The 53900-nt window shown below is 69.2% G+C and carries 59 protein-coding genes; 32 read left to right on the top strand and 27 right to left on the bottom strand.

Annotated elements, in window-relative coordinates; genetic code table 11:
- Positions 1 to 5: 5 nt before the first annotated feature.
- Positions 6 to 542, bottom strand: a complete 537-nt coding sequence (locus ACZ3HL_RS34900; RefSeq protein ID WP_465419363.1) for an NADPH-dependent FMN reductase — start codon at positions 540 to 542, stop codon at positions 6 to 8.
- A gap of 118 nt (positions 543 to 660) precedes the next feature.
- Here ACZ3HL_RS34900 and ACZ3HL_RS34895 point away from each other — a divergent pair, with 118 nt between their 5' ends.
- From ACZ3HL_RS34895 to ACZ3HL_RS34870, 6 genes are read left to right on the top strand one after another with little or no spacing between them, the layout of a single operon-like run.
- Positions 661 to 1239 carry an ArsR/SmtB family transcription factor gene (locus tag ACZ3HL_RS34895; protein WP_465535564.1) on the top strand — a complete coding sequence of 193 codons (579 nt, stop codon included), beginning with the start codon at positions 661 to 663 and terminating at the stop codon, positions 1237 to 1239.
- Positions 1236 to 2486: an MFS transporter gene (locus ACZ3HL_RS34890; RefSeq protein WP_465535562.1), complete on the top strand. Its 1251-nt coding sequence runs from the start codon at positions 1236 to 1238 to the stop codon at positions 2484 to 2486. The genes ACZ3HL_RS34895 and ACZ3HL_RS34890 overlap by 4 nt, the downstream gene beginning before the upstream one ends.
- A gap of 10 nt (positions 2487 to 2496) precedes the next feature.
- Positions 2497 to 3639: a M24 family metallopeptidase gene (locus ACZ3HL_RS34885; RefSeq protein ID WP_465535560.1), complete on the top strand. Its 1143-nt coding sequence runs from the start codon at positions 2497 to 2499 to the stop codon at positions 3637 to 3639.
- Positions 3636 to 4088: an Lrp/AsnC family transcriptional regulator gene (locus tag ACZ3HL_RS34880; RefSeq protein ID WP_007035424.1), complete on the top strand. Its 453-nt coding sequence runs from the start codon at positions 3636 to 3638 to the stop codon at positions 4086 to 4088. Before ACZ3HL_RS34885 ends, ACZ3HL_RS34880 begins: the two co-directional genes overlap by 4 nt.
- Positions 4089 to 4133: 45 nt before the next feature.
- Positions 4134 to 4361 (top strand): hypothetical protein, encoded by a 228-nt coding sequence (locus ACZ3HL_RS34875; protein WP_061986494.1) that lies wholly within the window; start codon positions 4134 to 4136, stop codon positions 4359 to 4361.
- Positions 4348 to 4647, top strand: a complete 300-nt coding sequence (locus ACZ3HL_RS34870; RefSeq protein ID WP_005150941.1) for a hypothetical protein — start codon at positions 4348 to 4350, stop codon at positions 4645 to 4647. The genes ACZ3HL_RS34875 and ACZ3HL_RS34870 overlap by 14 nt, the downstream gene beginning before the upstream one ends.
- A 29-nt stretch (positions 4648 to 4676) precedes the next feature.
- Here the strand turns inward: ACZ3HL_RS34870 and ACZ3HL_RS34865 are convergent, their stop codons facing one another.
- Together ACZ3HL_RS34865 and ACZ3HL_RS34860 are read right to left on the bottom strand one after the other, a co-directional pair.
- Positions 4677 to 5750 carry a GDSL-type esterase/lipase family protein gene (locus ACZ3HL_RS34865; protein WP_465419352.1) on the bottom strand — a complete coding sequence of 358 codons (1074 nt, stop codon included), beginning with the start codon at positions 5748 to 5750 and terminating at the stop codon, positions 4677 to 4679.
- 70 nt (positions 5751 to 5820) lie between these two features.
- Positions 5821 to 6723, bottom strand: a complete 903-nt coding sequence (locus ACZ3HL_RS34860; RefSeq protein ID WP_465535559.1) for a LysR family transcriptional regulator — start codon at positions 6721 to 6723, stop codon at positions 5821 to 5823.
- Between the two features lie 96 nt (positions 6724 to 6819).
- Here ACZ3HL_RS34860 and ACZ3HL_RS34855 point away from each other — a divergent pair, with 96 nt between their 5' ends.
- Positions 6820 to 7659 carry an oxidoreductase gene (locus ACZ3HL_RS34855; RefSeq protein ID WP_465535558.1) on the top strand — a complete coding sequence of 280 codons (840 nt, stop codon included), beginning with the start codon at positions 6820 to 6822 and terminating at the stop codon, positions 7657 to 7659.
- A 5-nt stretch (positions 7660 to 7664) separates the two neighbouring features.
- Here the strand turns inward: ACZ3HL_RS34855 and ACZ3HL_RS34850 are convergent, their stop codons facing one another.
- A complete protein-coding gene (locus ACZ3HL_RS34850) occupies positions 7665 to 9218 on the bottom strand; it encodes an FAD-dependent oxidoreductase (RefSeq protein WP_465535557.1) in 1554 nt (517 codons plus the stop codon).
- Between the two features lie 66 nt (positions 9219 to 9284).
- Here ACZ3HL_RS34850 and ACZ3HL_RS34845 point away from each other — a divergent pair, with 66 nt between their 5' ends.
- Positions 9285 to 9887: a TetR family transcriptional regulator gene (locus ACZ3HL_RS34845; protein ID WP_465419344.1), complete on the top strand. Its 603-nt coding sequence runs from the start codon at positions 9285 to 9287 to the stop codon at positions 9885 to 9887.
- 16 nt (positions 9888 to 9903) lie between these two features.
- Here the strand turns inward: ACZ3HL_RS34845 and ACZ3HL_RS34840 are convergent, their stop codons facing one another.
- The 4 genes from ACZ3HL_RS34840 to ACZ3HL_RS34825 form a co-directional block, all read right to left on the bottom strand.
- Entirely contained in the window at positions 9904 to 10530 is a 627-nt protein-coding gene (locus tag ACZ3HL_RS34840) for a maleylpyruvate isomerase family mycothiol-dependent enzyme (RefSeq protein ID WP_465535555.1), read from the bottom strand.
- A 395-nt stretch (positions 10531 to 10925) separates the two neighbouring features.
- Complete coding sequence (locus tag ACZ3HL_RS34835; protein ID WP_465535553.1) at positions 10926 to 12221, bottom strand: M20/M25/M40 family metallo-hydrolase; 1296 nt, start codon at positions 12219 to 12221, stop codon at positions 10926 to 10928.
- Positions 12214 to 13041, bottom strand: coding sequence for a M55 family metallopeptidase (locus ACZ3HL_RS34830; protein WP_005150961.1), 828 nt, complete (start codon positions 13039 to 13041; stop codon positions 12214 to 12216). Before ACZ3HL_RS34830 ends, ACZ3HL_RS34835 begins: the two co-directional genes overlap by 8 nt.
- Positions 13042 to 13083: 42 nt before the next feature.
- A complete protein-coding gene (locus ACZ3HL_RS34825; protein ID WP_465535552.1) occupies positions 13084 to 13692 on the bottom strand; it encodes an Rv1733c family protein in 609 nt (202 codons plus the stop codon).
- Between the two features lie 271 nt (positions 13693 to 13963).
- Between ACZ3HL_RS34825 and abc-f the strand changes: the two genes are divergently transcribed.
- Positions 13964 to 15586, top strand: a complete 1623-nt coding sequence (gene abc-f / locus ACZ3HL_RS34820; RefSeq protein WP_465535550.1) for a ribosomal protection-like ABC-F family protein — start codon at positions 13964 to 13966, stop codon at positions 15584 to 15586.
- Here the strand turns inward: abc-f and ACZ3HL_RS34815 are convergent.
- Entirely contained in the window at positions 15570 to 16835 is a 1266-nt protein-coding gene (locus ACZ3HL_RS34815) for a family 1 glycosylhydrolase (protein WP_465535687.1), read from the bottom strand. The genes abc-f and ACZ3HL_RS34815 overlap by 17 nt on opposite strands.
- 127 nt (positions 16836 to 16962) lie before the next feature.
- Between ACZ3HL_RS34815 and ACZ3HL_RS34810 the strand changes: the two genes are divergently transcribed.
- Entirely contained in the window at positions 16963 to 17859 is an 897-nt protein-coding gene (locus tag ACZ3HL_RS34810; RefSeq protein ID WP_465535548.1) for an LLM class flavin-dependent oxidoreductase, read from the top strand.
- Between the two features lie 235 nt (positions 17860 to 18094).
- Positions 18095 to 18658, top strand: coding sequence for a CGNR zinc finger domain-containing protein (locus ACZ3HL_RS34805; RefSeq protein ID WP_465535547.1), 564 nt, complete (start codon positions 18095 to 18097; stop codon positions 18656 to 18658).
- Here ACZ3HL_RS34805 and ACZ3HL_RS34800 read toward each other — a convergent pair.
- Positions 18647 to 19399 carry a PIG-L deacetylase family protein gene (locus tag ACZ3HL_RS34800; RefSeq protein ID WP_465535546.1) on the bottom strand — a complete coding sequence of 251 codons (753 nt, stop codon included), beginning with the start codon at positions 19397 to 19399 and terminating at the stop codon, positions 18647 to 18649. The genes ACZ3HL_RS34805 and ACZ3HL_RS34800 overlap by 12 nt on opposite strands.
- A 177-nt stretch (positions 19400 to 19576) precedes the next feature.
- Here ACZ3HL_RS34800 and ACZ3HL_RS34795 point away from each other — a divergent pair, with 177 nt between their 5' ends.
- Positions 19577 to 20656, top strand: a complete 1080-nt coding sequence (locus ACZ3HL_RS34795; protein WP_465535544.1) for a glycoside hydrolase family 5 protein — start codon at positions 19577 to 19579, stop codon at positions 20654 to 20656.
- A gap of 72 nt (positions 20657 to 20728) precedes the next feature.
- Here the strand turns inward: ACZ3HL_RS34795 and sigJ are convergent, their stop codons facing one another.
- From sigJ to ACZ3HL_RS34780, 3 genes are all read right to left on the bottom strand, one after another.
- A complete protein-coding gene (sigJ, locus tag ACZ3HL_RS34790) occupies positions 20729 to 21616 on the bottom strand; it encodes an RNA polymerase sigma factor SigJ (RefSeq protein WP_465535542.1) in 888 nt (295 codons plus the stop codon).
- 101 nt (positions 21617 to 21717) lie between these two features.
- Entirely contained in the window at positions 21718 to 22752 is a 1035-nt protein-coding gene (locus ACZ3HL_RS34785; protein WP_465535541.1) for a 4Fe-4S binding protein, read from the bottom strand.
- Entirely contained in the window at positions 22749 to 23930 is a 1182-nt protein-coding gene (locus tag ACZ3HL_RS34780; RefSeq protein WP_465535540.1) for a thiolase family protein, read from the bottom strand. Before ACZ3HL_RS34780 ends, ACZ3HL_RS34785 begins: the two co-directional genes overlap by 4 nt.
- Positions 23931 to 24019: 89 nt before the next feature.
- On the opposite strand from ACZ3HL_RS34780, the gene ACZ3HL_RS34775 reads away from it, so the two are divergent.
- Positions 24020 to 24466, top strand: coding sequence for a winged helix-turn-helix transcriptional regulator (locus ACZ3HL_RS34775; protein WP_465419317.1), 447 nt, complete (start codon positions 24020 to 24022; stop codon positions 24464 to 24466).
- Between the two features lie 364 nt (positions 24467 to 24830).
- On the opposite strand, the gene ACZ3HL_RS34770 is transcribed toward ACZ3HL_RS34775, so the two are convergent.
- Together ACZ3HL_RS34770 and ACZ3HL_RS34765 are read right to left on the bottom strand one after the other, a co-directional pair.
- Positions 24831 to 25409 carry a DUF2867 domain-containing protein gene (locus ACZ3HL_RS34770; protein WP_465535538.1) on the bottom strand — a complete coding sequence of 193 codons (579 nt, stop codon included), beginning with the start codon at positions 25407 to 25409 and terminating at the stop codon, positions 24831 to 24833.
- A complete protein-coding gene (locus ACZ3HL_RS34765) occupies positions 25406 to 25690 on the bottom strand; it encodes an antibiotic biosynthesis monooxygenase (RefSeq protein ID WP_457954596.1) in 285 nt (94 codons plus the stop codon). The genes ACZ3HL_RS34770 and ACZ3HL_RS34765 overlap by 4 nt, the downstream gene beginning before the upstream one ends.
- Before the next feature lie 93 nt (positions 25691 to 25783).
- Between ACZ3HL_RS34765 and ACZ3HL_RS34760 the strand changes: the two genes are divergently transcribed.
- On the top strand, positions 25784 to 26350 hold the full coding sequence (locus ACZ3HL_RS34760) for a TetR/AcrR family transcriptional regulator (protein WP_465535536.1): 567 nt from the start codon (positions 25784 to 25786) through the stop codon (positions 26348 to 26350).
- Between the two features lie 323 nt (positions 26351 to 26673).
- On the opposite strand, the gene ACZ3HL_RS34755 is transcribed toward ACZ3HL_RS34760, so the two are convergent.
- The 3 genes from ACZ3HL_RS34755 to ACZ3HL_RS34745 are packed head-to-tail and all read right to left on the bottom strand — an operon-like array spanning position 26674 to position 28384.
- Positions 26674 to 26820: a hypothetical protein gene (locus ACZ3HL_RS34755; RefSeq protein WP_199745523.1), complete on the bottom strand. Its 147-nt coding sequence runs from the start codon at positions 26818 to 26820 to the stop codon at positions 26674 to 26676.
- A complete protein-coding gene (locus tag ACZ3HL_RS34750; protein WP_465535535.1) occupies positions 26817 to 28034 on the bottom strand; it encodes a hypothetical protein in 1218 nt (405 codons plus the stop codon). Before ACZ3HL_RS34750 ends, ACZ3HL_RS34755 begins: the two co-directional genes overlap by 4 nt.
- The gene (locus tag ACZ3HL_RS34745; RefSeq protein ID WP_465535534.1) at positions 28031 to 28384 is read right to left on the bottom strand and encodes a cupredoxin domain-containing protein; all 354 of its coding nucleotides are present in this window, start codon (positions 28382 to 28384) and stop codon (positions 28031 to 28033) included. Before ACZ3HL_RS34745 ends, ACZ3HL_RS34750 begins: the two co-directional genes overlap by 4 nt.
- Positions 28385 to 28494: 110 nt before the next feature.
- Between ACZ3HL_RS34745 and ACZ3HL_RS34740 the strand changes: the two genes are divergently transcribed.
- The 6 genes from ACZ3HL_RS34740 to mptB all read left to right on the top strand — a co-directional run bounded on the left by ACZ3HL_RS34740 (position 28495) and on the right by mptB (position 37646).
- Positions 28495 to 30285 (top strand): hypothetical protein, encoded by a 1791-nt coding sequence (locus ACZ3HL_RS34740; RefSeq protein WP_465535533.1) that lies wholly within the window; start codon positions 28495 to 28497, stop codon positions 30283 to 30285.
- A 394-nt stretch (positions 30286 to 30679) separates the two neighbouring features.
- Positions 30680 to 32464 (top strand): ABC transporter substrate-binding protein, encoded by a 1785-nt coding sequence (locus ACZ3HL_RS34735; RefSeq protein WP_465419524.1) that lies wholly within the window; start codon positions 30680 to 30682, stop codon positions 32462 to 32464.
- Positions 32465 to 32471: 7 nt separating this feature from the next.
- Entirely contained in the window at positions 32472 to 33503 is a 1032-nt protein-coding gene (locus tag ACZ3HL_RS34730; RefSeq protein ID WP_465535531.1) for an ABC transporter permease, read from the top strand.
- Positions 33500 to 34405, top strand: a complete 906-nt coding sequence (locus ACZ3HL_RS34725; protein WP_465419302.1) for an ABC transporter permease — start codon at positions 33500 to 33502, stop codon at positions 34403 to 34405. Before ACZ3HL_RS34730 ends, ACZ3HL_RS34725 begins: the two co-directional genes overlap by 4 nt.
- The gene (gene nikE / locus ACZ3HL_RS34720) at positions 34402 to 36072 is read left to right on the top strand and encodes a nickel ABC transporter ATP-binding protein NikE (RefSeq protein WP_465535529.1); all 1671 of its coding nucleotides are present in this window, start codon (positions 34402 to 34404) and stop codon (positions 36070 to 36072) included. The genes ACZ3HL_RS34725 and nikE overlap by 4 nt, the downstream gene beginning before the upstream one ends.
- Positions 36073 to 36086: 14 nt before the next feature.
- A complete protein-coding gene (gene mptB, locus ACZ3HL_RS34715; RefSeq protein WP_465535527.1) occupies positions 36087 to 37646 on the top strand; it encodes a polyprenol phosphomannose-dependent alpha 1,6 mannosyltransferase MptB in 1560 nt (519 codons plus the stop codon).
- Positions 37647 to 37786: 140 nt separating this feature from the next.
- Here the strand turns inward: mptB and ACZ3HL_RS34710 are convergent, their stop codons facing one another.
- From ACZ3HL_RS34710 to ACZ3HL_RS34695, 4 genes are read right to left on the bottom strand one after another with little or no spacing between them, the layout of a single operon-like run.
- A complete protein-coding gene (locus ACZ3HL_RS34710) occupies positions 37787 to 38203 on the bottom strand; it encodes a TIGR03668 family PPOX class F420-dependent oxidoreductase (RefSeq protein ID WP_465535526.1) in 417 nt (138 codons plus the stop codon).
- A 14-nt stretch (positions 38204 to 38217) separates the two neighbouring features.
- Complete coding sequence (locus ACZ3HL_RS34705; RefSeq protein WP_465535524.1) at positions 38218 to 38844, bottom strand: class I SAM-dependent methyltransferase; 627 nt, start codon at positions 38842 to 38844, stop codon at positions 38218 to 38220.
- Between the two features lie 48 nt (positions 38845 to 38892).
- Positions 38893 to 39780, bottom strand: coding sequence for a S66 peptidase family protein (locus tag ACZ3HL_RS34700; RefSeq protein WP_465535522.1), 888 nt, complete (start codon positions 39778 to 39780; stop codon positions 38893 to 38895).
- Positions 39777 to 41717, bottom strand: coding sequence for a S9 family peptidase (locus tag ACZ3HL_RS34695; RefSeq protein WP_465535520.1), 1941 nt, complete (start codon positions 41715 to 41717; stop codon positions 39777 to 39779). The genes ACZ3HL_RS34700 and ACZ3HL_RS34695 overlap by 4 nt, the downstream gene beginning before the upstream one ends.
- Positions 41718 to 41838: 121 nt before the next feature.
- Between ACZ3HL_RS34695 and ACZ3HL_RS34690 the strand changes: the two genes are divergently transcribed.
- From ACZ3HL_RS34690 to ACZ3HL_RS34665, 6 genes are all read left to right on the top strand, one after another.
- Positions 41839 to 42414: a DUF3090 domain-containing protein gene (locus ACZ3HL_RS34690; protein WP_465419285.1), complete on the top strand. Its 576-nt coding sequence runs from the start codon at positions 41839 to 41841 to the stop codon at positions 42412 to 42414.
- 4 nt (positions 42415 to 42418) lie between these two features.
- Positions 42419 to 43201, top strand: coding sequence for an SCO1664 family protein (locus tag ACZ3HL_RS34685; RefSeq protein ID WP_465419283.1), 783 nt, complete (start codon positions 42419 to 42421; stop codon positions 43199 to 43201).
- Complete coding sequence (locus ACZ3HL_RS34680) at positions 43186 to 44079, top strand: aminoglycoside phosphotransferase family protein (RefSeq protein WP_465535518.1); 894 nt, start codon at positions 43186 to 43188, stop codon at positions 44077 to 44079. The genes ACZ3HL_RS34685 and ACZ3HL_RS34680 overlap by 16 nt, the downstream gene beginning before the upstream one ends.
- Before the next feature lie 97 nt (positions 44080 to 44176).
- Positions 44177 to 44992 (top strand): DUF3097 domain-containing protein, encoded by an 816-nt coding sequence (locus ACZ3HL_RS34675; RefSeq protein WP_465535516.1) that lies wholly within the window; start codon positions 44177 to 44179, stop codon positions 44990 to 44992.
- 95 nt (positions 44993 to 45087) lie between these two features.
- Positions 45088 to 45519, top strand: a complete 432-nt coding sequence (locus ACZ3HL_RS34670; RefSeq protein ID WP_465419277.1) for an NfeD family protein — start codon at positions 45088 to 45090, stop codon at positions 45517 to 45519.
- A gap of 58 nt (positions 45520 to 45577) precedes the next feature.
- Positions 45578 to 46924 carry an SPFH domain-containing protein gene (locus tag ACZ3HL_RS34665; RefSeq protein WP_185927112.1) on the top strand — a complete coding sequence of 449 codons (1347 nt, stop codon included), beginning with the start codon at positions 45578 to 45580 and terminating at the stop codon, positions 46922 to 46924.
- Between the two features lie 60 nt (positions 46925 to 46984).
- Here ACZ3HL_RS34665 and ACZ3HL_RS34660 read toward each other — a convergent pair whose 3' ends face one another.
- On the bottom strand, positions 46985 to 47191 hold the full coding sequence (locus ACZ3HL_RS34660; RefSeq protein ID WP_465535514.1) for a hypothetical protein: 207 nt from the start codon (positions 47189 to 47191) through the stop codon (positions 46985 to 46987).
- Here ACZ3HL_RS34660 and ACZ3HL_RS34655 point away from each other — a divergent pair.
- Positions 47190 to 47462, top strand: coding sequence for a hypothetical protein (locus tag ACZ3HL_RS34655; RefSeq protein WP_465535512.1), 273 nt, complete (start codon positions 47190 to 47192; stop codon positions 47460 to 47462). The genes ACZ3HL_RS34660 and ACZ3HL_RS34655 overlap by 2 nt on opposite strands.
- Here ACZ3HL_RS34655 and ACZ3HL_RS34650 read toward each other — a convergent pair.
- The 3 genes from ACZ3HL_RS34650 to ACZ3HL_RS34640 are packed head-to-tail and all read right to left on the bottom strand — an operon-like array spanning position 47452 to position 49846.
- On the bottom strand, positions 47452 to 47826 hold the full coding sequence (locus ACZ3HL_RS34650; protein WP_465535510.1) for a MerR family transcriptional regulator: 375 nt from the start codon (positions 47824 to 47826) through the stop codon (positions 47452 to 47454). The genes ACZ3HL_RS34655 and ACZ3HL_RS34650 overlap by 11 nt on opposite strands.
- Positions 47823 to 49265 carry a DHA2 family efflux MFS transporter permease subunit gene (locus ACZ3HL_RS34645; RefSeq protein ID WP_465535508.1) on the bottom strand — a complete coding sequence of 481 codons (1443 nt, stop codon included), beginning with the start codon at positions 49263 to 49265 and terminating at the stop codon, positions 47823 to 47825. Before ACZ3HL_RS34645 ends, ACZ3HL_RS34650 begins: the two co-directional genes overlap by 4 nt.
- Entirely contained in the window at positions 49262 to 49846 is a 585-nt protein-coding gene (locus ACZ3HL_RS34640; protein ID WP_465419269.1) for an NADPH-dependent FMN reductase, read from the bottom strand. Before ACZ3HL_RS34640 ends, ACZ3HL_RS34645 begins: the two co-directional genes overlap by 4 nt.
- A 215-nt stretch (positions 49847 to 50061) precedes the next feature.
- On the opposite strand from ACZ3HL_RS34640, the gene ACZ3HL_RS34635 reads away from it, so the two are divergent.
- From ACZ3HL_RS34635 to ACZ3HL_RS34615, 5 genes are read left to right on the top strand one after another with little or no spacing between them, the layout of a single operon-like run.
- Entirely contained in the window at positions 50062 to 50946 is an 885-nt protein-coding gene (locus tag ACZ3HL_RS34635; RefSeq protein WP_465535506.1) for a hypothetical protein, read from the top strand.
- A 32-nt stretch (positions 50947 to 50978) separates the two neighbouring features.
- The gene (locus ACZ3HL_RS34630) at positions 50979 to 51365 is read left to right on the top strand and encodes a VOC family protein (RefSeq protein ID WP_465535504.1); all 387 of its coding nucleotides are present in this window, start codon (positions 50979 to 50981) and stop codon (positions 51363 to 51365) included.
- On the top strand, positions 51365 to 51682 hold the full coding sequence (locus ACZ3HL_RS34625; RefSeq protein ID WP_257486959.1) for a metalloregulator ArsR/SmtB family transcription factor: 318 nt from the start codon (positions 51365 to 51367) through the stop codon (positions 51680 to 51682). The genes ACZ3HL_RS34630 and ACZ3HL_RS34625 overlap by 1 nt, the downstream gene beginning before the upstream one ends.
- Positions 51604 to 52116 (top strand): SRPBCC family protein, encoded by a 513-nt coding sequence (locus tag ACZ3HL_RS34620; protein WP_465535686.1) that lies wholly within the window; start codon positions 51604 to 51606, stop codon positions 52114 to 52116. The genes ACZ3HL_RS34625 and ACZ3HL_RS34620 overlap by 79 nt, the downstream gene beginning before the upstream one ends.
- Positions 52117 to 52166: 50 nt before the next feature.
- Complete coding sequence (locus ACZ3HL_RS34615) at positions 52167 to 52739, top strand: TetR/AcrR family transcriptional regulator (RefSeq protein WP_465419263.1); 573 nt, start codon at positions 52167 to 52169, stop codon at positions 52737 to 52739.
- Here ACZ3HL_RS34615 and ACZ3HL_RS34610 read toward each other — a convergent pair.
- The gene (locus tag ACZ3HL_RS34610) at positions 52730 to 53500 is read right to left on the bottom strand and encodes an SGNH/GDSL hydrolase family protein (protein ID WP_465419259.1); all 771 of its coding nucleotides are present in this window, start codon (positions 53498 to 53500) and stop codon (positions 52730 to 52732) included. The two genes, ACZ3HL_RS34615 and ACZ3HL_RS34610, sit on opposite strands and share 10 nt — an antisense overlap.
- Positions 53501 to 53900: the final 400 nt, after the last annotated feature.

Below are 53900 nucleotides of genomic sequence, written 5' to 3'. Positions count from 1 at the left end.
ACACGTCAGGCCGCGTAAGGGCGCACCCGGCGCGCGTCGCGGAGGGCGTTGGCCCACCAGTTCAGCTGATTCAGCAGCGTGGTGGCCGCGGCGGAGGCGCCTTCGAAGTCGTCGTGCACCCCGTCCGGGCCGAAGTGGTTCCAGGCGTAGGGGAAGCTGACGGTCTCCCGGATCGTGGCGGCGTGGAGTTCGGCGAAGACCGGGCGCAGGTGCTCGACCGCGCGCAGGCCGCCGGAGATCCCGCCATAGGAGACGAACGCGACCGGTTTCCCGTGCCATTCGGGGCCGGTGGCGTCGAGCGCGGTCTTGAGCGGACCGGGGTAACTGTGGTTGTACTCCGGGACGATCACGACGACGGCGTCCGCGGCGGCGACACCGGGGGAGAGATCACCGGGACTTTCGGCCAGGTCGATGACGGACAGGGTGACGTCGTCGCGCTGTTTGGCACGATCGAGGAACCAGTTCGCGACGACGGGGGCGAAGCGGCCCTCGCGGACGCTGCTGATCACGACGGCGAGTTGGTAAGTCGGGTTCGTTGTCATGAGCATGACCGTAAAACCTGCACTTAACTTGAAGTCAAACTCCAGAACCGCCGAATATCTGGGTCCAATCGCAGAGAACTCTTTGCAAAGAACTCTCTGCGATTGTAGGGTCGAAGCCATGGGGAAGGGCGAGAGGTATCTCGCGCGGGTCGACGGCCGCATTCTGCGGGCGCTGTCGCATCCACTGCGCGTCAAGATCCTGGAGTTGCTGCGGGAGGACGGCCCGGCGACGGCGTCCGGGCTGGCGAAACGGGTGGGGGAGAGCTCCGGGACCACGAGCTGGCATCTGCGTCAGCTGGCCGAATCCGGGCTCATCACGGAAGACACCGAGCGCGGCAGCAGGCGCGACCGGTGGTGGAAGGCCGTGCACGAGGGGGACCAGATGCGCGCCCGGGACTTCATCGACGATCCCGACCTCGCCGGTCCGTTCAACGCGTACGCCCACACGATGATCGAGCGGCGCTACGCCGCCGAAGCGCAATTCGTCGCCGAAGTGCGGGACTGGGCCGACGAGTGGATCGACAAGGTCAGCTTCCACGACTCGCCGCTCTCGCTGACACCGGACGAGGCCGCCGCGCTGAGCGACGAGATCCTCGACGTGATCGCCCGCTACCGCCGTCCGGAGAAGGACGGCGACACCCAGGTCCGCGTGCACTGGGCGGCCTTCCCGCGGAAGTCCCGGCCGGAGACGCCATGAGCCGGACGCCACTGGGGGCTCTGGTCGTGGCTTCGGGGATCTCCTCGGCCGGGGTGATGATGACGTTGCTCGCGATCCCCTGGTTCGTGCTGCAGAGCACGGGCAGCGGTACCAAGACCGGTCTCGTCACCGCGGCCGAGGTGCTGGGCCTGATGGTCGCGGCGCTGCTGGGCGGGCCGATCGTGGACCGCGTCGGCACCCGCCGGGCGAGCGTCGGTGCGGACCTGCTGACCACCGTCACCGTGCTGCTGATCCCGATCGCGATGGGCACGACGGGGCTCAGCCTGCCCGGTCTGATCGCGCTGTCGTTCGTGATGGGTGTTTCCCGGGGGCCCGCCGACACGGCGAAGCAGGTGCTGCTTCCCGGCGTCGCGGAACTCGGCGGTGTCGGCGTGAGCCGGGCGGCGAGTGCCGTCGAAGCGGCGATGAGAACCGGCCGGATGGCCGGCGGGCCCGCTGCCGGCGCGCTGATCGCGTTGATCGGCCCGATACCCGTGCTGTTCGTCGACGCGGGCGCGCTGTTGCTCTCCTCGGCACTGGTGTTCGCGCTGATCCCGGCCGCGGCCGGGCCGCCGAGGCCGCCATCGGGCGGATACCTCAAGCAACTGCGCGAAGGGCTCGGGTACGTCAAACGCGACGCGGTACTGCGCGCGGTGGTCGGCATGCTGATGCTCACCAACAGCCTCGACTTCGGACTGCTCGGCGTCCTGTACCCGGCGTACGGGCACCAGGTCCTGCACAGCACCGCGCTCATCGGCGCGATGATCACCGCGGTCGCGGCGGGTGCCCTGCTCGGCTCGGCGATCTACGGCTGGATCGGCCACCGGTTCTCCCGGCGGACGGCGATCCTCGTCGCCGTCGCGATCGAAGGCGCTCCGCGTTTCGCCTTGCTCGCGCTGGAACCCGCGCCGCCGGTCCTGCTCGCCGGGCTCGTGATCGCCGGGATCGGGGCGGGCGCGCTGAATCCGATCGTGCTCCCGGCGGTCTACGAACGGGTCCCCGAAGCCGTCCGCGGCCGGGTGCTCAGCCTTCTCGTGGGCGGGGTGCTCGCCGCGATGCCGCTCGGCTCGATGGCGGCCGGGTTGCTGCTGGACGGGATCGGCCTCGTCGGCGCGCTCGCCGTGTTCGGCGGTCTGTACCTGATCGCCGGCACCTTCCCGGCGATCTTCCGGGTGTGGCGCGGACTCGACGATCCCGCCCCGATCGGGGGTGACCGGCCGGCGAGCCGAGGGGCGCGGACCGACTAGGCTCGCCATCATGTCGCGCCGTTCCCTTCACAACCCAGCCCCCGACGCCGCCAGTCTCCGCGCCCGCCTCGACCGGGCCCGCGCCGCCGCGGCCGCCGCCGGCACCGACGCCCTGCTGATCGCACCCGGCTCGGACCTGCGCTACCTCATCGGCCAGGCCGGGGGCTCCTTCGAGCGGCTGACCACGCTGGTGATCCCGGCCGAGGGCGTCCCGGCGCTGGTGCTGCCGAAACTGGAGGCGCCCGGCTACGCCGACGTCCCCGCCGACGAACTCGGCATCGAGATCGTCACCTGGGTCGACGGTGACAACGCCTACGAACTGGTCGCCGACCGGCTGGGCAAGCCAGGCCGCGTGGCGGTCAGCGACTTCACCCCGGCGCTGCACGTGCTCGCCTTCCGCGGCGCGCTCGGCGACGCGGAGCAGACGCTCGCCGGGCCGATCGTGCGCGAGCTGCGGATGCGCAAGGACGCCGCCGAGATCCAGGCGCTGCGCGACGCGGGTGCCGCCATCGACCGTGTGCACGCCCGTGTGCACGAATGGCTGCGCCCCGGTCGCACCGAGGCCGAGGTCGGCGCGGACATCACCGCCGCCATCGTCGAAGAGGGCCACACCCACGCGGACTTCGTGATCGTCGGCTCGGGCCCGAACGGAGCCAGCCCGCACCACGACGTCTCCGACCGGGTCATCGAGCGCGGCGACGTCGTCGTGGTCGACATCGGCGGCCCGATCGCCGAGGGCTACAACTCCGACTCCACCCGGATGTACGCCGTCGGCGAGCCGCGGGACGCCGACGTCGCCGAGACCTACGCCGTCCTGCAGCGCGCTCAGAAGGCCGCCGTCGACGCCGTCCGTCCGGGCGTCACCGCCGAGTCGATCGACGCCGCCGCGCGCGACATCATCGCCGAGGCGGGGTACGGCGAGTACTTCATCCACCGCACCGGCCACGGCATCGGCCTCGACGTGCACGAGGAGCCCTACATCATCAAGGGCAACGCGCTGCCGCTCGAACCGGGCATGGCCTTCAGCATCGAGCCCGGCATCTACCAGCCCGGCCGCTGGGGCGCCCGCATCGAGGACATCGTCGTGGTCACCGAGGACGGCGTCGAGTCGGTCAACCAGCGCCCGCACGACCTGATCGTGCTCGACGCATGACCGGTTCCCTGGAGCCGCTGGATCAGGCCATCGTGGGTGAACTGGCCGCCGACGGGCGGCGCAGTTTCACCGATCTGGCGGAGCGGGTCGGGCTTTCGGTATCGGCGGTGCACCAGCGGGTGCGCCGCCTGGAGCAGCGCGGGGTCATCCTCGGGTACACCGCGCGGCTCGACGGCGAGCAGATCGGGCTGCCGCTCACGGCGCTGATCTCGCTGACGCCGAACGATCCGGCCGCGCCGGACGACTACCCGCAGCGTCTCGAGCACATCAAGGAGATCGAGTCCTGCTACTCGGTCGCCGGGGACGAGTCGTACATCCTCCTGGTCCGGGTGGCGTCGCCGCTCGGCCTGGAGGACCTGCTCCGCCGGATCCGGGAGTCCGCCAAGGTCTCGACCCGGACCACGGTGGTGCTGTCGACGCCGTTCGAAGGCCGCTCGCCCACCCTGTGAAACGAGAAAGGGGTGGGCTTGCGCGACGCTGGTACGATAAAAGGTATGGCAACACGTAAGGTCACTCTCTCACTCGACAGTGGTGCGCTCGAGTTCGCCGAGCGGGCCGCGAAGGCACACGGGATCTCGGTCTCGTCGTGGTTGTCCAAAGCGGCCCGCAGGGAGGCCGTCCGCACCGGATACACCCCGCAGCGCACCCCGGTCGAACCGTCCGCCGAATCGGACGAGGCCGAGCTGACCGCCGCGGAGAAGGATCTGCGTGCACAGGGGTGAAGTCTGGACGTACCACCCCCCGACCGAACCGGCACGGCAGCGCACCGTCGTCCTGCTGTCCTCGGACGGGGTGAACGAATCCGAGCGGCCGTGGCTGCTCGGCACCGAACTGCTGGACCGTGATCCGCAGGACATCCTGGGCGTCGCCGTCGACGCGCGGTACTGGGTCTCCACGCTGAACCTCACGCGCCTCTACCGGCCGTGGTTCGACGAGAAGATCGCCGAGATCGACCAAGAGGTCCAGGAGCGGATCGACATCGCGTTGCGCGCCGCTCTCGATCTCTAGCGTCTAGGGCGCTGGCACGGATCCCGGCTCTAGCGCGCGATCACCTCGGGCGCCGCGTGCAGTTTGCCGTCGGGGCCGGAGAGGCACGACGCGTTGCCCACCCGCGCGGCGAGGAACTCGTTGAGGCAGTTCGCGATCTGCGCGTGGCCGTTCGCGTTGGGGTGGAACGACTCCTGCAGCGCGTGGCTCGCGCGGTCCACCTGGCCGAGGTCACGCAGCTGCAGCGTCAGCCTGCTGAACCACTCGTTCGCCGGGTCGCTGCTGCACGCCTCGTGCCCGGCGCCCGCCCGCGAGAGGTCCAGGAACCGCGCGCTGGTCGCCTTCGACGCCTGCTTCAGCCCGTCCGACAGGACGGACACGCCGTCGCGGCGCATCCACTCCAGGTCCTCGGTGCGGAACGGGCAGCCGTTGAGGCTGCGCAGGGCCTCCGGGATCTGCGGGCCGACAGGCGAGGCGTACGACATGAGCACGAGCTGATAGTCGGCCGGGACGTAACCGGCCTGCGCCAGCACCTTCTTCACGTCGGCGACGGCGTTGGTCACCTTCGGCACCATGGCGTCCACTTTGGACTTCCACGTGGTGCGGAGAGCCGCGCTGCAGGGCGGGTTCTGCGGGGAGAACCAGGCCTTGAAGCATTCGTTGACCTGAGCGGAGAACTTCGGCTCGTCGTTGGCGCCGATCGCGATCACCACCGCCGCGACCCGATGGTCCTTGATCAGGTTCGCGAGCTGCTGGGCCTGTGACGGCTCGGTCCACTGCTTGGCTTCGCCGAGGGCGACCTGTTCCGAGGGCGCCCCCGAACACGCGAGGTTCACGCGCGCGGTGACGTCGGGGATCTTGAGCTGCTCGACGAACGCGTTGGGGGAGCGGTGGCACCAGTTGCCGCCCTGCCCGTTGGTCGTGGGCGTGTAGTCGCCCGCCCCCTCACCGGACACGGTGCTGTCGCCGATGGAGACGACCGTCAGCGGCCCCGTCCCCGGTGGGCCTTGGCGCGGGGACGGTTGCCCTGGGCGGCTTTCCGACCCGGTAAAGGCAATGAACCCGACGAGAACCACCACGAACGAGAGCGCCAGAGCACCCCACCACCACCGGAAACGTCGCATCGTCACCGGATTCTACGGACCCCGTGGCCCAAGAGGGTGAGCATGGCGGTGTGACGGTCGCGATGCCCGGTCAGCCGGCCTTCGTCAGATCCGTTCCGGCGGCCAGTTCCGTCACGATGTCGAGCACCCCGGGCAGTGCCGGCTTGTCGTTCTCCGGCGACCAGGCCACCACCGTCCGGGCGGTGTCGCCCACCAGCGGCACGAACACCACGCCGCTCCGGCGCAGGCTGTGTGAAGACCGGGTCAGTCTCGTGACCCCGACGCCGGCGGCGACCAGACCGAGCAGGCCCTGGACGGACGCCGCCCGCTGGACCACGCGCGGGGTGAAGCCCGCCGCCGCGAATTCGGTGTCATAGCGGCGATGCCAGGGCTCCCACGAACTTCGCGGTGTGAGCACCCAGGGCTCGTCGGCCAGATCCGCGAGCTTCAGTTCGGTCGCGGCCGCGAGGCGGTGTCCTTCCGGCAGGACGGCGCAGACCTCCTCCGTGATCAGGGTGCGGGTCTCGAACCCGTCGACCAGCGGGGGCCGGGTGAAGATCAGGTCGTAGCGCCCGCCGGTGAGCCCGCCGACGAGAGCCGCGATCTGGGTGTCGTCCGTGTTGAGGGCGAGGTCGGGAAGCCGCTCGCGGATCGCGCGTACCACCGGCGGGAGCAGGTAGTTGGCCGTGGTGGTGAGGAAACCGAGGTGCAGTGCGCCGATTTCGCCGCGGACCGCCCGGCTCAGCGTCGACAACGCCTCGTCGGTGCGCGCCAGGACGGCGCGGGCTTCCGGCAGGAACAGCGAACCGACTTCGGTGAGCCGGGTCCCGCGGGTGTCGCGCTGCAGCAGCTTCGCGCCGAGCAGCCGTTCCAGCACGGTGATCTGCTGCGAGAGGGACTGCTGGGCGATGTGCAGGCGCCGCGCGGCCTTGGTGAAGCTCGCGTCCTCGGCGACGGCGACGAAATAGCGCAACTGCCGTAACTCGGGGGTCACAGGCTCTGACTGTAGCCGCGTCAGGAAACCGGTGTTGGCGGCCCGGACGCGGTCTCCGCACGATGAATGCCAGGAACTTCACTGGAGGAAACAGGAATGACGAAGGAAACCGAGGGCCGCGTCTGGCTGATCACCGGCTGCTCGTCCGGGTTCGGCAGGCACCTCGTCCTGGCCGCGCTCGACGCCGGTGACCGCGTGATGGCCACGGCACGCCGTCCGGAGACGGTGGCCGACCTGGAAGAACTCGGCCAGGGCCGGGTGCGCACCGCGGCGCTCGACGTCACCGACCCGGCGCAGGTCGAAGCCGCCGTGCGGGAGACCCTCGCCGAGTTCGGCCGGATCGACGTCGTGGTCAACAACGCCGGGCACGGTTCGGTCGGAGCGGTCGAAGAACTGACCATGCCCGACCTGCGATCCCTGATGGACGTGATGTTCTTCGGTGCCGTCGAGGTGACGAAGGCCGTCCTGCCCCACCTGCGCGAACAGGGGAGTGGCGCCATCGTGCAGATGAGCTCCATGGGCGGGCAGCAGAGCCCGCCCGGCTTCGGGGCCTACTGTTCGGCGAAGTTCGCTTTGGAGGCGATGTCGGAGTCGCTGGCCGCCGAGGTCGCGCCGTTCGGCGTGAAGGTGCTGATCGTGGAACCCGGCGCGTTCCGGACCGAATTCGGTGGCAGCCGGTTGCAACGCTCACGCGTGCTCGACGCCTATCGCGAATCGACCGGCGCGATCCGGGATTTCGTCGAGAGAATGGACGGCTCGCAACCCGGGGACCCGGCGAAGGCCGCGGCAGCGATCTTGAACGTGCTCGAGAGCGACGCCCCGCCGCTCCGGCTCGCGCTCGGCGACGACGCTGTCGACGGGTTGCGAGCCGTACACGAGGCCAGGGCGGCGGAGCTGGCCGCTTGGGAGTCCTTGAGCCGCTCCACCGCGCGCTGAGCGAGTCAGCCGACCCAGCGCCGCACCGCGGTGTCGAGCAACTTCCGCGGGTGGTCGGTGGAGGCGTCGGCCCAGGCGATGATCCCGTCCGGGCGCACGAAGAGGCTCGGCTGCGAAGCATCGGGATCCGCCACGTGGACGACCCGCTCCTCCCTCCCGGTTACGGCGTCGGTGTATCGGCCATCGGCCGAGCGGTCCACGAGCACGAATCGACCGTCGTGCGCGTGGTCGGCGAGCCGGGTTCCGGACGTGAATTCGACATCCCCGGCGATCGAGCCGACCGGGGCGGTGGTGTCGTCGGCGACGTCGTACCGCTGAAGGATCCCCGAGGAGAGCGCGACCATGCGATTGATCGCACCGGGAACGGCGAACAGTTCGTCGCCGACGACCTTCCGCAGCTGAGCGGTCCGTTCGTCGCCCCGCATCAGCGCGACCTGAGCCCGCGTCCAGTCCAGGACCCACGCGCCGATCGGGTGCCGTTCGGAGTGGTAGGTGTCGAGCAGTCCCGACGGCGCGTGCCCCTGGATGGTCGCGGCGAGTTTCCAGCCAAGGTTGACGGCGTCGCCGAGGCCGAGGTTGAGGCCCTGTGCGCTGAACGGTGAGTGCACGTGCGCGGCGTCGCCGGCGAGGAACACCCTGCCGTGCCGGTAGGCCCGCGCCTGGCGCGCGTTGTCCGACCATCGGGTCGCCCGGCCACGCAGTCCGGTGATCGTGACCGGGATGCCGGTGACGTCGCGCACCGCGCTCTGCAGCTCTTCGACGGTGACGGGAGCGTTCTTGTCTTCGGGCTGGGGCGCGAACCTGGCGACGAGGACGCGTCCCGGCATCGGTCCGTAGGTGTAGATGCCACGAGGCGTCCAGTTCCAGCCGCGGCGCAGTTCGCTCGCGTCTTCGAACTCCGCGATGGCCTGATAACCCACCAGCTCGGGGCCGGTACCCGCGAAGTCGACGCCGAGCCGCTTTCGGATGACGCTCCGTCCGCCGTCGGCGGCCACGACCCACCCGGTGGTGAAGTCACCCGCGCTGGTTTCGACGACCACGTCGGCGTCCGCGCCGATGCCGCGCAGACCCCGCACCTCGACACCGCGCCGGATCTCGACGCCCAGCTTGACGCAGTGCTCGCCGAGCAGCAGTTCGAGATCGTGCTGGGGCACCAGGATCCCGTTGGCCACGGCGGTATGCGCCGCCAGCACCGGATCGTCCTGGTCGACGAGGTCGTTCCGGAACATGATCCCGGCGAAATGCCCCAGGACCGCGAACCGCCGGGAAGTCCTGCCCGCGGCGTCGGTCAGCTCACGCACGGTCCGGTTCGAGCGGCCGCCGGTGAAGGCGCCGGCTTCGGCGAGGCGACGGCGCTGTACCTCCTCCGCGGCGGGCAACAGACCGCGCCGGTCCAGGAGCTCGGCACTGGCGACGTTGATCGAACCGGACTTGATCGTCGGATCCGGTTCCTCGAGCCGCTCCAGCACGGTCACCCGCACTCCTCGCAAGGCCAGTTCGCTCGCGAGGAACAGGCCGGTGGGGCCCGCGCCGACCACGATCACGTCGGTTTGGTTCACGATGACTCCTACCTTTACTCAGTAAACTTACTCGGTAAGGTTACCGAGTAAAGGTAGGCTTGTCACATGGCGAAGCGAGGAGATCGGGGCGGTTCGAAGACGCGGGCGCATATCGCCGAGGTCGCGACGGGACTGTTCGTGGAGCGCGGCTTCGACGCCGTCACGGTCGCCGAGGTCGCCGCCGCCGCGGGTGTTTCGAAGGTGACGGTGTTTTCGCATTTCGAGCGCAAGGAGGACCTCGCGCTCGATCGGCTGCCCGACGCCGTCGGTATCGCGCGGGCGACGATCCGGGACCGGCCGGACGGCGTGAGTGTCGTCGAGGCGTTCCGGCGGACGACCCTCGCCCTCGCGGAGGAGCGGCACCCGTTGTCAGGGCTGAGCGAGGCGGGTGAGCCGCTCGCGCGCACCGTCGCCGGGTCGCGGGCGCTCATTTCGCGGCTGCGCGAGTTCGAGCACGAGATCGAGGCCGAGGTGGCCGATGAGCTCGAAAGCGACAGTCGGTTTTCGGGTGACGGTGAGCTGGCCGCCGCGCTGATCGTCGCCGCGTACCGCACCGTCGCCGTGGCCACGACGCGGCGACGCCTCGACGGGGACGATCTCACGGAGGTCGCCGCAGCCCACTGCGAGCGGTTGAACACGGCCTTCGGCGCGCTGACCAAGGCCTTGTGAGGCCCCTAGAGCGGGCTTAACCGTCCATCCTGGACGCGAGGATCGCAACGCCGGGACCGGAAAGTTCCTTCAGCGCAACGTCCCGGCCGGCGATCGACAGCAGGACCGCCTCGCCGGGACCACGCACTTCCGGTCCGGAACCGGCCGACCAGTCCAGGTCCGTGGCGACGAGCCGGAGTCCGCGTGCGCGCTTACCCGCCTTGACCGGCGGTGCGTAGCGGGCGAACGCCAGGGCATGACGCAGCCTTTCCGGCGGCACCTCGCGGGGAAACCCGAGGGGGCGCCGGATGTCCTGGTGGTGAAGCAGCCCGTCGAGCAACGCCACCCGTCCGCCGAACGCCGAGGTCAGACCGCGCGGTTCGAGGTGTTCCTCGAACCTGGCGATCAGCTCCTCCGGTGTCCGGTCCGGACTTCGCGCGACCCCGAGCGCGTTCATCCGGTTCAGCCGCAGCCCACCGCGGACGGCCTGGCCGACCAGATCGCGGAAGCGCTGGGCGTCGTAATCGACGACGTGGGCGACCACCTGGCGAACCGTCCACTCCGAACACAACGTCGGCGCGTCCCAGTGTCCGGGGGACAGCGTTCGCAGGAAGGCGGCGAAGTCCGCCCGTTCGTCCCTGGCGAGTCGCGCGACCGTGTTCATCGGCGGCCTCCTGTGATCATGCGTGGTCGAGCCACTCGCAAACGTAGTAGTTCGCGTCCTTGTTCCGCTCGACATACCAGGATCAGGCGACGTCGCCCGCGAGTTCGCCGTTGCGCGCGTTCCGCTGGGTGATCTTGGCCTGGCTGCTCAGGAGGGCACCCGCTGGCATCGAGGTCGTCTATGAAGGATTGGGGACACTCAACGTCCCCAATCCTTCATAGACGCGAGACCGCCCCGCTCGCAGTTGTGATCCGGCGGACGACATGCGTGATTGGATGGACGACACGCGGCGCAGCGAGGAGCCGCCGAGAGTCGTCCGCCTGAACACGCGTGTCGTCCATCCAATCACGCGAAACCGCCACTCGCGCTCCGGCAACCGAGGATGCCGCGGTGCCTCAGCAGTTCTCCAGGAAGTGCCGCAGCACCCGGGTACCGAACCGCAGGCCCTCCACCGGGACGCGCTCGTCCACACCGTGGGCCATCGCGCGGTACGGGAAGCCTTCCGGCAGCCACAACGGCGCGAAGCCGTAGCAGTCGATCCCGAGTGGGCTGAACGCTTTCGCGTCCGTGCCGCCGCCCATGCAATACGGCACGACGACGGCTTCGGGATCCTCCGAGCGCAGCGCGTCCGCCATGCCGTCGAACCACGGCGAATCCACCGGAGCCTGGACCGGCGGCTGATGTGCGACGAACTCGCGGCTGACGCCCTCGCCGAGCATCGCGTCGAGCTCGGCGAGCAGTTCCGGTTCCGCGCCGGGGAGGACACGGACGTCCACCTGGGCCTCTGCCGAAGTCGGGATCACGTTCACCTTGTAGCCGGCGTCGAGCATGGTCGGCGTGGTGCTGTTGCGGACGGTCGGCACCACCAGCGCCCCGGCGGGCCCGAGCCGCGCGATCGTTCCGTCCACATCGGACAGATCGACCGCGACGCCGAGTGCTTCCCCCGTGCGTTCCAGGAACGCTCGCACCGTCGGGGTCAGCTGGACCGGCCAGCGGTGCGCGGCGATCTTGCCGAGCGCGGTGACCAGCCGGGTGACCGCGTTCTCGTCGTTGGGGCGCGATCCGTGTCCCGCGCGGCCCTTGGCGGTCAGGCGCAGGTGTGCCGTGCCGCGTTCGGCCGTGGCGACCGGATAGAGCCGCACGGTCCGGCCGTCGGCGGCGGGGACGTGGTAGGTGTACCCGCCCGACTCGCTGATCGCGGCGGCGCAGCCGTCGAACAGGTCCCGGTGGGCCGCGGCGAGCCAGTGCGCCCCGTACTCGCCCTTGTCCTCCTCGTCGGCCACGAACGCCAGGACGATGTCCCGCCGCGGCCGGGCACCCGTGGCGAGGGCGGCGAGCACCATCGCGCAGAAGTCCTTCATGTCGACCGCGCCGCGGCCCCAGAGGAACCCGTCGCGGACCTCGCCCGAGAACGGATCCACCGACCAGTCGGCGGCGTCGGCGGGCACGACGTCGAGATGACCCTGCACGAGCAGCGCGGGAAGGGTCGGGTCGGTGCCGGGGACCCTGGCGATCACGTTCGCGCGGCGGGGCGCGGACTCGATGATCTTCGAGTCGATCCCGATTCCCGAAAGCAGCGACGCCACGTACTCGGCGGCCTCGCGCTCACCTTCGGAGTCCCCGTCGCCGCGGTTCGTGGTGTCGAACCGGATCAGCCGCGAACAGACTTCGACGACATCCAACTCAGCCATAGATACCCTGCACCGCCCCGGCCGCGATCGCCGTGACGATCTTGAACGCCTTCATCGCTTCGGTCATGTCCGGCGCGTCGAAGCCGACCCGCCGCACGCCGATCTGTTCCACCGTCGGGATCACCGCCGCGGCCTGCGCGAGGTGGCTCGCGTCGAACTCGACCTCGATCCGGTGCGGGGTGGTGAACCGCTCGACCCGGCCCGCCCGGTTCATCGCGTCCGCCGCCGCCGAGCTCAGCAGTTCGGCCGTCCTCGCGGGCGGCAGGCAGATCGCGGCGTAGCGGCTGACGCATTCTTTCACCGTGACCAATTCGGCCTCCGGCGCGTAGTCCTGGGCGTCGTCGCAGGCCTTGTCGTCACCGGAGACGACGAGCACCGGAACGCCGTACTCGGCGGCCATCGCGGCGTTCAGCCTGCCCTCGCTGGCGGGCACGTCGTCGAGCCACACCCCGGTGATCTGATTCTCCAGGTACGTGTGGGACAGGACGCCGTCGAATCCCGCGCCGGCGTGGTAGCCGAGGAAGACGACGCCGTCCACGCCGGTGTCGATGCCTTGCATCATCGAGAGCGGCTTGTGCCTGCCGGTGAGCATGCGCGCGCGGCCGTCGAGGTCTTCGAGGAGGAGGTTCCGCTGGGACGAATGCGCCTCGTTGACCAGCACGTCGGTGGCGCCGGAATCGAACAGGCCCGCGATGGTCGCGTTGACGTCACCGGTGAACAGGCGGCGGAATCGTTGCCACTGCTCGGTACCGGGGATGACGTCCTCGGTCCAGGTGACGCCGGTGGCGCCCTCCATGTCCGCCGAGATCATGATGCGCATGCGGGGCACCCTAACCGACGCGCTTTGCCCTCGCCGCAGGGATCAGGGCCAGGAACCGGACCGCGGGTAGACCGCCCAGGCGCGCTCCCAGGCCGCGGCGCGCTGCCGGTCGAGCACCAGCCGGACGACGCGGTGGAACAGCACGAGCGCGGCCACCACGGCGAACCAGAGCCAGAGGCCCACGAGCACGGAATCGAACACCGCCGTCGACGCGTTCCTCGGCGCCGTGGTGAGCTCGCCTCGGGCGTCGATCCAGATCGGCACGGCCGATCCGGCGGGGCTGCCCGGCGTCGCGAGGACACTGCCGGTGTGGCGCGCGCCGCGCGAGTCGGTCCAGGTCGCCGCGGTGGTGGGGTCGCCGGTTCCGACGCTCTCGCTGTCGACGATGCGGACCGGCGCGGCCGTCAGCAGATACGCGGTCGCGGGTGTGCGTCCGGTGGTGTCGGCGGCGGCCGCGGCGACCTGCCTGCCGTGGTTGGCCGAACCGACGGCGGCCGCGACCGGGATGGCGAGCAGCGCCGCGAGGACGACGAGCTTGAGTACGAAGGCTTCGAACCGATCGGAGCCGCGGGCCAGCGAATTGCGAGCTGGGAAGAGCCGCCGCCAGAACCGGGCGACCGGACCGCTGGACCCGTGCACGAGGAACCCCATTCCCTCAGACCGCGAAAACCTCCACCTTCGATTCTCGGTCACCGAGGCGCCGCTGTCGCGGTATGGGGACACAGACCACTCTGTGAAACCGTACACAGCCTTTAATTCGTTTTGCCCGTCCGCGTTCCCCCGCTACCGTCTTCGCCATGGGGATTTTCTTCACTCTGTGATTCTCGCCTTCGACGCGGCCCTGGCGTAGAGCCTCCCGCTCCGCCGGGCCGCGTCCTTCCGCATGTCCTTCTTCCCTTGCGAGAATCAGGAGGACGCCCCTGTGCGTACCCCGTATCGAAATCCCGGAACACAACTCGTGCTCTCCGGTGTCACCAAGCGATTCGACGACCATGTCGTACTCGATCAGGTCTCCTTCACCGTCAAACCGGGGGAGAAGGCGGGCGTGATCGGCGACAACGGCTCGGGCAAGTCCACGTTGCTGAGGCTGATCGCCGGCCGGGACCGGGCGGACAACGGCACGGTGACCGTCACCGCGCCCGGAGGCGTCGGCTATCTCCCGCAGACGCTGGAGCTGCCCGGCTCCGCCACGGTCGGCGACGCGATCGACCTCGCGCTGGCCGACATCCGGGACCTCGAGTCGCGGCTGCGGGCGGCCGAGACGTCGCTCGAAACCGCCGAAGACCTGGCCGCGTACGGCGACTTGACGGCCGCGTACGAAGCCCGTGGCGGTTACGAGGCAGACACCAGGGTGGAGGTCGCCCTGCACGCGCTCGGACAGCCGGGTCTCGATCGCGGCCGCGCGCTGGGCAGCCTGTCCGGCGGTCAGCGGTCCCGGCTGGCGCTCGCGGCCACCCTGGCCGCTTCGCCGGAATTGCTGTTGCTGGACGAGCCGACCAACGATCTCGACGACGAAGCCGTCGCCTGGCTGGAGAACCACCTTCGCGGGCACCGCGGCCGGATCGTCGCGATCACCCACGACCGGACGTTCCTCAGCCGGGTCACCAGCACGATCCTCGAGGTCGACGCGGACCGCCGGACCGTGCAGCGGCATGGTGACGGCTACGCGGGCTACCTCGCGGCGAAGGAGGCCGCGCGGGCCCGATGGGTCCGGGAGTACGAGGAGTGGAGGCTGGAAAAGGCGCGCTACGAACGGATGGCGGACGTCAACATCGACCGGTTCTCGGCGATCCCGCGCAAGGCTCCGGCGGCCTTCAGCGGGGCCGGCGCGTTCCGGGCCCGATCCCGGGCGCACGGGGCGATGAGCCGGATCCGGTCGGCGCGCGAGCGGATCCAGCGGCTCGAAGCGGACCGTGTTCCGCCGCCGCCGGAGCCGCTCCGGTTCACCGCGCGGATCGCCGCGGGGGAGACCGAGGCCGATCAGTACGTGGTGAGGGTGGACGACGTGTCGGTCGACGGCCGTCTGCCGCGGACGTCGCTCAGCGTGCTGCCGGGTGAACGCGTCCTCGTGACCGGGCCCAACGGGGCGGGCAAGACGACCCTGATGCGGGTCCTCGCCGGCGAGCTGGCTCCGTCGACGGGGTCGGCGGAGCGGGCGGGCCGGATCGGGTTCCTGCACCAGAACGGCGGGCTCGCGGCCGACGCTCGAACAGTGCTGGCGGTCTTCGCCGGGGACGGTGACGAAGACGAGGCGGCCGAGAGGTTGCTGTCGCTGGGCCTGTTCCGGGCGCCGGATCTGCGCAAGCCGGTCCGGGAGCTGTCCATCGGGCAGCGGCGCAGGCTCGAACTGGCCAGGCTCGTGACGGCCACGACCGACCTGCTGCTGCTCGACGAGCCGACCAACCATCTCGCCCCGGATCTCGTGGAGGAGATGGAACAGGCGCTCACGGAGTACTCCGGCGCGCTCGTGGTCGTCACCCACGACCGGCGGATGCGGCGGACGTTCGAGGGCAGGCGGCTGGAACTGGTCACTTCAGTGGCATGAGCGGTCCGTCCACTTTGGCCGGATTGAGACAGCTGTTCAGCCCGTCCACGAGGGAGCAGGTCCCCGGGCCGCGCTTGAGCCGGAAGCCCTGCGGCACGCCACCCGCCGCCACCAGACCCTGGTAGGCGGGAACGGCGTCCGTGGGGCGCCTGCTCAGCGCGGGATCGGTGAGTGCGTCCACTGTGTACAGTCCGAACCGGGCGCGGTAGCTGCCCCATTCGTAGTTGTCGGTGAGGCTCCAGTAGTTGTAGCCGATGAGGTTCATCCCGTCGGCCTTGGCCCGCTGGAGCCAGTACACGGTGTCGCGCACGTGATCGCCGCGGGTGTAGTCCGCGTCGCGGAGTTTCCCGTTGTCGGTCGCCATGCCGTTTTCGACGATGTAGAGCGGCATGCGCGGGAACCGGTCGTGGTAGCTGCGCAGCGCGTAGTAGATGCCTTCGGGCTGGAGCTTCACGTCCCAGAACTTGTCGGTGGCGGCGGCGAACACCGTCCAGTTGTCGATGCTCAGGCCGTAGTAGTAGTCGATCCCGATGAAGTCGAGCTTGTCCTTGACCTGGTCGAGGAAGAACCAGTCGGCCATCCCGTTGACGCCGGTGATGTAGGCCTGGTTGCTGGTGACCTTCGCGGTCGGGTCGAGTTCGTGGATCAGGTCGTAGGCCCGGCGGTGCGCCTGGACGACGTTGGACTGCGCCGCGAAGTACCGCGTCGCGTTCAGCGCCCCGACCTTCTGCTCGTTCTTGAGGAAGATGAGTGGCTCGTTGAACGTCACCCAGAGGACGTCCTGCCCGGCGTAGCGCTGGACGATCTTCCGGCTGAACTCCAGCCACGCGTCGGCCGTCCGCGACTCGGCCCAGCCGCCCTGATCGAGCGCCCAGCCCGGGTACACCCAGTGGTTGAGCGTGATCATCGGGGTCATGCCCGCGGCCCGGACCTGGCGGAGCACGTCGTCGTAGAAGGCCAGCTCGGTTTCGTCCCACCGTCCTGGCGAAGGCTCGACTCGAGCCCATTCGATGCCGAAGCGGTAGGTGTTGACACCGAGGCCGGCCGCGAGGCGGATGTCGTCGGCGTAGCGGTGCCGGAAGTCCACGGAGTCGCGGTATTCGTCGACGCCGTCCTTGCCGGCGGAACGGTCCACGAACCGCTTCCAGTTGCTGTCCGGAGCGCTGCCCTCCGACTGATATCCCGACGACGCCACGCCCCAGTAGAAGTCCCGGGACCAGCCGTCGTCCTGCGATGCGGACGCGTTCACCGCGGAGAGTGTCGCGCATAGTGAGACGGCGACCACCGAGGACACCACCCGGCGTAACCTTTCCCGATGCTCCGGCCACTTCGTCGATCGTTCACCAGCGTCCGCCATCTTCGGGACGCTAACGTGGGTGAACGGCGTAAACAAGCGGCCGTCCGGGGACTTCGACGATGACGTTGGGGAGTTGATCGACTTGACCGGCAGCACGGTCCGGCACGCCGTCTATCTACCGCCTTTCGGCCCGTTCGGTGAGCCCGGCGTGCTCGTCGACCTCGCCGTACGCGCCGAGGCGGCGGGCTGGGACGGGTTCTTCCTGTGGGACCACGTCGTCGCGGACACCATGCCCATCGCGGATCCGTGGACGACGCTCGGCGCCATCGCGCACGCCACCGGCCGGCTGCTGTTCGGCCCGATGATCACCCCGCCCGCGCGCCGGCGGCCGTGGGTGGTGGCGCGGCACGCGTCGACGGTCAGCAGGCTCTCCGGCGGGCGGCTGATCCTCGGGACCGGGCTCGGATCGGACGAATCCGGTGACTTCAGCCGGTTCGGCGAGCAGACCGACCTGCTGACCCGGTCGGCGATGTTCGACGAGGGGCTCGACGTCATCCGCGCGATCTGGTCCGGCAGGCGCTTCGACCACGATGGCGCGCACTATCAGGTCGCGCTCGCCGAAGCTCCGCCCGAGCCGTTCCGGATCCCGATCTGGGTGGCGAGTTCGACCGACAACCCGCGCGTCGTCCGGCGGGCGGCGTTGTGCGACGGGATCTTCCCGAATCCGGAGGATCACACGCCGACCGCGGAGGAGATCGCGGAGACCCACCGTGCGCTCGGTGTCGCCGGGCTGGAACCGGGCCGCCCCTTCGACGTGGCGGTCGCCGGGAACGCGAGCCCGGCGTGGGAGGAGCCGATCAAGGTCGACCTGCCCGCGCTGGGGCAGGCGGGGATGACGTGGTGGATGGAGTCGCTGATGCATCTCGACCCGCTGGAGCTCTCGCAGAAGATCGTGGACGCGGGCCCGCCTCAGTAGGCGGTCGAGTCCGTGAAGGACTCCTTGAGGGACTCTGGGTCCCTCAAGGAGTCCTTCACGGCACGGGCTTGGTCACGGCGAACCGCTGGCACGCACCGTCCACAGTGGACTCAGGCTCCGCCTGTCGTACGATCCGGTTGCTCCGAAAGACTTCATCGCCCTTGCGGCACCGCTCGCCTTTGGTAGCGTCACCGCGGGCGTCCTGCGAACCAGTGACGTTCGGGGGAGGGGTGGAATGGCTGAAGAGCACCACGCGGTCCGGCTGGAAACCGGGGTCACCCTGGTCAACGCGTTGACCGGGGAGCATGTCCACGGCAGGCCGAAACCGGCGCTCCAGGGGCAAGGCCTGGTCCGGGCCGCGGCCGAAGCGCTCGGAACCGGGAACGGCCAGGTCGATCTCCTGACCGCGGAGCGCCTGCGGAATCTCGCGTCGCGCCTGCGGGAGATCATCGAGTCGCTGTCCCGGCGGGAACCGGACCTGGCGGCCGGGCTGCTCAACCGGATGCTCGTCGACAGCAAGGCCCGGCCGTCCCTGCATCGCCACGGCGAACGGTCTTGGCAGCTGCGGTTCCACGGTCCCGAAGCCGATCTCGTCCAGCAGTGGGCGGCGGGTCTCGCGGTGTCCGTGGCCGCGGCGCTCGGCGACGACATCCCGCATCGCGTCGGGTTGTGCGCGGCGCCGCGGTGCGACCAGGTGTACATCGACGCGAGCCAGGCGCAGATCAAGCGGTTCTGCGGGCTGGCTTGCCAGAACCGCGTGAAGGCCGCCGCGTACCGCGCCCGCCGCTCAGGAGCGTGAGCCCGGCGGTGTCGCGTCGACGTACCACTCGCGGTTGAACACCATGCCGAAGAGCGGCGCCGGAAACCGGGTGATCACGCGCATCAGCGGCGCGAGCCTGCCGTTCCCCTCCATCTGCGAGGAATGGGCGGCGATCGCGGCCTGCTTCTGACGCGCGAAGCGCCGGACGTCGAAGGTGTGCGTGATCTCGGACTTGGCGCTGTAGGCGTGGAGAAGCGCGTCGACGTCGTAGCGGAACGGGATCCGCGACAGGCGCACCGATTTCACCAGGCGTGCGACGACGTCGCGGGGGATCGTGGCCTCCAGCAGGCGGACGTCGCCGGCGAGTTCCGCCGCCAGCCTGCCGACCTCGTGCACCTTGACGTGGTCGCGGTGACCGTAGCCGCCGTTGCGGTCGTAGCTCAGCAGGACCGACGCCCTCTCTTCGCGCAGGATCGCCACGAGCCGGGCCGCCGCTTCGCCGGTGCTCGCGCGGACGAAGCGGACCCAGCCCGGCGGATCCGGGTAGAGGAGCGCGCCGTGACCGCTGCCGGCGTAGCCGAGATGGACGACGCGCGCGACGCCCAGCACCTTCGCGCTCGCCTCGAGTTCGGCCCACCGCGGGGCGTCCGCGCCCCGCATGCCGATGGTGGCGACGACGAGGACGACACGGTGGCCGTCCGCGGCGGCGCGGGCGAGGGTGCCACCGGTCAGCAGGGCTTCGTCGTCCGGGTGGGCGTGGAAGGCCACGATGGTCGTCACGCTCCGAGCATGCCCGAAGCCGCCGGAACGGACGGTGGTGGACCCTTGACCGTCCGTCGACCCTGTGGGTAATCTTCCCTTTACTTTCCAATAGTAAGGAAAGTTTCCTATTTAACTCCGCCGCCCTGACCGTCGGCGCGCCAACGTCGGTGCCGTCGACGCGAGAGGAGAAGCCGAATGCGTTGGGACAAGATCCGTCTCCGGGTGACGGCCGCACTGGCCGCCGGACTGCTGGCACCGGTCGCGGCCGCGAGTACCTCGATGGCGACCGGGACCGCGGCAGAGCCCGCAACGCAGGCAGCCGCCGCGCTGCCGCCGGGCAGCCCGGCGGCGATCAACGGACAGCTGAAGGTCTGCGGCCTCCAGCTCTGCAACTCCGCGGGCAAGCCGATCCAGCTCCGCGGCATGAGCACCCACGGGATCCAGTGGTTCAGCCAGTGCGTGAAGACCGCTTCGCTCGACGCGCTGGCCAACGACTGGAAGGCCGACGTCCTCCGGATCTCGATGTACATCCAGGAAGGCGGCTACGAGACCAACCCGCGCAAGTTCACCGACATGGTGCACGGCTACATCGAAGAGGCCACCAAACGCGGAATGTACGCCCTGGTCGACTGGCACCAGCTCACGCCCGGCGACCCGAACGCCAACCTCAGCCGCGCCAAGACGTTCTTCACCGAGATCGCCCAGCGGCACAAGGACAAGACCAACATCATCTACGACATCGCCAACGAGCCCAACAACGTCAGCTGGGACCGGGTCCGCAGCTACGCGGAGCAGATGATCCCGGTCATCCGCGCCCAGGACTCCGACGGCGTCGTGCTCGTGGGCACGCACGGCTGGGGCTCGCTCGGCATCTCCGACGGCCGGAACGAGACCGACATCATCAACAACCCGGTGCGCGCCAGCAACTTCATGTACACGTTCCACTTCTACGCGGCGTCGCACAAGACCGAGTACTTCAACGCGCTGAGCCGCGCCGCGAGCAAGATCCCCCTGTTCGTGACCGAGTTCGGCACCCAGACCGCCAGCGGTGACGGCGGGAACGACTTCACCAACTCGCAGAAGTACCTCGACTTCCTCGCGTCGAAGAAGATCAGCTGGACCAACTGGAACTTCTCCGACGACAGCCGTTCGGGCGCGGTGTTCAAGCCGGGCACCTGCTCGGGCAGCTCGTTCACCGGCACCGCTCCGCTGAAGCCCGCCGGTGTCTGGATCCGGGACCGCATCCGCACCGCGGACAACTTCCCGACCTCCTGATCCCGGCAGCGCGCACGTCAGGAGAGGGTCGTTCAGGACGTTTTTCGTCCTGAACGACCCTCTCCTGACACCTCAGCCGAGCGGTTCGAAGTCCAGCGCGGCGAGCCGGTCCGGATCGGCCAGGATGTCGATCGCCGCGATCTTGCCGTCCACGACGGTGAACGCGAAGACCGTCGTCGGGACACCGTCCTTGGTGACCACCATCCCGGCCGCGCCGTTGACCAGCGCGGGCCGCAGCTCCCCGCCCTCGCCGGCCGCCCGGAACATGAGCGCCTGGCTCGCGATCGTGGCCGCCCCGCGCACGAAACGCGACGTTCCCGCCGGCGCCGCGCCGCCCTCGGCGCGCAGGATCACGTCCGGGTCGAGCACCGAGACCAGCGCGTCGAAGTCGCCACCACGGGCGGCGGCGAAGAACGCGTCGACGACCGCCCGCTGACGGCTCAGATCCGCGTCGGGGACCGTCGGCGAGCCCTGCAGACGGCGGCGCGCGCGGCTGGCGAGCTGCCGGGTCGCCGCGGAGGACCGGCCCACGATCGGCGCGATCTCGTCGAACGGCAGGGCGAACATGTCGTGCAGCACGAACGCCAGCCGCTCGGCGGGGTCCAGGGTGTCGAGCACGACCAGCAGCGCCAGGCCGACCGAGTCCGCCAGCAGAGCTTGGTGCTCCGGGTCGATTCCGCCCTCACGGCCGATGATCGGGTCGGGGAGCTGCGCGCCGACCGGCTCTTCGGGCCGCGACTTGCGTGAGCGCAGCATGTCGAGACAGATCCGGCCGACGACGGTGGTCAGCCAGCCGCCGAGGTTGTCCACGTCGCCGGAGTCCGACCGGCTCAGCCGCAGCCAGGCCTCCTGCACGGCGTCGTCGGCTTCGCTCAGCGAACCGAGCATCCGGTACGCCACCGCCCTCAGATGCGTCCGGTGCCCTTCGAAGCGCCGCGCCAGCCAGTCGTGTTCGTCCACGGTCCCCATCCTTCATCGATCAGTCGTAACCCTGACGCGTGGGGCAGCGAGGATGTGACAGGCCTTCAGTCGCGGGTGCCCTCGGGTGAGGGGTAGGGGCTCTACCGGCGCGGGTAGCCGCCGTCGACCTCCTTCACCGGCTTGTGCGGGAAGCGGCGTTCGGCGTAGGCCTTCGCCGCCGATCCTCCTCGCACGTACAGCGTCTCCACCTTGTCCTGCAACGGTTTCACGACGGTTCCGAGGAAGCCGCGCCGGTCTTCGAGGTACGGGCCGAGCACGTCTTCGCCCGCCGGGCAGACCGCCATGCAGTACGCGGCCTTGTAGTTCGGCTTGAACGCGAGGCTCTGCCACATCGACACGTTCTCCGAGTCGGTCACCCTGGACCGGAAGTCGGCGGCGTCCTCGCTGTCGGCCACGGTCTGGGCCCAGTCGGTGAAGCCGCTCATGAACTCGCGGTAGTTGTGCGTCGAACAGGCGAGGAAGTCGAATTCGCCGGTCTTCGAGATCGCCCCGATGGGACAGGCGGCGACGCACAGCTTGCACTCCAGGCAAGGGTTGTAGTCGAGGGCCTCGCCGTAGGTGGACACCTCGGCGTCGACGAGCAACGTCGCCAGGAGCACGAAGTTGCCGAACTTCGGGTGGATGACGTTGCGATGCAGTCCCATGGCGCCGAGACCGGCCGCGACGGCGACCGTCTTGTGCGCGACGACCCAGATCCGGCCGGGGTAGTGCTCCATCTCCATCGGGAACGTCGCGGACGGGTTGATCGCGCGGTATCCGGCGTCCTGCAGCGTCCGGACGATCGTGTGCCCGGCCTCGTTGATGATCTCGCCGGTGCGGTGGAACTCCTGGTTGGCGACGCTGCGGGCGGGGGAGCGGACGTCGTCACGGTTCATCCTCACCACGAGTGAGACGAGGGTCTTGGTGCCGGGCAGGGCACGCTCGACGTGCTCGCGTTCGCCCGGCAGATCCGGATGGTCGAGCGAGACCGCGGCCGCGTCGTCGGCGCCGGCGGCGAGGCAGATCTCCTTGAGCCAGGCCGCGTCGATCACCGGCGACGGCTTGTCCCGCGGTTTGGCGAGCACGGCCTGGACCGACGGATGCTCCGCCAGCTTCTTGGGGAGCCTGCCGGTCACAACGCCTCCAGGATGGTCGCGTTGGCCTGACCGCCGCCTTCGCACATCGCCTGCAGGCCGTACCGGGCGCCGTGGTGGTGCAGTGCGTTGACCAGCGTGCCCATCAGGCGGGTCCCGCTCGCACCGAGCGGATGGCCCAGCGCGATCGCGCCGCCGTGGACGTTGACCTTGGCCGGGTCGGCCCCGGTTTCCTGCTGCCACGCCAGCACGACACTGGCGAACGCCTCGTTGATCTCGAAGAGGTCGATGTCCGCCAGGCTCAGCCCCGCGCGCCGCAGCACCTTCTCGGTCGCTGGGATGACCCCGGTGAGCATGAGCAGCGGGTCGGATCCGGTGACGGCGAAGCTGTGCAGGCGGGCGCGCGGGCGGAGGCCCAGCCGGGCGGCGGTTTCGCTGGAGGTGATGAGCAGGGCGGAGGCGCCGTCGTTGATCGGGCTGCTGTTTCCCGCGGTCACCGACCAGTCGATCTGCGGGAATCTTGCGGCGACAGCCGGATCTTGGAACGCCGGGCGCAACTTGGCGAGCGTTTCGAGGTCGGTTCCCGGCCGGACGGACTCGTCGGTGGACACCCGGCCCGACGGTGTCTCGATCGGCACGATCTGGCTCGCGAACCGCCCGAGTTCATGCGCCCGGGCGGCCTTCCGGTGCGAGGCCATCGCGAACTCGTCCATCGCCTGGCGGCTGAGCGACCACTTCGCGGCGATGAGTTCCGCGCTGATTCCTTGCGGCACCAGGCCTTCCGGATAGCGCTCGGCGACGCCGGGGCCGAGCGGATCGGTGCCCGGCAGCACGTTCGACCACATCGGCACGCGGCTCATGGACTCGACGCCGCAGGCGATGACGATGTCGTACGCGCCGGCCATCACCCCCTGCGCGGCGAAGTGCACGGCCTGCTGACTGCTTCCGCACTGCCTGTCGACGGTGGTCGCGGGCACGCTTTCCGGCAGGCCGGCCGCGAGGGCCGCCCAGCGCGTGACGTTCTGGGCCTGCTCGCCGACCTGGTCGACCGCGCCGCCGATCACGTCGTCGATCAGCTCCGGGTCGATGCCATTGCGTTCGACGAGAGCGCGCACCGTGTGGGCGAGCAGCTGGACCGGATGGACCCCGTGCAGGGCGCCACCGGGCTTTCCCTTGCCGATCGGGGTACGGACGGCGTCGACGATGACCGCGTCGTGCACGGCTGCCTCCAGTAGTGAGTTGGTATTTCCAACTCACTGTGGCATCGAGTGGGTTGGAAATCAAGACTCACTGGGTTTACGCTGGTCGCATGACCGAAGGACCGAGGGACTGCTCGATCGCCAACGCGATGGAGGTGATCGGGGAGCGCTGGAGCCTGCTCGCGCTGCGCGAAGTGTTCTTCGGTGCGCGGAGGTTCGACCAGATCGTCCGCAACACGGGGGCGAGCCGGGACATCCTGACCGCGCGGCTACGGAAACTCGTCGAGACGGGAATCCTCGAAAAACGGCTCTACGAGGAGCATCCGCCACGCTACGAGTACGTGCTCACCGAGGCAGGGCACGCGCTCAACCACGTGCTGCTGAACCTCATGGCGTGGGGCGACGCGTACGTCACCGAGGGGCCGCCGCCGACGGTGTGGCGGCATTCGTGCGGCGAGGTCCTCGCGCCGGAGACCGTCTGCGCGCACTGCCGAGAACCGGTGCGGGAGAAGGACATGACGCTGGTGCGGAGCAGCAGGCGCACCAAGGCCTCGTGAGTGGTTAGGACGGTTAGAACCGTCCTAACCACTCACGAGACGTGCCTGGTCCCACTATGTGATGGCCCCCTTCCTATACCTAGGCGCAGTGAAGGGGTCCTTCCTGTGCTTGGCACGGTGTGAAGGTCGAGTTTCCTTGGCTCAGCCGAGGGTAGGGGGCCTTCACCCGCCGCCGCTGTGACTGCTGGGGCCAGTGGTGCTGCCGGGGCTGCGGGTGGCGATCGCGTATTCCGTGAAGGGCCCCTTGCCTACTGTCAAGGTAGGCAAGGGGCCCTTCACGGACACACGACCAACTGGCGCCACATCCAGTAGGCACCTAAGACACTCTTGGCCCTAACCGTCCTAACCACTCACGAGGTCGGGATCAGGAGCGGGCAGTCCATTCCCGCGCGATCATCCGCATGAGCGCCGGATAGATGATCAGGTACCGGAACGGCTTGATGAATCCCATGTACACCCGGCCGAACAGCCCGTTGGGTTTGACCAGCACCGCCATCTGACCGCGATGTCCGCCCTGCCCGTCTTCGACCCACGCGATGTGCAGGACGCCGTGCATGGTCCGGTTCGCCATTTCGGCGGCGAATTCGTCGTCGAGCCGGTAAAGCGGGGTGAACGGCAGCCAGTCGTCGTCCGGGCCGGTGGGTGTGTCGCGGAGGTCTTCCGGCAGCTTGCCGCGGAGCGATCCGACGCGGGTGTCGAGACCGGAGGTTCGTTCGTCCAGTCCCAGCAGGTTTCCGAGCTTCCAGCGCAGCGCCCACAGCGCCCGGACGGGGAGTGGCGCCCCGTCCGGGAAATTCCCCGACGAGAACTGCTTGACCAGCTTGCCGAAATCGTCCGGCCCGCCGGGCGTTCCGAGTGCCCAGACGTCTTCGAGGTCGAAGTCGCCGGCGATTTCGTGGATCCGCCACGAGCGGGTGGTGTGGGCCGTGTTCGCGAGTTTCATGCCGACACCAGCTGGACGATCTCGCGCGGGCGGACCTCACGGTCGTCGAAGGCGACGTCCACGTCCGCCGATGCCAGGGCCTGCATCGAGGCCGCCTGTGCCGCCTCGGATTCCCAGCGCACGATCGACACCACGGCGTCGCCCGCGGCGGTCACCCAGCATTCGGCGGCGAGACAGCCCGGAGTGGAGCGCAAGGCCTCGGCGACCCGCCGGACCCGCGAGACGAATTCGTCGTGGTGATCGGTGTGCGGGTAATGCGTGGCCACGAATCCGACAGTCATCGTCGTTGTTCCTCCCAGTGAACTTCCGCCATCTATACGGTAGCGTATATATCGTCCTCGTGGTGCCGGAGTGACGGGAGATACGGTGATCCCATGGCCGCCGAAACCCGGACCCCGCCGAGCGCCTGGATCGACGCGGGGCTGCACGCCCTCGCCACCGGAGGTCCCGACGCCGTGCGCGTCGAGGCGCTCGCGAAAGCCTTGGGCGTCACCAAGGGCGGTTTCTACGGCCATTTCGCCGATCGGGGCGCGCTGCTGGAGGGAATGCTCGCCACCTGGGAGCGGATGAGCACGGACCTGCTCTTCGAGAGCGTGGAGAGTGAAGGCGGTGACGCCAGGGCGAAGATCCGGCGCGCGGGTCTGCTCGCCGGGGATCGTCTCCTGCCGATCGACCTCGCCATCCGGGATTGGGCCCGGCGCGACGCCGTGGTGGCCGAACGGCTCCGCCGGGTCGACAACCAGCGGATGGACTACCTGCGTTCCCTCATGCGCGAGATCTTCGCCGACGAGGACGAGGTCGAAGCCCGCTGTCTGCTCGCGTTCTCGCTCCTGATCGGCAAGCACTTCATGGCCGCCGACCACGGCGGCCGCACCCGGGAAGAGGTCACCGAACTGGCCGGAGCACTCCTTCTCGGCGGCGGGCCCGGTCATGGAATTTGAGGCGGGCCGACGGCTCCTGGCTTTCCTGCACGAGCTTCAGGCGATGAAGGCCGCGGAATGGGCAGGTGGCGGTCGACGTCGAGGCGCTGGATCCCGTGACCGGCGAACGCGCCACCATCGACACCGACCTGACGCGGGACGATCAGCGCGAGTTCGCGCGGGAGATCAGGGAGCCGTCCTGCGGGGAAATCGCGGCTCGAAGTTCGTGCTCGTCCTTCCCTTGGACGGTGCCTGCATCCGTGTCGTCCAAGGTCGCTTCGCCGGAAGCGCGTCCACATACCCCGAGCTCGCCGCGGCGCTGGCCGGCGGTGACTACGTCCCCCTTAGTCGTCCTCATCCTCGGGCGTAGTCGGGACCTGCTTGCGCGCGACGTAGATGAGCAGCCCGATGATCACCACGGGGCCGACGAAGATGAGGATCTCGTCCCAGCCGCCCTGGTGCATCATCACCACTCGCGCCGCGATGGTCATGACCCGGAGACCAGCGCGATCCCGAGCGCGGTGTAGCCGATCATCAGCGCCAGCATGGGGTACTGGCCCACCTTGACGTAGTTCGCGCGCAGCACGCCGACGGAACGGTCATGTGCCGAGGTTACGGCCAGCACGTGCCCGGCGACGATCCCGGCGATCTGCACGAGCGCGATCACGCCTGCCGAGACGACCGTGTAATCGATCGCGCGGCCGAAGCCCTGCTGCCCGGAGAACACGGCGAACGAGAAGTAGTGCGCGACCGTGTAGCCGACCATGATCGGGATCAACGAGGGCGCGAACGCGGGATACGGGTCGAACCCCCGGCGCAGATACGGCCTGGTCAGGCTGATGGCGCCCGCATAGGCGCCGTAGGTGAGCGCGATACAGGCCGCGAGCCCGGCGGTGCCGCCGAGGACACCGGCGTCCAGCGACGCCCAGAACGGAAGCCGGGTGAGACCGTCGAACGCCGTCGAGCCGAGCACCACCAGCACCAGCGCGGTCAGGCACGGCGCGGGGGAGACGGTGAGCAGGCCGTCCAGCGGATTCCTGATCACCAGGCGCCCGTCGGCCCGCCTGCCGAAAGGGGAGAGGGCCGCGATCAGGCGCGCGTAGACCTCGAAGGCGTCACCGCGGTCGAACCAGCGCGGACCGAACACCGCGCCGAGAGCAATGTGTATAACGGCATACACGGTGACGAACAGGGCGATCGCCCGCGGCGAGTCCGAATGCGGGAACACCAGTTCCAGCCAAAGAAAGGCCAGGAGGCCGACGATCGCGGGCAGGTAGCCCAGCCGGTCCGGGAGTTCGCGATGGCGCGCTGGGATCAGTGCCGCGATCGTCCTCAGTGGATTCAATCGCGTCCAGACCGGACCGAACAGCAGGGAAAGCGGGACCAGTCCGACCCAGAACCAGACGTAGAACCAGGCCGGAGCGGGGTTGTCGGCCGAGTTGCCGGGACCTGCCCACGCCATCGCCAGGAATCCCGCGAAGAGCACCACCCCGAGCACGCGCATCGCGATCCGCGAGAACCCGGAATCGACGAACCGTTGCAAGGGGAGGGGGCGGCCGGCGTCGGCGCCGCGGAGTCTGGGTTCCTTCCAAAGCACGGTGAGTGCGAAGAAGGAGACCACGACGGCAGCCGCTCCCGCGTAGAGAGCGAGCCAGAGCGGGACCGGCAGATCGGACCGGCCGCCGAGACCGTGCGCCAGGATCATCCGCTCACCCGGAGCTTGGTCACCGCCGCGCCGCTCATGTGCAGTTCCACCTCGAAGATCCCGTCGATGTTCGCGGTGAAGGCGACCGTCCCCGGAACCCCGGGCGCCAGCTGGGCGGCCTTGTCGTAGCCGTGGACGTGCAGTTCGTCCGGCTGATCCGAGGTGACTTCGAGCGCGACGTTCTCGCCGGTGCGCACCGCGACCTCCTCCGGCCCCGCTGTGCGCTTGCCCTCGGTGATCGAGAACTTGACGGTCCGGGTGCCGGTGCTCGGCGCCGGGTCCTGCGCCGTTCCCGAACAGCCGGTCACGGTCAGCAGTGCGGCCACGGTGATCGCGCCGATCCTCCGCATCGAGGTCCTCCAAGTCGTACGCCCCGGCTTGCCCGCCCGGAACCTTGCGCCTATCGTGTTACCCCAAGGTAACAGTTACTTAGGTTAGCAGGAAGGCGAGAACGGTGTTCATGGCTCAGGAGAGCCCGCCTGCCGGCGGCGCGCAATTCGGGCAGATCGTCATCGCGGGCCTGATGTTCACCGCGGTCTTCCTGCCCTTGGCCCTCTTCGTGCTCCGCGAGCGAGCGGGGAAGCGGACGGTCTTCGGTCGCGTCGCGGACTGGATGGGTGAATTCAGCGGTCTGCCGCGGTGGGCGGCGCTGCCGATGTTCGTCGCCTTCCTCTCCGGGATGTCGGCGCTGATCGGCGTTTACTGGGACGTGCCGATCCACATGGAACTCGGCCGCGACGAAGGTCCGCTCGCGAACCCGTCGCACTACCCGATCTACTTCGGACTGATGGGCATCTTCGCCAGCGGCGTGCTCAGCGCGACCCTCGCGACAAAGGACCTGCCCAAGCGCACGTTCAAGATCGGCCCGCACTGGCGGGCGCCGATGGGCTCCATCCAGATGATGGCGACCGGCCTGGTCGGCATCGCCGGGTTCCCGCTCGACGACGTGTGGCACCGCCTGTTCGGCCAGGACGTCACCGAATGGGGGCCGACGCACGTCCTGATGATCGGCGGCGGTGTCTGTGTCGTGCTGGGCCTGCAACTGCTGCTCGGGGAGGCGCGTCAGGTCGGCGCGACCGGGCCGGTCGTGCGGCTGCTCGGCCCCGTGCTCGCCGGTGCCTGGATGATGGGTGCTTCGGCGTTCCTCATGGAGTTCGACCTCGGCGTCCCGCAGTTCCCGATGCTGTCGCAGGTCGTGCTCGTCGGCCTGATCGGCGCCTGGACGCTGACCTACGGGCGACTGTCCTGGGGACCCGGCGGCGCGCTGATCGTGCTCGCGGTCTTCCTCGCGTCCCGGGCTTCGTTCGCCGTCATCCCGCTGTTCGCCGATCTGCACGTGGCGTCGTTGCTGCCGTACGTCGCCGAAGCGCTGATCATCGAGGTCGTCGCCCTCGCGATGCGCAACCGGCAGGGCTACACGTTCGCCGCCGTCGCCGGTCTGCTCGTGGGGACGGCCGGGATGCTCGCCGAGGCTGCGTTCACCCAGTGGCTGATGCCGAACCCGTGGCCCGCCGCCCATCTGCCGCTGTTCGTCCTGTTCGGAACCGGCGCGGCGCTGGCGGGCGCGTTCATCGGTGTCTGGCAGTACCAGCGCGTGGAGGAGACGGCGACGCGGGTGCCCGCGGCGGGGCCTCGTCACGTGGTCGGGCTCGTCGGTGCGCTGGGCGCGGTCGCCCTGATGTCGGCGGTCGCGGTCCCGCAGGATCCGGAACCGGGATTCACCGCCGACGTCCGGCTGACCGAGGCCGCGACCGGGCTGCCGATCTCGAACCCGCACGGTGGCGGCACACCGCGCTGGGTCGACGCGACGGTGACGATCTCGCGGCCGGATCTGGCCGACGACGCCGTGTGGCTCAACGGTTTCGCGTGGCAGGGCGGCGACTTCTACACCGCGCCGCTGGAGAAGATCGGCGACGGGGTGTACCGCACCGCCCAGCCGCTGCCCGTGTTCGGGCAGTGGAAGACCGGGATCCGCGTGCACGTCCCGAACCGGGTGATGGGGCTCGCTCCGATCTACGCGCCCGCCGATCCGGCCGCGAACGCGCCGTCGATCGAGGCGACGTCCGGCACGCGGCCGTTCATGTCGGAGATCGAGTTCCTCCAGCGGGAGCGGAAGTCGGACACGCCCGCCGTGCTGTGGACGGTCGCGTACGTGACCGTCGGGCTCATCTTCGCCGGTATGTGGGCACTGTTCGCGTGGCTCTACGCGGCCGCGGCCACCGCGCGGCGGCGCGAGGTCTCCGTCGGCTGACTTCTCCCGCGTTTCGTCCTCCGGATGCGGTACTTGCGTGTGCAACTACCGCATTCAGAGGACGAAACGCTTTGCTCTCACTTCGTCGCACGTATCGATTGGGCATCATCGCGCGCAAGGCTTTTGCAAGCCCGCTTCCCTTGAATACCCAGGACACCGCCCGTGCTGCCGGTCCGCGCGCCGAAACGGTGACACAGGGCGACGTCTGCGAGACGTAAAGTAGCCGCTGACCACGCGACGGCATCCGCTGTGCACGATCGGTATTGGCGAGTCATTGCGCGGTTACCGCGACATGTGGTTACTTTTCCGCTTCGGGGGTTGGGTTACAGCGAGTTTCGATGGGGTGGTCTTCGTGCGCACAGAGCGTTTTCCCAGGCGACGGCGCGGTCTTCGCGTGGTCGCGGTCCTCGCCGCTTCGGCGGTCGCGACGGTGCCTTTCGTGCCCGCCGCGGCGGCGCAGCAGCAGGGCAAGGTCCTCCGGGTGGCGCTCACGACCGGCATCGACCACCTGAACCCCTTCACCGCCCAGCTGGCGGCGTCGACCCAGGTCGGCCGGTTCAACTACGAGTTCCTGACCCTGCCCTCGGCCGAGGACACCCAGCCCACGGGTGGGATCGCGGAGTCGTGGAAGGCCTCCGACGACAAGCTCACCTGGACCTTCACCATCCGACAGGGGATGAAGTGGTCCGACGGCAAGCCGGTCACCGCGCAGGACCCCGCGTACACCTTCCAGCGGATGCTCGACGACGAGAACGCCCGCACCGCGAACGGCAGCTACGTCACCAACTTCGCCTCGGTTGCGGCGCCGGACGACAAGACCCTCGTCATCAAGACCAAGGCCCCGCAGGCGAGTATGACCTCGCTCGACGTCCCGATCGTGCCCAAGCACATCTGGGAGCCGATCAAGGACCTCAACGACCCTTCGACCGACGACATGTCCGTCGTCGGTGTCGGCAGCGGGCCGTATCTGCTGACCGAGTACAAGAAGAACGAGTTCGTGAAGTTCAAGGCGAACAAGGACTACTGGCGCGGCGCGCCCAAGGTCGACGAGCTCCAGCTGCTGCAGTTCAAGGACGCCGAGGCCGCGGTCAACGCGCTGAAGCAGGGCGAGGTCGACGTCATCAACCGGCTCACGCCGACGCAGTTCGACGCGCTCAAGGGCGAGAAGAACATCACCACGAACAAGGCGCCGGGCCGCCGGTACAACGAGCTCATCATCAACTTCGGCGTCAAGAACGTCCTCGACCAGCCGATCGGTGACGGCAACCCGATCCTGAAGGACATCCGCGTCCGCAAGGCGATCGCGCAGGCCGTCGACACCAAGACCATCGTGGACAAGGTGATGAACGGCTACGGCCAGCCCGGAACCGGTGTCGTGCCCGCCATCTACAAGGCCTACACCTGGTCTCCGTCGGACGCCGAGAAGACCAAGTTCGACATCGCGGCCGCGAACGCCACCCTCGACCAGGCCGGCTACGCCAAGGGCGCGGACGGCATCCGTGTCGCGCCCGGCGGTGCGAAGCTGGAGTTCCGGCTCGCGGGTCACGCGAACCGGCCGTTCGACCAGCGTGTCGCGCAGTTCGTCAGCGGCTGGCTCAAGGACGTCGGCATCGGCGTCAAGCAGGAACTCGTCTCCGACGACGAACTGGACGACCGCACCACCGCGGGCAACTACGACCTCGCGATCTCCGGCTACGGCACCTCGCCCGACCCGGACTACGCCCTCAGCCTCAACACCTGCGCCGGCCGCCCGAACGCCGAGGGCAACGGCGGCAGCTCGGCGACGTTCTTCTGCGACCCGCGCTACGAAGACCTGTACAAGAAGCAGCTGACCGAGTTCGACCCGGCGAAGCGCGCCGAGCTCGTCAAGCAGGCGCAGGCCGTGCTGGCCGGTGAGTACGTCGACGTCGTCCTCGACTACGACAACGTGCTCGAGGCCTACCGGTCGGACAAGTTCTCCTCGTTCACCAAGCAGCCGCAGCCCGACGGCGCGATCCTCGAGCAGTCCGGCTACTGGGGCGTCTACGGCGCCACTCCGGCCGACGCGGCCGCGGCCGGAGCCGAGGAGAGCGGCAACACCGGATTGTGGATCGGCATCGGCGCGGTCGTGCTCGTGGTGCTCGTCGGCGGCGGCGTGCTGCTCGGGCGGCGCGGCAAGTCGGCGGACGACCGGGAGTAAGAGCGCGTTGACCGAAGCACTCAGTTCCCTCGACAAGACCCCGGCGCTCGTCGATCCCGACGAGCGCCGGGGCGGGACCGGCACCGCCCGGTTCGTGCTCTCCAAGATCGGCGGCGCGCTGGCGAGCCTCGCGCTCGTCGTCGTGCTGGGGTTCTTCCTGTTCCGGACGCTGCCCGGCGATCCCGTGCGGTTCATGGTCCGCGACCGGCCGACCGATCCGAAGATGATGGCGGAACTGCGTGCGCAGATGGGCGTGGACAAGCCGCTGCTGCAGCAGTTCTGGGACTACGTCCTTGGCCTGCTCCAAGGCGACATGGGCGTCTCGTATCTGCAGCGGCGCCCGGTCTTCGACATGATTGGCGAGCGGCTGTGGCCGACGATCCTGCTCGTCGGCAGCGCGACCGTGCTCGCGGTCGCACTCGGCCTGTGGCTCGGCATCCGCGCGGGCTGGCGCCGGGGGAGCAGGTTCGACAAGGTCCAGACCGGGATCGCGCTGACGCTGTGGTCGGTTCCGCAGTTCTGGCTCGGGCTCATGCTGCTGGTGGCCTCGAACGGGCTCTTCCCCAGCCGCGGCATGCATTCCCCGGATGTCGCGCCGGGCTTCTTCAGCGAAGGGCTCGACGTCCTGCACCATCTGGTCCTGCCGTGCGTGACCCTGCTGGTGGTGTTCTACGCGCAATACATGCTGGTCATGCGGTCGTCGCTGATCGGCGAGATGAACTCGGACTACCTCACCACCGCACGGGCCAAGGGGTTGCGGGACGACCTCGTCCGCAAGCGGCACGCCGTGCCCAACGCCCTGCTCCCGACGGTGACGCTGGTCTTCATGCAGTTCGGCATGGTGGTCTCCGGCGCGGTCTCGGTCGAGGCCGTGTTCAGCTGGCCGGGGCTCGGGCAGCTGCTCTACGAAGCGCTCCGCGGGCCTGATCTGCCTGTCCTGCAAGGAGTCTTCGTCACTCTCGCGGGTGCGGTGGTGCTGATGAACCTGCTCGCGGAGTTGCTCTACCGCGTGCTCGACCCGAGGGTGCGGACGGCATGACCACTGCGGAAAAACCCGGTTCGATCGTCTGGCGCCGCCGCCGCGAGTCTGTGGCGAAGCGCTGGCACGAGTTCACGACGAACAAGGCGGGCGTCTTCGGGCTGGTCTTCCTCGGTGTCCTCACGCTGCTGGCCATCCTCGCGCCGGTGATCTCGGACGAGTCCGGTCTCGACGTCACCAAGGCCGAAGGCGCTTCCCTGGACCCGCCCAGCGGGGAGTTCTGGCTGGGCACCGACATCGACGGCCGTTCGGTGCTGCAGATGACGTTCTGGGGAGCGCGGATCTCGCTGCTCACCGGCTTCTCGGCGGCGTTCCTCTCGGTGCTGATCGGCACCGTCATCGGGATCGCGGCCGCGCATTTCGGCGGCTGGTTGTCCGGGCTGCTGCTGCGGTTCACGGACTTCTTCCTGGTGCTGCCGTCGCTCGTCCTCGCCGTGGCGCTGGCCTCCGTGCTGGATCAGGGCACGATGACGGTGATCATCGCGATCGGCGTCACCGCCTGGCCGAGCACCGCGCGTCTGGTCCGCGCGCAGACCCTCACGATCGAGGGCCGCCCGTACATCGAGCGCGCGAAAGCCCTCGGCGGCGGACACCTGCACATCGTCGGCAAGCACGTCCTTCCCGGTGTCATGCCGCTCGTGCTGGCCAACACCACGCTCGTCGTCGGCAACGCCGTCATCGCGGACGCGACGCTGGCGTTCCTCGGCGTCGGCAACCCGAACACCGTCTCCTGGGGAGCCATGCTGCAGACCGCCTTGAACAACGGCGCGATCAGCAAGGGTGCCTGGTGGAACCTGCTGCCGCCGGGTATCGCGATCGTCGTGGTCGTCCTCGCTTTCACCCTCGTCGGACGCGCGCTGGAGACCGTGCTGAACCCGCGCCTGAAGGGACAGCACTCATGAGCCCCTTGCTGGAACTGAAGAACCTCGGCGTCACCTACGCCACCGGCGGCGGCGAGGTCGTCGCCGTCCGCGGGGTCGATCTCGTGCTCGAACCCGGCGACACCCTCGGCGTCGCGGGAGAGTCGGGGTCGGGGAAGTCGACGGTCGCGATGAGCGTGCTGCGGCTGCTCCCGCGGTCGGCGAAGGTCAGCGGGGAAATCCTGCTGGACGGCGAAGACGTCGCCGCCATGAAGTGGGGCAGGCTGCGCGCGGTGCGCTGGGCCGAGGCGTCGGTCGTCTTCCAGGGCGCGATGCACGCGCTCAACCCGGTGCGGAAGATCGGCGAGCAGATCGCGGAGCCGATCCGCCTGCACCCGCCAGGCGGCAAGGCACCGTCGGACGCCGAGATCCAGGCCAAGGTCAAGGAACTGCTCGAACAGGTCGACCTTCCGCACGGCCGCGCCGGGGCGTACCCGCACGAACTGTCCGGCGGGCAGAAACAACGCGTCATGATCGCGATGGCGCTCGCCTGTTCGCCGCGGCTGATCATCGCGGACGAGCCGACGACCGCGCTTGACGTCGTCGTCCAGGCGCAGGTGCTCGACCTGCTGGGCAGGCTGGTCGCCGAGCAGGGGATCGGGCTGATCATGATCAGTCACGATCTGTCGGTGCTCGCCGCCACCTGCCGGCGGATCGCGGTGATGTACGACGGCGAGATCGTCGAGGAACGGCCGAGCGCCGAGCTGATGAGCGCGCCGCATCACGAGCACAGCAAGGCACTGGCGGCCGCGTTCCCGACCGTCGGCGATCCGGTGTCCCGGTTCGCGCCGGCGACGAGCACGCCGTTACCACCGGAGCCCGAGCGCACCGGCGACCAGCCGGCGCTCTTGGAGGCCGAGGATCTGCGCGTCAGCTTCCGTGACCGCACCGGCAAGCGGATCAACGCGGTCGCCGGGGTCAGCCTCCAGGTGCGGAAGGACGAGATCGTCGCGCTCGTCGGCCAGTCCGGGTCGGGCAAGACGACGCTCGCCAGGACGTTGCTGGGGCTGCAGAAACCCGATTCCGGCGCGGTGCGGTACGACGGCAAGCCGGTGCCGCTCGGCGGTGCCGGGCTGAAGGCGTACCGGCGGCAGGTCCAGCTGGTGCTCCAGGATCCGACGAGCGCGCTGAACCCGAACCACACGGTCTACGAGGCCGTCGCGGAAGGCCCCCGCATCCACGGAATGGGCGCGAACGAGCACGAGATCGTCACGAATGCCCTCGAAGCGGCCGAGTTGCGGCCCGCGGAGAAGTTCCTCGACCGGCTCCCGCACGAGCTGTCGGGTGGGCAACGGCAGCGGGTCGTCATCGCGGGCGCGCTCGCGCTGGACCCCGGCGTGATCGTGGCGGACGAACCGGTGGCCTCGCTCGACGCGTCGGTGCGAGGGGAGATCCTCGCGCTGTTGCTGCGCCTGCGGCGTGAACTGGGTCTCGCCGGGCTGGTGATCACCCACGACCTCGGGCTGGCCTGGAACATCGCCGACCGGGTCGCCGTGATGTACCGCGGCGAGCTGGTGGAGGTGGGCACCGTGGAGGAGGTCCTGCTGGACCCGAAGCACGACTACACGAAGTCGCTGCTCGCCGCGTTGCCCGGTGGAACGGCACGGGAAACACCCATTGCCGCGCACTCGCACAGGCGCGGTGTGTAACCTCCAATCTCGAAATGGCGACCACGACAGACCCCCAGCAGACGCCCTCGGCCGGTTCCCTCGGCGAGCGGCTCCGGGTGCCTTCCCGGTTCCCGTACCGCACCATCGCGATGGGAACCATAGGCAGCACGCTGCTGATGCTGGCGGCGCTCGGTGCCGGTGGCACTCTCGTCCATGACCCGATATTGGGGCACGGACCACTGTCGTGGATCCGCTACGGCCACGGCCGCATCCTCGCCAACGTGGTGCTCTACACGGGCTTCGCGCTGATCATCTGGGCGTGGGTCCGGTTGGGCCGCTACGCGCTCGCGGGCCGGATCGGCAGCCGCCCGATCGTCATCGCCGCCGCCTGCTGGATGGCGCCGCTGCTGGTCTCGCCGCCGCTGTTCACCCGCGACGTCTTCTCGTACCTCGCACAGGGCGCGCAGCTGCTCAACGGGCTCGACCCGTACGCCAACGGCCCGGCCGAGCTGGCCGTGCTGCCGGACGTCGTGCAGAACGTCCACCCGCTGTGGCAGACCACGCCCGCGCCGTACGGCCCGCTGTTCCTGCTGGTCGCCAAGGGGATCGTCTCGGTCACCGGCAACGACATGATCGCCGGCGTCATCGCGACCCGGCTGGTGCTCATGATCGGCCTGATCGGGATGCTGTGGTCGCTGCCGCGGCTGGTCAAGCACCTCGGCGGCAAGCTGCCGATCACCTTGTGGCTCGCCATCGCCAGCCCGATGACGGTGATCCACCTCGTCGGCGGACCGCACAACGACCTGCTGATGCTCGGCTTCCTCACCGTCGGCGTCCTGGCCGCGCTGGAGCGTAAGCACGTCGTCGCGATCGTTCTGGTCACCATAGGCATGCTGATCAAACCCACCGCGGCCTGGGCGCTGCCGTTCCTGGTCTGGGTGTGGGCGAACCACCTGCCCGGCGACCGGAAGGTGGTCAATTTCTTCCGCGCGGGTGCCGCGTCGGTCGGGATCTTCCTGCCGGTGTTCGTCGCGGGCACCTGGCTGTCGCTGGGTTCGGTCAACCTCGGCTGGCTGACCGGGCTCAAGGCGCCGACGCTGATCGCGAACTGGATGAACTTCCCGACCGGGATCGGCGAGATCTTCTACTCGCTGGTGAACCTGGTGATCGACGTCGAGGTCTCGCCGTTCGTCACGGTGTTCCGGGCGATCGCGATGGTCGGCCTGTTCGTCTTCGCCGGCTGGCAGTGGTGGCTCGCCCGCGACGGCGGCTATCCGGCGATCCATCGGATGGCGATCGTGCTGCTGGCCGGCGCGATCGTCCCGCCGCCCTCGCTGCCGTGGTACCTGACCTGGGGTTTCGTCGTTCTTTCCGCATTCGAGTGGCGCCGCCGGAACCTCGCGGTCGTCGTGGCGGTGTCGGTGTTCGTGACGCTGGTCTACTACCCGACGGGGGAGCAGGCGCTGTACGACTGGTGGTTCATGGCCGGCGTCGTCGCGGCGAGCGTGTACGCGGCCGCTTCGCTGCTGCGGCCGGACCCGCTGGGGATCATCGCCGCTTGGCGGGGGAAGCCGGTGGAGCAGTTCCTGCCCGTCGAGGCTCCTCGGTCCTGACGCTGGTCTGGTGTCCCCAATGCGGCATTGGGGACACTCAGCGTCTCCAATGCCACATTGGGGACAGGCAAAATGTATAACGACCTATACGGCATGGCGATGGCCTTGTTGCCGCGAAACGGCAACAAGGCCAAAAAAGCTCAGGAAGCGCGCCACCCGCTCCACGAGTGAACGAGCGTGGTCACCACGGCATGCGGAGGAGGCTGCGCCTTGTACTGCGGATACTTCTCCCGCAGCAGCCGCGCCGGCAGTGCCTGCTCGCCGGGATCGGTCAGCACCCGGGCGACACCGTCGGCCCGAGCCCACCACAGTCCGGCCCAGTCCTCGTCGTAGTGGTCGGTCAGGAAACTGACCACCGGGTTCTCCGTGATGTTCTTGAGCCGCCGCAACGCCGTCGTGCTCTTGGGTTTGTGGTCGATCGCGAACGCCACCGAGTCGCCTTCGAGAACGAACGTCACCGGCACCACGTGGGGCACGCCGTCCGAACCCGTCGTCGCCAGCCTCGCTATCCGCTCGCCTTCGAACCGTGACCGGGCTTCGGCAGGCGTCATCCGCATGCCGAAAACGGTACCTAGCCCGAGCGGCGCACGCGGAGCACGTTGTCCGAACGCGTTCCCTGCTGCCCCTCCGGTCCCGGGAAGTCGCGGGTGATCAGTTCCTGTCGTTCCACGGTCCACTCGCCGTCGGCCAGTGCCAGCGACTCGAGCACTTCGGCGGTGGTCGGGAAATGGACGTCCTTGTGCGGCGGCTCTTCCATCCAGGTCGGCCAGCCCGCGTGGCCCGCGACCACCAGCGTGCCGCCCGGCGCGACGGCTTCCGCGGCGCGGCGGAGTGCCTTGTCCCGCTCGCCGTCCTCCGCGACGGGGGAGTGGAAGAACTGCGCGGAGACGAGGTCGAAGCGCCCTTCCGGGAACGACTTCGCCAGGTCGTGGCGTTCCCAGACGATGCCATCGACACCCGCCTCGGCCGCGTGTCCGGCGGCACGTTCGAGCGCGACGTCCGAGATGTCGACGGCGGTGACCCGCCAGCCCTGCTGCGTCAGCCAGATGGCGTCGCCACCCTCGCCGCAGCCGAGATCGAGTGCCGTTCCCGGCGTGAGCGCGGCGACCTCGTTCACCAGGATCGGGTTCGCCTTCCCGCTCCAGACCTGATCCTTGTCCCGGTAGAAGTCTTCCCAGAACTGCTGTGTGGCATCCATGACCGCAAGATGCCTCCGGCCCGGCCCGGTCCGCAAGTTCCGTTGCCGTTATGGCAAAACGAGGAGCGTGCCCGCATCGGCGTCGAGGGTGGCCCGTGCGCCGAGGGGGATGGTCGGCGACGCCGGGACGTGGCCGACGCCGAAATCCCAGGCGATCGGTACGCCGAGGGGACCGAGGCGATCGAGCATCAGGGCTCGGATCGCCGCCGGCTCACCGCAGGACTTCCACGAACCCAGCACGAACCCTCGAACGCCTTCGAGCCAGCCGGAACGCAGCAGCTGGGTCAGCATCCGGTCGATCCGGTAGGGGCTCTCGGTGACGTCCTCCAGGAGGACGAGCGTCTCACGTCCCGTGCCCTGCTCAGGGGTGCCGAGGCCCGACGTCAGCAGGGCGAGGTTGCCGCCGATGAGCGTTCCGGTCGCGGTACCCGGTACGAGGGGCGACGACGTCGGTGAGGCGATCAGCCGCACGCTCTCGGGTTCGAACAACGACAGCCGCAGATGTTCGGCGGCCACCGCGTCGAACAGGGTGGTCGCGGGCATGGGGGAGAACAGCGTCTCCAGTCCCAAGTGGACGTTCACCGCCCGGTGCAGCGCGGTGACGTCGCTCGATCCGCCGAACATCTTGGGCCCGGCCGCCTTCAGCGCCGTCCAGTCGAGCAGGTCGAGCATCCGCTGCGAGCCGTAGCCGCCGCGGGCGGCGAGAACGCACGTGACTCCGGGGTCCAGCCAGGCTCGGGTGAATTCCGCGGCCCGCGCCTCGTCGGAAGCGGACAGATAACCGGCGGAGGTCGCGCGGACGCAATCACCGACGTGGACATCGACGCCCCAGCCGCGGAGCAGCGGCAACGCCTTCTCGACGAGATCCGGCGGGACCGGCCCCGCCGGGGCGACCAAGGCGATGGTGTCACCCGGCCGCGTCTTCGGTGGCCTCACCGGCTCAGCCGGAGTTTCGGCACGCCGGGTGTCTCGAAGCCGAGGATCTGACCGTAGAACGACAACTCCGCTTCGAGCGCGGCCACGATCGTCTCCGCCTTCCGGAAGCCGTGCTGCTCGCCCTCGAACCTCAGGTAGGCGTGTTCGATGCCGCGCCCTTCCAGTCCGGCGACGAACCGGTCGGCCTGCTCGGGCGGGCAGATCTCGTCCTCCAGCCCCTGCAGGAACAGCAACGGGCCGGCGAGGGTGCCCGCGTTGTTGATCGGCGACCGGTCCCGGTAGCGCTGCGCGGCCTCCGGCAGCGGTCCGACCAACCCGTCGAGGTAGCGGGACTCGAAGTCGTGCGTCTCGCCGCCGTCGCCGGTCCATTGTGTGAGGTCGAGGATCGGGTACATCACGGTGCCCGCGCGGTAGGTCTTGGTGGTGGTCAGCGAGGCGGCGGAGGTGTACCCGCCCGCGCTGCCGCCGCGGATGGCCAGCCGGTCGCCGTCGACCGTGCCTTCGGCGGCGAGGGCTTCGGCGACGGTGACGCAGTCGGCGACGTCGACCACGCCCCACTGTTCCCGCAGCCGCTCGCGATACGCGCGTCCGTAGCCGGTGGAGCCGCCGTAGTTCACCGTGACGACGGCGATCCCGCGGCTGGTGAAGTAGGCGATCTCGTAGTCGAGCACCGCGCTGTCCCGCCCGGTCGGCCCACCGTGCGGGTACACGAGCAGGGGCGGCAGTTCCCCGTCCGGCGCGGCGAAGTCGGCGTTCGCGGGGAGGTAGACGAAGGCCGGGATCCGGTCGCCGTCGTCGGTCTTGAAGATCCGTTCCGCGGGCGTCGACAGGTAGGCGGGCGATGGCGGTTCAGGTGCCGCGGCGAGTTCGGTCACCGTCCCGCCGTCGAGACCGACTTTCACGACGGCGCCTTCGCGCTTCGGGCCCGCCGCGACGCCGACGATGCCACCTTCGTGTAAGGCGAAACCGTTGGTGGACCACGCGGTGAGCTCGGCGGCGGCCACCACCGGGGTCACTTCCCGCGTCGCTTCGTCGAGGACGGCGAGCCTGCCCGACGCGATGACGGCGAACCTGCCGTCGCCGAGCGGGGTGAACCAGCGCGTGCCGAGTTTCCACTGCGCGCCGCCGATCTCCTGTTCCGTCGGGGCCAGGTTGGTGATGCCGCCGTCGAGCCCGACGCGGTGCAGGTTCCACCAGCCGTCCGGGTCGAGCAACGCCAGCAGGCTGTCCGCCGACTCCCATTCGACCTGGCAGACGGAGATGTCGGCCGCGCCGGCGACTACCCGGTGGGGCCCGAACGTCCCGTCCCGCTCGAGTTCGGCGACGCACAGTTCGGTGCCGTCCCACGGCATCGCGGGGTGGTTCCAGCCGATCCAGACCGCGCGCGTGCCGTCGGGCGAAAGCCGCGGCGCGGTGAGGAAGTGATGGCTCGCCGTCAGAACCCGTTCCGGGGCACCGTCGAGGGGAACCGCGATGAGATCCCGGGCGATGTCGACGCGCCGGGGGCCGGTGCCGCGCTCGCGGACCAGCCACACCTCGCCGGGGAGGCCGGGCCGGAGGTCGCTGTAGCGGATCTGGTGCCGGGTCGCCGGTTCCGGGGTCAGGGGTGTCGTCTGGCCGGTGGTCAGGTCGCGGCGGTAGACGCGCTGATCGGCCCAGTGGGTGAAGACCAGGACGTCGCCGAGGACGAGCCAGGGCCGGCCGCCGTACTCGTGGACCCGGTTCCGGACGCTCCACGGGGCGGGAAGGACGTCTTCGACCTTGCCATCGCCGCGGGACCGCACGAGGGTCACGCGGCCGCCTTCACCGGTTCTCGCTTCGGCCCACCAGACCTCGTTTCCCACGGTATCGAGCCATTGCGCGCTGACTCCCGAGGCCGCGACTGCGGCGGCCGACAGGGGAGACGTCCAGGTGCCGTAAGGGGCGATCTCAACCACGGTTGAAGACTAGGTTCGTCCCTTTGCCCGTGACGGCCCGGGGCGCGGCGGTTTCGCCCTGGGCTTAACCTTGGGGCGGCGGATGCCGATCATGGGGCCGTGGCCTAGTGTCAAAGGTGCCATGTCTCGCGTAATCCACGTCTTCCGCCAGCCCGACCGGTTCGTCGCAGGAACCGTCGGTGAGCCCGGCGACCGCACGTTCTACCTCCAGGCGTCCGAGGACGTCCGCACGATCAGTGTGACGATCGAAAAACAGCAGGTGGTGGTCTTGGCCGAGAGGCTCAGCTCGCTGCTGGAAGAGGTCGCCAGCCGGTTCGGCGCGGACGTACCGGACGACGCGCCCGACGAGCTCCTCGACGTCGACCCCCTGGCCGTTCCGGTCGAGGAGGAGTTCCGCGTCGGCACGATGGGGCTCGGCTGGGACGCCGAAAGCAGTGCCGTCGTCATCGAGCTGCTCGCGATGACGGAGGGCGAGGTGGACGAAACGGTCGTTCTGGACGACACCGAAGAAGGGCCGGACGCCGTGCGCGTCTTCCTGAGCCCTGGCGCGGCGCGCGCGTTCGCGGAACGGGCGGACCGCGTGGTCAACGCCGGCCGCAAGCCGTGCCCGCTGTGCGCCGAACCGCTCGACCCGGCGGGTCACATCTGCCCACGCCAGAACGGGTACCGGCGCGACGTCGACGTCCTCGAGGACTGACGAGGTGGAGGAGTCTTCGCGGGAGCTGGTGACGCGCGGCAAGATCGACGTCGAAGGCAGGCTCGTCGACGCCTCCAACGTCACGCTGTTCTGCGCGATCGAGCTCGATGGCGTCACCGGGAACGTCGTGTACAAGCCCGTTTCCGGTGAGCGGCCGTTGTGGGACTTCCCGGACGGGACGCTCGCCGGCCGCGAGGTCGCGACGGCCATGGTCGCCGACGCGTCCGGGCTCGGCGCGATCCCGCCCACGGTGCTGCGTGACGGGCCGTTCGGGCCGGGCATGGTCCAGCTGTGGATCGAGACCACCGACGAGGAACTCGTCGACGTCCGGTCACCGGAGAGCCTGCCGGAGGACTGGCGTGTCGTGCTGCACGCGCATGATCGCGACGGCGAACCCGCGGTGCTCGCGCACGCGGACCGGCAGGGTATGCGGGAGCTGGCCGTACTCGACATCGTGGTCAACAACACCGACCGCAAGGGCGGTCACGTGCTCGCCGGCGCCGACGGCCGGATCTACGGCGTGGATCACGGGATCTGCCTGCACACCGACCCGAAGTTGCGGACGGTGCTCTGGGGCTGGATCGGCGAGCGGTTGACCGATGCCGAGGTCGGCAAGCTTCGCGGCCTTCGCGAGAAGTTGGACGGTGAACTCGGTGCCGCACTCGGCGAGCACCTCACCGGTTTCGAGGTCCGCGCGCTGGCCGAGCGCACCGAACTGCTCCTGGCGGAAGGGGTCTTCCCCGAGCCAGGCGACGACTGGCGCGCGATCCCGTGGCCGCTGTTCTGATCGACGACGAGGCGCGTGCGCGTCTGCTCAAGCGATTCGGCGAGGACGTCGCGAGGTGGTGTGACGAGCTGCCCGCCCTCGTGGAGCGGCTGGCCGCCCGGTGGGGGCTCACCGTCGTCGACGCCAAACCGGGCAATACCGGCCGGACCTTGATCTGCCACGGAGACGACGGACTGAAGAAGGTCCTCAAACTGACCCCGGATCACACGATCGCGGAATCGGAAGCGGCCGCGTTGGGGGCGTGGGACGGCTGCTCGCGGGTCGTGCAGGTGCTCGACGCGGATCTCGCCGCCGGGGCGATCCTGCTGGAGGGCATCGACCCTGGTACGCAGCTGCTGGAGGCGGGGGCGAACGTGCCGTGGGCCGAGGTCGGCGACCTGCTGACCCAGATCCACTCGGTGACTCCGCCGCCGGATTTCCCGCCGCTGGAAGACCGTGTCGTCTTCATGTACCGGCTCGCCGAGCGCGGGCTGCGCGGCTCGGTGGCCGAGGCCACGCTCTCGCTGGAGACCCTCGATCGCGCGCGGCTGCGGGCGCTCGAACTCGCGGCCGGTGGAGGAGGGAACGCGATCGTGCACGGGGACCTGCATCCGGGCAACGTCCTCGACGGCGGGCCCGGGCGGGGAGCGGTCGCGATCGACCCGCGGCCCAGTGCCGGCGACCCGTCGTTCGATCTGGCGGACTGGGTCACCTTGCCGATGCGCGACGGCGGAACGCTCGAAGACGGCTTCGACGCCATCGCGCCGCATCTGCCGGGTTTCGACGCCGGACGAGTGCGCGCGTGGTGTGTCGCGCTCGCGCCGCTGTTCGTGATGCGCCCGCTGGAGCGGGGCGAGCGGACCCCGTTCGTGGACACGATGCTGTCGTTCTGCAGGTGAACCCGAGTCCGCGATCGACGTCGGCAGGGCGCTGGATGGCCGCCTGACCGGCGTGGCGGGGAGACGTCGGCCGCGGGCACCGATAGCGTCGGGCGCCGTGCGCTCCCATTCGTACGACGACGTCTTGTCCGGTCCGCGCAAGCGGAAGATCCCCGAGGTGCCCGCGGAGCCGGGGCTCGTGGTCGAAGACCCGGCCAGCGGTTACTGCGGTGCCGTGGTGAAGATCGAGTACGGCAACGTCGTCCTCGAAGACCGGCACGGCAAGCACCGCGTGTTCCCGCTGAATCCCGCGGGTTTCCTGCTCGAAGGCAAGCCGGTGACGCTGGTGCCGTCGAAGGGCGCACCGAAAGCCCCGGCACGGCGGATCTCGGCGTCCGGGTCGGTCCAGGTCCAGGGGCTCAAGGCGCGGGTCGCCCGTGATTCGCGCATCTGGGTGGAGGGCAAGCACGACGCCGAACTCGTCGAACGGGTCTGGGGTCACGACCTGCGAGTCGAAGGCGTGGTGGTGGAACCACTCGATGGGGTGGATGTGCTGTCCGATCGCATCGACGAGTTCGGGACCGGCTCCGGCCGCCGTCTCGGCGTGCTGGTCGACCACCTGGTCGCGGGGAGCAAGGAGTCCCGGATCGTCGACGCGATCCGCGACGAGAACGTGCTGATCACCGGGCATCCGTACATCGACATCTGGGAGGCCGTGAAGCCGTCGGTCGTCGGCATCCGTGCTTGGCCGAAGATCCCGCACGGCACGGAGTGGAAACAGGGCGTCTGCGACGCGCTCGGCTGGGGCGAGCCCTGGGAGGGCTGGCAGCGGATCCTGGCGGCGGTCGGCAGCTACCGGGATCTGGAAACGCCGCTGATCGGAGCGGTGGAACGGCTCATCGACTTCGTCTCGGACCCGGGCGAAGAGTCCTGAATGCCCGGTTTGTGCGAGGTCACTCAAGGTCACGCGTCGGTCACGTCGGATTCGCTTCTCCGGTATGAATCGGCGCGATCTGGGAGCATGAACGCATGACAGGCGCGCTCATCTGGCTGATCGCCGGCATTCTCTTGATCATCGCCGAGCTGCTCTCGGGTGATCTGTTCCTGCTCATGGTCGGTGTCGGAGCTCTGTTCGGGGCGGGCTCGGCCGCCCTGACCGGGAACCCGTTCATCGACGTCGCGGTGTTCGCCGTCGCCTCGGTCGGAATGCTCGTCCTCGTCCGGCCGACCCTCAAACGCCGGTTCCTCGCGGGGCCGGACATCAAGACCAACACCGACGCGCTGATCGGCGCACGGGCGGTAGTAGTGTCCACAGTGGACGGCGATACGGGCCAGGTGAAGCTGGCTGGCGACGTCTGGTCGGCACGGAGCATGACCGGCGGGGAACCGATCGCCCCGGGTACATCGGTGACGGTCGTCGAGATCTCGGGTGCCACGGCGGTCGTCTCGGCCGAGCTGTGAGCCGGACGGCCGCGCCGCAACAGGTTTCTACGTAAGGGGAAGGTAGTTGTCAGAGACAGTGGTGTTCATCGTCGTCGGACTGCTCGCGTTGTTCGTGGTCGTCGTCGTGGTCAAGGCGATCATGGTCGTGCCGCAGGCACAGTCCGCAGTGATCGAACGGCTGGGCCGGTTCCGGACGGTGGCTTCTCCCGGCCTGACGTTTCTGGTGCCCTTCCTGGACAAGGTCCGGGCGCGGATCGACCTCCGCGAGCAGGTCGTCTCGTTCCCGCCGCAACCCGTGATCACCGAGGACAACCTGACGGTGTCCATCGACACGGTCGTGTACTTCCAGGTCACCGACTCGCGAGCCGCGGTCTACGAGATCTCGAACTACATCGTCGGTGTCGAGCAGTTGACCACCACGACCCTGCGTAACGTCGTCGGTGGCATGAGCCTCGAACAGACGCTGACCTCGCGTGACTCGATCAACAGCCAGCTGCGCGGCGTGCTCGACGAGGCCACCGGCCGCTGGGGCATCCGCGTCGCCCGCGTCGAGCTGAAGGCGATCGACCCGCCGCCCTCCATCCAGGACTCGATGGAGAAGCAGATGCGCGCCGACCGTGAGAAGCGCGCGATGATCCTCACCGCCGAAGGTCAGCGCGAATCGGCGATCAAGACCGCGGAAGGCCAGAAGCAGAGCCAGATCCTCGCGGCCGAAGGTGCCAAGCAGGCCGCGATCCTGAGCGCCGAGGCCGAGCGGCAGTCGCGGATCCTGCGCGCACAGGGTGAACGTGCCGCTCGGTACCTGCAGGCACAGGGTCAGGCGAAGGCCATCGAGAAGGTCTTCGCGGCGATCAAGGCCGGGCGTCCCACGCCCGAGGTCCTGGCATACCAGTACCTGCAGACCCTGCCGCAGCTGGCGCAGGGCGACGCGAACAAGGTCTGGATGATTCCGAGCGACTACGGCAAGGCCCTGGAGGGCTTCGCCCGCGCGCTCGGCGCACCCGGCGACGACGGCGTGTTCCGCTACGAGCCGCCGAAGGAAGACCCGGTCGAGAAGCCGGACCTGGAGGACGAAGAGGTTCAGGGCTGGTTCGACACCTCCAGCGACCCGAAGGTCGCCGAGGCCGTCGCGGCCGCGGAAGCCGTGGCGCGCAAGGAAGTTCCGGCGCTGGGTGTCGCGACGCCGCGCCAGGAGCCGCCTGCTCCGCGTCAGGTTCCCAAGGCCGCTCCCGCTCCCGAACCGGAGGCCGCTCCGGAGCCGCCGCAGGCCCCGCCTGCCACTCGGTTGCCGCAGGCGCAGCCGCCCGCCGGTCCGCAGGGCGGCCCGTACCAGGGGCCGCCGTCGCAGGGGCCGGGCAGCGGCCCGTTCCCGCAACAGGGGCCGTTCGGCGGTCCGCAGGGTGGTCCGCCGCCGCAGCGCTGACCGTCTCTTCGAAGTACATGAAGGCCCCCTTCCTTGCGCTAGACGTAAGGAAGGGGGCCTTCATGTACTTGGCCCGAACGCGGGGCCTCCAGCACGGTCGAGCCTGCCTGCCAGCGTCGCCATCGCCACCAGCCGCGGGACTCCGGCGTTGGCGATGATGTGGTTCCTTGCCGAGGAGGGCCGGTTGTGGTTCCACACCCCGCTGTCCGACGGTCGGCCGTCGCCGTTCTTGGCCGCGGCACGAGGCAATCGTGAGGTCGCCGTCATGATCGCGACGTTCGACCCGCCCGATGACGTCCGCCAGGTCCGGATGACCGGCCCCGCGAGACTGGAAGACAAGGATTTGCCCCGGATTCGACGCATCTACGAGCGCTACGTACCCGCCTGGTCGACGGACTGGGTGGATCATGCCGCGTCGCCCGGGGCGCGCCTGTGGTCGATGTCCCCTGACCGGGGTATGGCCGTGGCCTACCCCGGTCTCGAGAACCGTCCTGCGTTCCGCTGGTCATGCGCGGCGGAAGGATCCTTCAGCTCCTGAGGAACTCGAGCGTCCGGTACTCGTCGACCACCGAGGCCAGTTCGGCGATACGAGCCTGCCCCGCGTCGATTAGCCGTTGCCCCGCCCGCGACCACTGTTCGAGATCGGGGGACATCGGCGGGATCTCGGCCAGGATCTCCGCGCTCTCGGCGAGGCTGAGCCCGACCCGCTGGGCGGCGACCGCGAGCCGGATCCGGCAGATGGCGTCGATCGTGAACCGGCGCGCGTTGCCCGCGGTCCGTTCCGCGGTGATGACGCGGTAGCGCTCGTAGTACCGGACGGCGTTCGCCGAGACCCCGGCTTTGCTCGCGACTTCACTGACGGTCAGCCGGGCATCGAGCGGGGAGAGTGTCGACGTCGTCATGCTGCGCTCCGTACCGTGGTGGGTTCCGCCGCCGGGGCGGGCCGTGTCCGCACCCTGACCACCAGGGCGAGCACCATGACCGCGAGGACTCCGACGAGAGTCAGACGATACGCGTCGACGACCTCCCCGGTGAGCGCCGAACCCGGATCGCTCAGCGCGGTGAGACCCTGCCCGGCGGTGGCGGTCGCGATCAGTCCGGTGAACACCGCGCTCACCACCGCGGTGCCGACCGCGCTCGCGATGGTGCTGGCCAGGGGGAGGATCGCGGAACCGGACGCGAGATCCGGGCCGCGCAGTTCGCGGCCCGCGCTCACGATGGTGGGCATCATGATCGCTCCGGTGCCCGCTCCCTGGAGCACTCCGAAGATCCCCAGTACCAGGTACGGAGTGTCCGGCGCGAGGACGAGCACCGTCAGGGCGGTCGAGACGATCGCCAGGCTCAGTCCCGTCCCGACGACGATCCTCGGGCCGAAGCGTTCCAGGACGCGGGCGGCGAACTGGATGGTGATGCCCATCCCGATCGCTCCCGGGACCATCATCAACGCACTCGTCATGGGCGAATCACCGCGCATCACCTGAACGTAGGCGGGCATCAACAGCATCGAGCCGAAGTAGGGCGCGGCGTAGAGGACGAGGACGGCGGTGTTGCGGCCGAACGTCCGGTCACGCAGGAGCCGGACGTTCAGCAGCGGCGCGTGATGGGTCCACGACCTTCGGATGAACACGGCCATGAGCATCAGTCCGGCGGCGACGATGGCCGACCGGAGGTCCATCCCGAGCGTTTCTTCGCTGAATCCGTACGCCACCGCGACCACGCCGGGGACGAGCAGCAGGCCACCGGCGAAATCGATCGGAGCGCGTTCCGCCGACGGGGTATCGGCGGGCACCCACCGAAGCACGCCCACGACGGCGAGCAGAGCCGGCGGAACGGTGATGAAGAACAGTGCCCGCCACGACAGGCCGTCCAGCAGGACCCCGCCGAGCACCGGGCCGAGGATCGGCCCGATCAGCAGGGGAAGACCGGTGATCGCGGTCATCCGGCTCCGGCGTTCCGGGGCCACCGTGCCGAAACCGATGGTCATCCCCAAGGGGTTGATCAGGCCGCCGGCGAGGCCCTGCACCGCTCGTGCGGCGATCAGCCAGCCCAGATCGCCGGCGGCTCCGGCGGCCGCGGACGCCACCGCGAACACCAGTAGTGCGGCCAGGTACACCCGGCGTGCTCCCCACCGTTGCGCGAAGGACGCCGCGAGTGGCATCGCCGCGACCATGCCGAGCGCGTAGGCGGTCACGATCCACTGGATCGTGGTGAGCGACGCGGAGAAGGTCGTCATGAACCGCGGCAACGCGACGGCGACGATCGTGGTGTCGAGAACGGCCATCAGTCCGCCGAGCGCGATCACCGCCGCGATGCGCAGTTCTCGCGCGGTCAGGCGGTTCATGCCGCACTCGCCTGGTCCGCGACGCGTCCGGCGCGCAGGGTGCGGGCCCACCAGGTCAGTTCGGTCATCGTCGCGGCCAGCGCGCCGCGTTCGCCTTCGGTGCCCTCGTAACCGTTCGGCCCGAGACGGGTCCACGGCGCGTTCAGCAGGACCGCGTCGCGGATCGTGGTCGCGCGCAGCTCGGGGAAGATCAGCCGCAGCTGCTCGATCGCGCGGATGCCGCCCGAACCGGCGCCGTAACCGACGAACCCGACGGGCTTGTACGCCCATTCCGTGAAGTGCCAGTCGATCGCGTTCTTCAGTGCCGCCGGGAAACTGTGGTTGTACTCCGGCGTGACGACGAGATAGGCGTCGGCCGTGTGGAGCCGGTCGCTGATCGCCGTTCGGGTGCCGCCGGGGCGCGTGCCCTGCAGCGGGAGATCGACGTCGGCGAGGTCGATGGGGTCGACCTCCAGACCGTCGATCGCGGAGAGTTCGGTCAGCAGCCAGCCGGTGATGGCGTCGGCGAACCGTTCGTGGCGGACGCTGCCGATGATCACGGCGAGACGGACGGGGGACTGGGCGGTGGTCTCTTCGCTCATGACGACGACGCTAAAAGTTCGTCCATAGGCGAACTCAAGCTCTTGCGTCCCTGGTCACGAACCCTGGACCTCTATTTAGGTAGAGGTTGTAGGGCTGACGGTGTGGTATGTCTTCGGTTATGGATCACCTAGGAGATGACCCGGACGACCTGGCGAAATGGGGGCTCCACTGCTTTTGTCTCGGTGCCAGGAGCACTCCGCATCATGTCGTGAAGATGGACGACAATGGCCGCCTTCTCTTCCACGCGCGCCGGGGCGTCAGTCGCGAGGAACTACGACGGCAAGGAATCGACGCGCTGGAGAGCCAGATCGCGTTGCTGCGGGCGTACCACCTCGTCGCGGTCGAAGGTGATCGGCTGGTGACCACGTTTCCCGTGCTCGGTTCGCGGGAGACGGCCGCGTTGCGCGCCAGGATGGCCGTCCTGGCCGATGCGATCGCGCCGGAAATCGCGGCCGACGTTTCCGCGTTCACCGACGTCTTGGCCGGCCGGGAACTGGCTCACTGTGCCTACGCGGTGCTCTTCGGCTACGTGATCGACGGGCTTGTCTGGGACGTTCTCCGGTCCGGCGGCTTGCTCCCTGCGGGCGAGCTCAGTGTCGAACGTCCTTATTGGAATGGTGCCTTCTGGGCGGTTTACCCGCCGCGGGACGGAGCGATGGGGACGAACGAGGTCAAGGAACCAGGGGCCGGAGTGACGATGGTCTGGTCGGACCCGACGGTGAGGGCGTTGAATCGGCTGGCCGGATCTCCGGCGCTGAGGCCGGCTTTGCGTGCGGCGGGGCGCGACGAAGCTCTCGTGGCCGGCAGCGGAGACTCGTGGACGTTCGTCGGCGACGGCGGAAGGCCGATGATTCCGATCATCAGGCGACAGGAGTCCGATCCCGTCCACGCGGTCGGCTTGCGGATCGCGGCGAAGGTCGTCTCGGCACTGCTGCGGGACGTTCCGGGCTCCGGTGTGGTCGTGGCCGCCCATGAGCTGATCTGGAGCCTCATGGATGCCTTGGAAGCGGCTGGAATCGTCCGCAGGCCGGCGGTGTTCGGCGATGCCCGGGCGACTCCTGACGCTCTTGGTGCCCAGATGTTCCTTGTCGTCGGTTGACATGTAGGAATTATCCTACGTATTGTTCGGGTATGAACATCGACCGCATCCAGTTCCTCACCGTGCCGGTCTCCGATCAGGCGAAGGCACGGGACTTCTACGTCGGCAAGCTGGGCTTCGACCTGCTCGTCGACGTCAGCGGTCCGCACGGCCCGTTCGTCATGGTCGGCCCCAAGGGCGCGGACACCGGGATCGTCCTCGTGGACCGCGCTGTCGGCGACCTGGACCCTGACACCCGGGTGCACTTCCAGCTGAGCACCACCGACGTCGATGCCGACATCGCGGAACTCCGTACGCAGGGTGTCGAGGTCGGGGACGCGGAGGAGATGCCGTGGGGTCGCGTGACCACCCTGAAAGATCCCGACGGCAACGCGATGGGCCTGCTCGAACCCTCGGGTTACGGGAACTGGCCGCGCTGATGCCGGTCAACGACGACGTCTTCGCGGCGCTCGCCAATCCGGCCCGCCGCGAAGTTCTCGGCATCCTCCTCGACGGCCCGCGGGCGGCGGGGGAGATCGCCGAACGGTTCGACATGCGGCGGCCGAGCCTGTCGGAACACCTTCGGGTGCTGCGTGAAGCCGGCCTCGTCCGGGAAGAGCGGCAGGGCCGCAATCGCGTCTACTCTCTCGAGGCCGCGCCGCTGCGGGTGGTCTCCGACTGGCTTTCGCCGTACGAGCGGTACTGGCGCGGGAAACTGGGCGACCTGCGCGACCTGCTGGACGAGGAGGACTTCTGAACGACGACGATCCCACGGCCGTTCACGTCGACCAGTTCCTGGCGCATCCACCGCGCAAGGTGTGGCGCGCGCTGACCGAACCGGAGCTGCTGGAACGCTGGCTTCGGATGCCGAACGATATCAAACCCGTTGTGGGACACCGGTTCCAGCTGCTCGCCGACCCGGTTCCCGCCGCCGGTTTCGCGGGCGGCCCGGTCGCCTGCGAGGTGCTTGCCGTGGAACCGGAGCGGTTGCTCAGGATCAGCTGGGGTCCAGAGTGGACGGTCACCTGGCGGCTCGAACCGGAGGGCCGCGGCACCCGGCTGTTCCTCAGCCACGAGGGCTTCGACCCCGACGACGAGTTCCAGCGGATGTCGCGCCGGATCATGGGCGGCGGCTGGCGCACTAGAGTTCCGAAGGCGTTGGCACGCGTATTGGACGAGATGACGGACTAGAGGAGCGATCCGCCGGACCGGCCCTCGACAGCGGGTCTAGGATCCCCGCTGTGACGGACGAGAAACCGCTCCGAGCCGATGCCCGCCGTAACCGCACACGGGTGTTGGAGGCCGCGGAGCGCGTCTTCACGGCCAAAGGCACCAGTGCGCCGACTGAGGAGGTCGCCCGCGAAGCAGGCGTCGGGGTCGGCACCGTCTTCCGGCACTTTCCGACGAAAGAAGCGCTTCTGGAGGCGGTGCTCTTCGCACGTCTTCACCGCTTCGCCGACGAAGCGGAGGCCACGGTAGCCGTCGAGTCGCCTGACCCCGGCGCCACGTTCTTCGGCTTCCTGACCGGTTGGATCGAGATGGCGGGTGCCAAGAACGCCTATTTCGAAGCGCTGTCGGCGGCCGGAGTCACCGTGCCGTCGGCCGGGTCGGTCATCGGCGTCCGCCTCAAGGACGCGCTAGGCGTACTGCTCGGCAGGGCGCAGAATGCCGGCGACGTCCGCAAGGACATCGGCGTCGACGAGCTGATCGCGGTGATCATCGGAACGGCGAAGGCGGCGGAGCATGCCGGACCGGAGTTCCGGGCCCGGACGATCTGCGTCCTCTTCGACGGGCTTCGGCCGCGTCAGGCGTAGGGCTCCATCGTCGGCCGCTTCGGCGCGAGCGCGTCGCCCGAAGATTCCCCGCGCAGCCTGCGTTTGATCCACGGGACAGCGTGCTCCTTGCCCCACTGGAGATTCTCGGTGCGCCGCGCCTGCGGGCTCAGCAGCGGTCGCGGTCCGAGTTCGGCGGGCGTCAGCTTGTGCGGTTCGCCGAGCGCGTCGAGGACGGCGATGGCGATCTCGTTGTGTCCCAACGAGTTCAAGTGCAGGCGGTCGGGCGCCCACAGCCGCCTGTCCCGCAGTTGCCGCATCGCCCACATGTCCACCAGCAGTGCTCCGTGCCGGGCCGCGATTCCGCGGACGTGCTCGTTGTAGATCGCGACGCGGCCACGGATCCTGCGGAACAACGCGTCTTCGACCCCGTCGACTCCCGTGAAGAGGACGACCCGCGCACCGGTGGCCACGACCTTGCCGACAGCGACGTCGTAGTCGTCGATGAGGGCGTCGATGTCGACCTTCGGCCGCATCAGGTCGTTGCCGCCCGCGTACAGCGTCACGAGATCCGGGTTCAGGGCGAGCGCCGGGTCGAGCTGCTCCGCGACGACCTGCCCGAGGAGCTTGCCGCGGATCGCGAGGTTGGCGTAACGGAAGTCCTGGTGGTTGGCCGCGAGGGTGCCCGCGACGCGATCGGCCCAGCCGCGGACGCCATTGGGCGACGACGGGTCCTCGTCGCCGACACCCTCGGTGAAGGAGTCCCCAAGGCTGACTAAGCGCTTGCTTGTAGTACGAAACACCGCTCGATGCTACTGACGCGGTGTGGTTCGGGAAGCGGCGGGCGCACTATCCGACAGAGAGTTGACGCACTGGTTAGCGCGTGGTAGCGGCCACTGTCAACGTCGGCCGTCCGGCGCCTACTTCCAGCGCGGACGAACCCCGCCACTGGCCGTGGCAGGACACGCACGCGGCCGCCCCTGCCGACGTCGTGCTCACCACGGCTCTTGACGGCTTCGCGGCGATGGGAGCGACGACCTACGTGGACTGCTGTGAGCGGGAGCTGAAGGCGGGCGGGGTTCACCTAGTACGTGAAGGCCCCCTTCATCTTGGGTTCTAGTGGTGGTTGCAACACCTGGCTTGTTCAGGGGTTGTGTTGTTCGAGATCCGTGGAGATCGGTCGCCGCAAGGGCCGAGGAAGCT

This window comes from Amycolatopsis sp. NPDC000009, from assembly GCF_055563465.1.
This window is presented reverse-complemented; position numbering and strand designations above follow the sequence as displayed.

What these genes read in the sequence shown, in the direction of transcription:
- ACZ3HL_RS34900 (WP_465419363.1), bottom strand. Translation starts at nt 542, where the DNA reads ATGACAACGAACCCGACTTACCAACTCGCCGTCGTGATCAGCAGCGTC.
- ACZ3HL_RS34895 (WP_465535564.1), top strand. Translation starts at nt 661, where the DNA reads ATGGGGAAGGGCGAGAGGTATCTCGCGCGGGTCGACGGCCGCATTCTG.
- ACZ3HL_RS34890 (WP_465535562.1), top strand. Translation starts at nt 1,236, where the DNA reads ATGAGCCGGACGCCACTGGGGGCTCTGGTCGTGGCTTCGGGGATCTCC.
- ACZ3HL_RS34885 (WP_465535560.1), top strand. Translation starts at nt 2,497, where the DNA reads ATGTCGCGCCGTTCCCTTCACAACCCAGCCCCCGACGCCGCCAGTCTC.
- ACZ3HL_RS34880 (WP_007035424.1), top strand. Translation starts at nt 3,636, where the DNA reads ATGACCGGTTCCCTGGAGCCGCTGGATCAGGCCATCGTGGGTGAACTG.
- ACZ3HL_RS34875 (WP_061986494.1), top strand. Translation starts at nt 4,134, where the DNA reads ATGGCAACACGTAAGGTCACTCTCTCACTCGACAGTGGTGCGCTCGAG.
- ACZ3HL_RS34865 (WP_465419352.1), bottom strand. Translation starts at nt 5,750, where the DNA reads ATGCGACGTTTCCGGTGGTGGTGGGGTGCTCTGGCGCTCTCGTTCGTG.
- ACZ3HL_RS34855 (WP_465535558.1), top strand. Translation starts at nt 6,820, where the DNA reads ATGACGAAGGAAACCGAGGGCCGCGTCTGGCTGATCACCGGCTGCTCG.
- ACZ3HL_RS34845 (WP_465419344.1), top strand. Translation starts at nt 9,285, where the DNA reads ATGGCGAAGCGAGGAGATCGGGGCGGTTCGAAGACGCGGGCGCATATC.
- ACZ3HL_RS34840 (WP_465535555.1), bottom strand. Translation starts at nt 10,530, where the DNA reads ATGAACACGGTCGCGCGACTCGCCAGGGACGAACGGGCGGACTTCGCC.
- ACZ3HL_RS34835 (WP_465535553.1), bottom strand. Translation starts at nt 12,221, where the DNA reads ATGGCTGAGTTGGATGTCGTCGAAGTCTGTTCGCGGCTGATCCGGTTC.
- ACZ3HL_RS34830 (WP_005150961.1), bottom strand. Translation starts at nt 13,041, where the DNA reads ATGCGCATCATGATCTCGGCGGACATGGAGGGCGCCACCGGCGTCACC.
- ACZ3HL_RS34825 (WP_465535552.1), bottom strand. Translation starts at nt 13,692, where the DNA reads ATGGGGTTCCTCGTGCACGGGTCCAGCGGTCCGGTCGCCCGGTTCTGG.
- ACZ3HL_RS34805 (WP_465535547.1), top strand. Translation starts at nt 18,095, where the DNA reads ATGGCTGAAGAGCACCACGCGGTCCGGCTGGAAACCGGGGTCACCCTG.
- ACZ3HL_RS34795 (WP_465535544.1), top strand. Translation starts at nt 19,577, where the DNA reads ATGCGTTGGGACAAGATCCGTCTCCGGGTGACGGCCGCACTGGCCGCC.
- ACZ3HL_RS34775 (WP_465419317.1), top strand. Translation starts at nt 24,020, where the DNA reads ATGACCGAAGGACCGAGGGACTGCTCGATCGCCAACGCGATGGAGGTG.
- ACZ3HL_RS34770 (WP_465535538.1), bottom strand. Translation starts at nt 25,409, where the DNA reads ATGAAACTCGCGAACACGGCCCACACCACCCGCTCGTGGCGGATCCAC.
- ACZ3HL_RS34765 (WP_457954596.1), bottom strand. Translation starts at nt 25,690, where the DNA reads ATGACTGTCGGATTCGTGGCCACGCATTACCCGCACACCGATCACCAC.
- ACZ3HL_RS34760 (WP_465535536.1), top strand. Translation starts at nt 25,784, where the DNA reads ATGGCCGCCGAAACCCGGACCCCGCCGAGCGCCTGGATCGACGCGGGG.
- ACZ3HL_RS34755 (WP_199745523.1), bottom strand. Translation starts at nt 26,820, where the DNA reads ATGACCATCGCGGCGCGAGTGGTGATGATGCACCAGGGCGGCTGGGAC.
- ACZ3HL_RS34750 (WP_465535535.1), bottom strand. Translation starts at nt 28,034, where the DNA reads ATGATCCTGGCGCACGGTCTCGGCGGCCGGTCCGATCTGCCGGTCCCG.
- ACZ3HL_RS34745 (WP_465535534.1), bottom strand. Translation starts at nt 28,384, where the DNA reads ATGCGGAGGATCGGCGCGATCACCGTGGCCGCACTGCTGACCGTGACC.
- ACZ3HL_RS34740 (WP_465535533.1), top strand. Translation starts at nt 28,495, where the DNA reads ATGGCTCAGGAGAGCCCGCCTGCCGGCGGCGCGCAATTCGGGCAGATC.
- ACZ3HL_RS34725 (WP_465419302.1), top strand. Translation starts at nt 33,500, where the DNA reads ATGACCACTGCGGAAAAACCCGGTTCGATCGTCTGGCGCCGCCGCCGC.
- nikE (WP_465535529.1), top strand. Translation starts at nt 34,402, where the DNA reads ATGAGCCCCTTGCTGGAACTGAAGAACCTCGGCGTCACCTACGCCACC.
- mptB (WP_465535527.1), top strand. Translation starts at nt 36,087, where the DNA reads ATGGCGACCACGACAGACCCCCAGCAGACGCCCTCGGCCGGTTCCCTC.
- ACZ3HL_RS34710 (WP_465535526.1), bottom strand. Translation starts at nt 38,203, where the DNA reads ATGCGGATGACGCCTGCCGAAGCCCGGTCACGGTTCGAAGGCGAGCGG.
- ACZ3HL_RS34705 (WP_465535524.1), bottom strand. Translation starts at nt 38,844, where the DNA reads ATGGATGCCACACAGCAGTTCTGGGAAGACTTCTACCGGGACAAGGAT.
- ACZ3HL_RS34690 (WP_465419285.1), top strand. Translation starts at nt 41,839, where the DNA reads ATGTCTCGCGTAATCCACGTCTTCCGCCAGCCCGACCGGTTCGTCGCA.
- ACZ3HL_RS34670 (WP_465419277.1), top strand. Translation starts at nt 45,088, where the DNA reads ATGACAGGCGCGCTCATCTGGCTGATCGCCGGCATTCTCTTGATCATC.
- ACZ3HL_RS34655 (WP_465535512.1), top strand. Translation starts at nt 47,190, where the DNA reads ATGATCGCGACGTTCGACCCGCCCGATGACGTCCGCCAGGTCCGGATG.
- ACZ3HL_RS34660 (WP_465535514.1), bottom strand. Translation starts at nt 47,191, where the DNA reads ATGACGGCGACCTCACGATTGCCTCGTGCCGCGGCCAAGAACGGCGAC.
- ACZ3HL_RS34650 (WP_465535510.1), bottom strand. Translation starts at nt 47,826, where the DNA reads ATGACGACGTCGACACTCTCCCCGCTCGATGCCCGGCTGACCGTCAGT.
- ACZ3HL_RS34645 (WP_465535508.1), bottom strand. Translation starts at nt 49,265, where the DNA reads ATGAACCGCCTGACCGCGCGAGAACTGCGCATCGCGGCGGTGATCGCG.
- ACZ3HL_RS34640 (WP_465419269.1), bottom strand. Translation starts at nt 49,846, where the DNA reads ATGAGCGAAGAGACCACCGCCCAGTCCCCCGTCCGTCTCGCCGTGATC.
- ACZ3HL_RS34635 (WP_465535506.1), top strand. Translation starts at nt 50,062, where the DNA reads ATGGACGACAATGGCCGCCTTCTCTTCCACGCGCGCCGGGGCGTCAGT.
- ACZ3HL_RS34630 (WP_465535504.1), top strand. Translation starts at nt 50,979, where the DNA reads ATGAACATCGACCGCATCCAGTTCCTCACCGTGCCGGTCTCCGATCAG.
- ACZ3HL_RS34625 (WP_257486959.1), top strand. Translation starts at nt 51,365, where the DNA reads ATGCCGGTCAACGACGACGTCTTCGCGGCGCTCGCCAATCCGGCCCGC.